Raw genomic sequence first — 56,239 nt, 5'->3', positions numbered from 1 at the left:
CGGGCGATAGTCCATGGCGGCAAGAAAATGTCCCTCCGGGCGCGGTGGCCGGAAGGTCGGGTGACTGGGAATGGCGAATGGCAGGCGGAGTCCCGCATGCGCCTGCGCCTCCAACCGGGCGCAAGAAGCGAGCCACCGGCACGCCTGTTGATTTACAAGAGCTTTTTATTACGAAAAGGCCCGCGTGGAATTCAAAACTGAAACTCCCTGGCATTTCGCCACCACATCCGGCTATCGCGCCGCACCCGTCTTGTCCACGTGCAGGGCGAATTCGATGCACTCGGCGGTCGGCCCGGCCCACTGCCCAAAACCGATCCAGCCGTGCCCCCTCAGCGTGACCTCGTCACGGCGCAAAATGAATGGCTCGCCGCCGTCCATGCTGACGTGGGTGCCGTTCGAGCTGCGGTCGATCAGCACGTATCGGCCGGCGCGAGGCTCGGCCGTGGCCTGGAAGCGGGACGCGAGGCGGTCCGACACCACGATGGTCATGCCGGCATCACGCCCGATGGTGACCGGCGCCGAGACCGCGTTCATCTCGACCACGGTGTCCCGATAGCGCAAGGTAAGAAACGCGGCATTCGACAGCGGCTCATTGAATCCCGCGATCAGGGTCAGGTCGGTGGCCTGCTGCCAGATCGCTTCGTACAGCTCCACCGGCTGCGCCCTGCCGCGCACGTGGATGGGGTACAGGTAGCGCGTCATCTGGCGCAGCGGCGCAGGAAGGTCCGCCACCGCGTCCTTGCTGGTGATGATCTGTCCGCGCGCCGCGAGCCCGGACAGCCGGGCGGCGAGGTTCACGGCATCGCCAAAGATATCGCCCGACGCGTCGAACAGGATCGGGCCATGGTGGAAGCCGATGTGGGAAGACATGGTGAAGCCCGCCACCGGCGGCAGTTCGGCAACCGCGCGCTGCATATCCAGTGCCGCCTGCAAGGCCTGCTCCGCGCAGGGAAACAGCACCATGACCTCGTCGCCGATGGTCTTGATGAGCCGGCCTTGCGACGCCTCGGAACACGCTTTCATCGCACCCAGGCAACGGCCGACCGCGGCAAGGGCGGCGGCGTTGCCCGCCCTTTCATAGAGCCGCGTACTGCCGCTGACATCCGCGAACAGTACCGAACCCTCCGACGCCTGGTGCAGCAGTTCCCGGTCCATGTGCATCCCGATCCGTCCCGCCAACCCCGGGCGGCGACCCCGGCCAGATGCCGGCGCCCCGCCCCGCATGCAGGGAATTCTGGCACCGGCAAGGCCGATGCTCAATATGAATCTGGAGCGCGCCGGGAAGAGGGATGCCGGCACAGGCGCAAGCGCGGGATGGAAGCGGAGCCAGCGGGCAGATGCATGCCGAAAGGCGTGCGACGTGCGCTGCCACGGGCCCAAAAAACAAAACCCCGGAAGACCGCGATCTTCCGGGGTTCCGCCGCCAAGGACGGTTGTCATTGGCGGAGACGGAGGGATTCGAACCCTCGATCCAGGTTTTGGCCCGGATGCTCCCTTAGCAGGGGAGTGCCTTCGACCTCTCGGCCACGTCTCCCAAACTTGCGTTGTGTGAGGGAGCCACACAACGAAGCGCGTATTCTAGCGACGCCGCCGGGGTTGGTCAATGAAAAATCGATGACTCAACACAAATTTTGCGGCCTCGCCAGAAAAGCTTACGAACGGATCACGCCTGTTCCAGTTCGAAGGCCTTGTGCAGCGCGCGCACGGCCAGTTCCATGTACTTCTCGTCGATCAGCACCGAGATCTTGATTTCCGAGGTGGAGATCATCTGGATGTTGATGCCCTCTTCCGACAGCGTGCGGAACATCTTGCTGGCGATGCCGACGTGCGAGCGCATGCCCACGCCCACCACCGACACCTTCGACACCTTAGGGTCGCCCGATACGCTGCCGGCGCCGATGTGCGCCTTCACGCCATCGTTCAGGATGGCCAGCGCGCGCTGGTACTCGCCGCGCGGCACGGTGAAGGTGAAGTCGGTCTTGCCGTCGACGGACTGGTTCTGGATGATCATGTCGACGTCGATATTGGCGTCGGCGACCGGGCCCAGGATCTGGTAGGCGATGCCGGGCTTGTCGGGCACGCCCAGGACGGTGATCTTGGCTTCGTCGCGGGCAAAGGCGATGCCGGAGATGACAGCGGCTTCCATGGTGGAGTCTTCTTCCTCAAAAGTGATCAGCGTGCCCGAGTGCATTTCCTGCTCGAGCGGCATAAGCGGGTCGGTCAGCGACGACAGCACGCGGGTCTTGACGCGGTACTTGCCGGCGAATTCCACCGAGCGGATCTGCAGCACCTTGGAGCCGAGGCTGGCCATTTCCAGCATTTCCTCGAAGGTGATCTGGTCCAGGCGGCGGGCGTCCTCGACCACGCGCGGGTCAGTGGTGTAGACGCCGTCGACGTCGGTATAGATCAGGCACTCGTCGGCCTCGATGGCGGCGGCAATGGCCACGGCCGAGGTGTCCGAGCCGCCGCGGCCCAGCGTGGTGATGTTGCCGTCGTCGTCGATGCCCTGGAAGCCGGTAATCACCACCACGCGGCCGGCGTCGAGGTCGGCCAGGATGCGCTCGTCGTCGATCGATTCGATGCGGGCCTTGGTGTAGGACGAATCGGTCTTCACCGGGACCTGCCAGCCGGTGTAGCTGACGGCGTCGATGTCCTCGCCGTGCAGCGCGATCGCCAGCAGCGCCACGCTGGCCTGTTCGCCGGTGGAGGCGAGCATGTCCAGTTCACGCGGATCGGGCTGGGGCGAAATTTCCTTGGCGAGTCCCAGCAGGCGATTGGTCTCGCCCGACATGGCCGAAGGCACCACGACTACGCGGTGACCGGCGCGGTGCCACTTGGCCACGCGCTTGGCGACATTCTTGATGCGTTCCGTGGAACCCATCGAAGTGCCGCCGTATTTGTGAACGATGAGAGCCATCTTCTTGTCGACGCCAGCGATTGTGCAAAGCCCTTGAAAATACACGAAGCGGCCCGGTCAGGCAAGGCGCACGAGGGTTAAGCACGGCAGACCGGATGTGATGCCGGCGGCGGGCGGGATCGCCATGGCGACCACTGTGGCCGCCTCCGGACACGGTCATCGCGGCGGCGTCGCCACGGCCGGCGCCTGCGGATGCCACGCCACGCGCCACCGCGGCGCCGGCGCGGCGTCGGGCCAGCGGCGATGCATGCCCAGCCCGGCGGCCAGCACCAGCGTGTCGCCGGCCCACAGCAGCGGCAGCCAGGCCCGGCGCCAGGCCGGGATGCCGGCCTCCTGGCAGGCCTGCTTCAGCGCCCGGGCGGGGCCGCCGGGGCGCAGCACGATGCGTTCGCCGCCGCTGCGCGCGGCCAGGCGCAACGGCTGCCGCAGCACCGCCTCCGGTACGCCGAAGCTGTCGTCGCGGAAGAAATGGAGTTCGCCGCGCCAGGCGGGCACGACGATGCGCGCCTCGCCGCGCCAGTCCAGCAGCACCGCCGCCGGCGCCGCCGCGGGCGGCGGCACGCAGGCCAGCACGCGATCACGGAAACGGCGCAGCACCAGGCCCTCATGCGCGATGGCGGGCTCGCCGCCGGCGTGCGCGACCAGTTGCTCGCGCATCGCCGCCAGCCGCGCGGTGGACGGGGCGCGCACGCCGAGGTCGCGCAGCCACAGGCGCAGTACCGCATCGGCCTGCGCGCCAGGCAAGGCGCGCAGGCCGGGGAGGTCGAGCTCAGACAGTGTGTCGGGGTCGCGACCGGCACGCACCAGCGTGGCCAGCGTAGTGGTGGCCAGCTGGTCGATCAGCGCGCCGGCCTGGGCAAAATGCGCGGCCGCCTGCACCACGTTGGCCGCCAGCGCCGGAAACGCCGCCTGCAGCGCCGGCAGTTGCTGGCGCAACGCGTTGCGCGCGTAGCGGCCGTCGGCATTGGACGGGTCGTCGACCCACCGCAGTGCATTGGCGGCGCAGTAATCCTCGATGCCGGCGCGGGGTTCGTCCAGCCATGGACGCAGCAGCATCACGCCGCTGCGCGGATCCAGCGGGCGCATCGCCGGCATGCCCGCCATGCCGGCCACGCCGGCGCCGCGGAACAGCCGCAGCAGCACGGTCTCGACCTGGTCGTCCTGGTGGTGGGCGAACAGCAGCAGGCGCGCGCCGCTGTCGGCGCACATCGCCGCCAGCGCGGCATAGCGCGCGCGGCGCGCGGCCGCCTCGACGCCCTCGCCCGCCGCCGGCCGCACCGACACGCGCCGCACGAAATAGCCCACCTGCCACTGCGCGCACAGCGCGGCGCAGAAGCGGTCCCACTCGTCGGCTTCGGCCTGCAGCCCGTGGTGGACGTGCAGCGCCACCACGCGTGCGCCATCGCCCGCCTGCGCCACGGCGGCGCGCGCGGCGTGCAGCAGCGCGACCGAGTCGCGCCCGCCCGACAGTGCCACCGCGACCGTCGGCGCCGCCGCGGCGGCGGCGCCAGAAACAACAAAGGCCGCACCGGCCTGCAGGGCCTGTGCGACCTTGTCGGTCAGCCGGGCGGACGGGTCAGTCCTGGGCGCCGGTTTCCTTGAACTTGCCATAGGCCAGCAGGCGCTCGTAGCGGCGCGCCTGCAACTCCTTCACGCTCATGCCCTGGAACTGGCGCAGCGACTCGGCCAGCGAGCGCTTGAGCAGCGCCGCCATGCCCTTGTAGTCGCGGTGCGCGCCGCCCAGCGGCTCGCTCACGATCTTGTCGATCAGGCCCAGCGCCTTCAGGCGATGCGCCGTCAGGCCCAGCGCCTCGGCGGCTTCGGGCGCCTTCTCGGCGGTCTTCCACAGGATCGAGGCACAGCCTTCGGGCGAGATCACCGCGTAGGTGGCGAACTGCAGCATCTGCACCACGTCGCCGACGGCAATCGCCAGCGCGCCGCCCGAACCGCCCTCGCCGATGATGGTGGCGATCAGCGGCACCCTCAGGCCGGCCATCACATACAGGTTGTGGCCGATGGCCTCGGACTGGCCGCGCTCTTCGGCGTCGATGCCCGGGAACGCGCCCGGGGTGTCGACGAAGGTGAAGATCGGCAGCCCGAACTTGTCGGCCAGCTCCATCAGGCGCTTGGCCTTGCGGTAGCCCTCGGGCTTGGGCATGCCGAAATTGCGCATGGCGCGCTCTTTCGTGTCGCGGCCCTTCTGGTGGCCGATCACCATGCACGACTGGCCATTGAAGCGCGCCAGGCCGCCGATGATCGACAGGTCGTCGGCAAAGGTGCGGTCGCCGTGCAGTTCGTGGAAATCGGTAAAGATCTCGCGCACGTAGTCCAGCGTGTAGGGGCGCTGGGGGTGGCGGGCGATTTGCGCAACCTGCCACGGGGTCAGGTTGGCATAGATGTCTTTGGTCAGCTGCTGGCTCTTGCCGGCCAGCCGCGAAATCTCTTCGGAAATGTCGACAGCCGAATCGTCCTGCACGAAGCGCAGTTCTTCGATCTTTGCCTCGAGTTCGGCAATGGGCTGCTCAAAATCCAGGAAGGTGGTTTTCATAAAATCACACGTACCTGTCTGTGAAGGGGCGCATTCTACCGGAAATTGGCCGCTATCTTAGCGCCTGCCAGATAGCCTGCAATGCACCCGAAGTTAATTTTTATTGCCGTGATGCCTAATACGTCACTGGCAACGGGTCGAGGCTGCGCCACATATACCAGGTGGCCACGGTACGCCACGGTTCCCAATTGGCCGCCACCTCGCGCGCCTCGCTGCGCGTGACCGGCTCGCCGCTGAAGTAATTGGCCGAGATCGCGTTGATCAGGCCCACGTCATCGAGCGGCAGCACATTGGGCCGCATCAGGTTGAACATCAGGAACATCTCGGCGGTCCAGCGGCCGATGCCGCGGATCTGGGTCAGCTCGGCGATGACGGCCTCGTCGTCCATCTGCGCCCACTGCGCGACATGGACCGTGCCGGCCTTGAAGTGCGCGGCCAGGTCGATCAGGTATTCCGCCTTACGCTTGGACACGCCGCAGCCCGCCAGCTTCTCGGGGCCGGCGCGCAGGAACTGCGCCGGCGCCAGCCGGGGGCAGACCGCGTGCAGGCGCTCCCATACCGACTGCGCCGCCTTGACCGAGATCTGCTGGCCCACCACCGCGCGCGCCAGCGTGACGAACGGGTCGCCGCGCGAGACCAGGTGCGCGGGGCCATAGGTCGGGATCATCTTGCGCAGGATGCGGTCGCGCTTCATCAGGTCGGCGCACGCCTCGTCCCAGTACGCCGGGCGCACGGCATCGGCGACGGTCTCGACCGGCAGCGGCACCGCCTCGGCTTCCGGCAGCACGGCCTTGGCGTTGCGCGCGGCCCTGGCAGCAGGCCGCGTCGTGTCCTTGCTGGTGTCCTTGCCGTCGGGCAGCGGCGCCTCCCTGGCGCCGGCCTTGCCCGGGCGCGGGCCGGCCGCCTTCGCCCGGCCCGCGGTGGCGGGCGGCGTGGCGGTAGCGGGCTTGCGCGCGGCAGCGTTCAAGCACGCCTCCACTCGGTGGCACCGCCCGGCTTGTCTTCCAGCACGATGCCCGCTTCCAGCAGCTGGGCGCGGATCCGGTCCGCCTCGGCGAAGTTGCGCTCGGCCTTGGCGGCCTTGCGCGCCGCGATCAGCTTCTCGATCTCGTCCGGCGACGGGCCGTCGGCGGACTTGCCGCCCTGCAGGAAGGTATGCGGGTCACGCTCGAGCAAGCCCAGCGTGCCGGCCAGCCCCTTGAGCTGGCGCGCGGCCGCGGTCGAGCCGGTGCGGTTGATCTCGCTGGCCAGGTCGAACAGCACCGACATCGCGATCGGCGTGTTGAAGTCGTCGCCCATGGCCTCGGCAAAGCGCTTCGCGTGCGGCTCGTCCCAGTCCACCGCGCAGCCGCCCGGCTGGCTGTCCTTCAGCGCCGTGTACAGGCGCGTCAGCGCGTGGCGCGCATCGTCCAGGTGGGCGTCGCTGTAGTTCAGCGGGCTGCGGTAGTGCGCGCGCAGGATGAAGAAGCGCACGACCTCGGCGTCGTACGCCTTCAGCACCTCGCGGATGGTGAAAAAATTGCCAAGCGACTTGGACATTTTCTCGTCGTTGATGCGCACGAAGCCGTTGTGCATCCACAGGTTGACGAAGGGCTTGCCGCTGGCGCCTTCGGACTGCGCGATCTCGTTCTCGTGGTGCGGGAACTGCAGGTCCGCCCCGCCGCCATGGATGTCGAAATGCTCGCCCAGCAGCGCGCAGCTCATCGCGGAGCATTCAATGTGCCAGCCGGGGCGGCCGGCGCCCCACTTCGAGTCCCACTTGCTCTCGGGCGGCTCGCTGGCCTTGGCGGATTTCCACAGCACGAAGTCGAGCGGGTCCTGCTTGGCATCGTTGGCGCTGACGCGCTCGCCGGCGCGCAGGTCTTCGAGCGACTTGCCGGACAGCTTGCCGTAGCCGTCGAACTTGCGCACCGAGTAGTTCACGTCGCCGTCGCTGGCCTGGTAGGCCAGGCCCTTGGCCTCGAGCTTGCCGATCATGTCGAGCATCTGCGGCACGTAGTCGGTGGCGCGCGGCTCGTGGTCGGGACGGATCACGCCCAGTGCCGCGGCATCCTCGTGCATGTACTGGATGAAGCGCGTGGTCAGCTCGCCGATGGTCTCACCGTTCTCTACCGCGCGGCGGATGATCTTGTCGTCGATGTCGGTGATGTTCTGCACATACGTCACCTCGTAGCCGGCGGCGCGCAACCACCGGTGCACCATGTCGAACACCACCATCACGCGCGCGTGGCCGACGTGGCAGTAGTCGTACACGGTCATGCCGCACACATACATGCGGACCTTGCCGGGTTCGATTGGCACGAATGGCTGTTTCTCACGCGCGAGCGTGTTGTAGATGTTCAGGGGCTGCATGAAACGAAGTGAGTGGTGAGAGGAGTCTGCCGGGTTCGCCCGGCAGGCAACGCGGGCCATGGCCGCCGGCGCGCACGCCGCCACTGGCGCAATGCCGTCGCGCCCCATATCTTACCGGAAGGCAGTGCGCGAGTCGGCGACGCGGCCCGGCGCGCCGGCGCGCATGGAAGCCGCGCATGGAGCCCGCGCATGGAGCCCGCGCATGGCCCCGCACACCTGGCCGCCGCGGCACCGCCTTCGTGCCGCACTTGCCGCTTTGCTAGAATGCCGCGGAGTATAACGGACCCGTCCTCAATGAGCCTGCCGCTGCCCTCCCCGTTTTTTGCTGTCCACGCCGCCACCGCTGCACGCATGCGCCGGCGCGGATCTCGCACCGTCGTGCCGCTGCTGGCGCTGGCCGCGGCGCTGGCAGGCCCCGCGTCCGCGCAGAACGGCCCGCTGTCGCTGGCGGTGCCGACCTCGCCGGTCGGCGGCATCCAGTCGACCGACCCGGGCATGGGCGAGGCCCAGCAAGCCGCCAATGCGCGCCGCTACGAGGACGCCATCAAGGGCTTCGACCGCGTGCTTGCCACCAATCCGCGCAATGCGCAGGCCCGCTTCCAGCGGGCCTGGGCGCTGGCCCAGGCGGGCCGCGAGGACGAAGCGATCCAGGCCTTCAGCGAGATGGCGCAGGACTTTCCCGAACTGCCCGAGCCGCACAACAACCTGGCACTGCTTTATGCCAAGCGCGGCGACCTGAAGCGCGCCGAAGCCGAACTGCTGCTGGCCACCGAGGTCAAGCCGGCCTTCGCGGTCGGCTACACCAACCTGGGCGACGTCTACCGCCGCCTGGCCGAGCAGGCCTACACCGAGGCCCTGCGCCGCAATCCGGGCGATGCCCGCGCCAGCGCCGGCCTGCGCCAACTGGCCCCGGCCTCCGCCGTGGCAGCGCCACCGAAGCCGGCCGCGCCAGCGGCCACCGGCCGCAAGGCGGCGCCGGGCGGACGCCAGTCTCCGGCCAGCGCCCCGGCGGCGAACTGACCCTCCATCCGCTGGCCCGGCGCGCCATGCCCGGGCCGTGTCCATCCCGACTTACCGGAGTTCCATTCATGATCCGTTCCCGTCGCATCCTGCTGGCCGGCCTGGCCGCCGGCACCCTGGCGCTGTCTTCGTTCAGCGCGCTGGCCCAGCAGAAGGCCGCCGAGCGCGTCCAGTTCGTCACCAGCGCCGGCAAGTTCACGGTCGAGCTCTATCCCGAGGCAGCGCCCAAGACCGTCGCGAACTTCCTGGAATATGTGAAGAGCGGCTTCTACAGTGGCACCATCTTCCACCGCGTGATCAACGGCTTCATGGTGCAGGGCGGCGGCTTTGACCGCGACATGAAGGAAAAGCCCACGCGCGCGCCGATCCCGCTGGAAGCCCGCAACGGCCTCAAGAACAAGGCCGGCACGGTTGCCATGGCGCGCACCAGCAACCCGGACTCGGCCACCGCGCAGTTCTTCGTCAATGTGGTGGATAATCCGAATCTCGACTACCCGCAGCCGGACGGCAATGGCTATGCCGTCTTCGGCAAGGTGGTGGAAGGCATGGACACGATCGACAAGATCAAGTCCGTGCCGACCACGGCCTACGGCCCGATGCGCAACGTGCCGGCCGCGCCGATCGTGATCGAGTCGGCCACCGTCGTCAAATAATTACCGAACAGAGGAAACCGCCATGTCCAAGGTACAGCTCCAGACCAACAAGGGTGTGATCACCCTGGAACTCGACGCCGAGAAGGCCCCGAAAACGGTTGAGAACTTCCTGTCGTATGTCCGCAAGGGCCACTACGACAACACCATCTTCCACCGCGTGATCAAGAACTTCATGATCCAGGGCGGCGGCTTCGAACCCGGCATGAAGCAGAAGGACACCGACGCCCCGATCGAGAACGAAGCCGGCAACGGCCTGAAGAACGACCGCTACACCGTGGCGATGGCGCGCACCAATGCGCCGCACTCGGCCACCGCGCAGTTCTTCATCAACGTGGTCGACAACGACTTCCTCAACTTTTCGTCGCCGACCCCGCAGGGCTTCGGCTATGCCGTGTTCGGCAAGGTCGTCGACGGCACCGACGTGGTCGAGCAGATCAAGGGCGTGCGTACCGGCAGCTCGGGCTTCCACCAGGACGTGCCGCTGGAAGACGTCGTGATCGAGAAGGCCGTCGTCGTCGAATAAGCCGATGCCTGCCGATTGCGGTACCGTGCGCGCGCGCGTGCCGGCCTTTTTTTCCCGACACCACGCATGACCGCAATCTCCCACACGCCGGTGGCCGGTCCCCTCGAGGTACAGGCGCCGGCGTGGTTCATTTCCGACCTGCATCTGACGCCCGGCATGCCGCGCACGCTAGCGGCCTTCGAGCGCACGCTCGAGCGCGCCGCAGCGCAGGCGCGCACGCTGTTCATCCTGGGCGACTTCTTTGAATTCTGGGTCGGCGACGAAGAAACCGACGCGCCGTTCGCGCAACGCGTGGCGCTGGCGCTGCGCACACTGTCCGCGCGCGGCGTGGCGGTGTACCTGATGCACGGCAACCGCGACTTCCTGCTGGGCCGCCGCTTTGCCGGCGCCGCGGGCGCCACGCTGCTGCCCGACCCCACCTTGATCGATTGCGCCGGCCAGCGCGTCGTGCTGAGCCACGGCGACATGCTGTGCATCGACGACGAACGCTACAACCGCTTTCGCCGCTGGACCCGCAAGCGCTGGGTGCAGCGCGTGTTCCTGGCGCTGCCGCTGCGCGCTCGCCTGGCGGTGGCCCGCAAGCTGCGCGCGGACAGCGAAGGCAACCGCGCCAGGCAACGCAGCGCCGGCGCGGCGGTGCCGGTGGTCTATGGGGATGTGGCCCCAGCGGCGGCGGCCGAGTTGCTCGGCGCCGCCGGCGCGTCGCTGCTGATCCATGGCCATACCCATCGCCCTGCCCGCCACGAAGACGGTGCAGGCGTGCGCTGGGTGCTGACCGACTGGGACCTGGATGGCGCGCATCCGCGCGCCGCGGTGCTGCAGCTGGACCGTGACGGTTTCCGGCTGCTGCCGCAGACCGACTGAGCGGCACCGCGGGCCAGCGGCGCAGCCCGTGCCGGCACGCCGTTATTTCATCAGCTTGCGCAGCTCGCTGGCATCGAACGGATCGTTCGGCGTGTTCTCCAGGTGTTCGCCAAGCCGGTCGAGCGCGGCCAGCACGGCCTCGATGCGGTCATGCTGGAGCGCGGCATTGTCGATCAGGCTCTTGAGCGCCAGCGACACCGGGTCGTCGGCGTTGGGCGTGATGCCGTAGGCCGAGAACTCCTGCTTGGCACCCTGCTGCACCGACGGCGCATCCGGCAGGATGATGCGGGCCGGGATGCCGACCGCGGTCGCGCCTGGCGGCACCGGCTTGAGCACCACCGCATTGGAGCCCACGCGCGCGCCGTCGCCCACCACGAACCCGCCCAGCACCTTGGCGCCGGCGCTGACCACCACGCCGGCCCCGAGGGTCGGATGCCGTTTCTGGCCCTTGTACAGCGACGTGCCGCCCAGCGTCACGCCCTGGTAGATGGTGCAGTCGTCGCCGATCTGCGCGGTTTCGCCGATGACCACGCCCATGCCGTGGTCGATGAACACGCGCCGGCCCAGCGTCGCCGCGGGATGGATCTCGATGCCGGTAAAAAAGCGCGACCAGTGCGAAATCCAGCGGCCCAGCCAGTGAAGCCCCGCGCGCCAGCATGCGTGCGCCAGCCGGTGCAGCAGCACCGCGTGCAGGCCCGGGTAGCAGGTCAGGACTTCGAGGCGGCTGCGCGCGGCGGGATCGCGCAGCATGATCGTGTCGATATCTTCCTTCAGGCGAGAGAACATCTTGGTCGTGTCGTGGTGCCGCGCCGTGCGCCGCGCCACGCGGGCCTGGGCCCGGGGCAGGGTCGCCGGCGCGGTCGGGGGCCGGTGAAGAGGATCAGGAGTGTAAGGGATTTGCCGGCCCGCCCTGCGGCACCGGCATTTGGCCCCTGATCCGCCAGGGACATTGCTGCGATGCTGCGATCAACATCGACCGGGCATGCGCGAGCCCGCGGCGGCGGGACATCCGGCCACGCCGCATCGGCATGCACCGTCCTGGTCCCACATCGCATCGCTACGGGTTGCTGCCACAGTCCTTTGCTCCTGTCACCGGTCGGCTTGCGGGCCAGACGGGTTCTGCGCGGCAATCAGCATGTGCTTGGCGATGCCGCGCAGGATGTTCACTTCCTCGCGCTCGAGGCCGCTGCGCGCCAGCAGGCGGCGCAGCCGGGTCATCAGCTTGCGGGGGTTGGACGGATCGAGAAATCCGATCGCCTCCAGCCCGGTCTGCAGGTGGCCGAACATGGCCTCGACCTGTTCCGCCGTGGCCGGCTCGCCAGCATAGCCGATATTGGCGCCCGCGTCCGGGGCGGCGTCCAGCAGCGTCAGCCGCATCTCGTAGGCGACCAGCTGCACCGCCTGCGCCAGGTTCAGCGAGGCATAGGCGGGATTGGCGGGGATATGGGTCACGGCGTTGCAGCGCTCCACCACCTCGTTGGGCAGGCCGTAGCGCTCGTTGCCGAACACGAACGCCACGTCGCCGCTGCCGCCCAGCGTCTGGCGCGCCCGCGCGGCGGCGGCACGCGGCAGCAGCCGCGGCGGCCCGAACTCGCGCTGGCGCGCGGTCATGGCGACGGTCAGCGCGGCCCCGGCCAGGGCCGCGTCCACCCCGTCGACGATCACCGCGGCGGCCAGCACGTCGTCGGCGCCGCTGGCCATGGCCACGGCATCGGGATGCCGCAGCACCTCCGGCTCGCGTGGCGACACCAGCACCAGGCTGCCGAAGCCCATGGTCTTGATGGCCCGCGCCACCGAGCCCACGTTGCCGGGATGGCTGGTTTCCACCAGCACGAAGCGCACGCGGCCGAAGGCGTCGCCGCCGTCGGGTGGCATGGCGGTCTGGCTCGTATCAATTGCCGGGTTCATATACAATTCGGGGTTCTTCTTTGGCGCGGCGCCAGGTTTATCCTTGCCCGCGAGGCGTTCTCGACACATCTACAGGGCGTCCCGCGGCAAGGCCATTCAGTCCAGGCGACGTCCCACGTTCTTCTACAATCCGTTGTGTTGTCAGCTGCCCATGAGCGGGCGTGCGGCGCTTTGGCGCCCCGCCGCATCGTGGCCGGCCTGGAGAGATTCATGCATCCGATGCTCAATATCGCCATCAAGGCGGCCCGCAAGGCGGGATCCATCATCAACCGCGCGTCGCTCGACGTCGATCTGGTGCGCGTCTCGCGCAAGCAACACAACGATTTCGTTACCGAGGTGGACCGCGCCGCTGAAGCCGCGATCATCGAGGTCCTGCGCACCGCCTACCCGGAACACGGCATTCTAGCGGAAGAGTCCGGCCAGTCCTGGGCCGAAGACGAAGCCGGCCATGAATACACCTGGGTGATCGACCCGCTCGACGGCACCACCAACTTCATCCACGGCTTCCCGCAATACGCGGTCTCGATCGCCCAGCTGCACCGCGGCACGCCGGTGCAGGCGGTGGTCTATGACCCGACCCGCGACGAACTGTTCACCGCCACCAAGGGCGCCGGCGCCTTCCTGAACAACCGCCGCATCCGCGTCACCCGCCGCGACAAGCTGGCCGACTGCCTGATCGGCACCGGCTTCCCGTTCCGCGACCTGGAAGGCGTGGACGAGTACCTCGAGATCTTCGCGCTGATGACGCGCAGCTGCGCCGGCCTGCGTCGCCCGGGCGCCGCGGCGCTGGACCTGGCCTACGTGGCCTGCGGCCGCCTCGACGGCTTCTTCGAGCGCGGCCTGCAGCCGTGGGACATGGCCGCCGGCATGCTGCTGATCACCGAATCGGGCGGGCTGGTGGGCAACTATGCCGGCGAGCCGCGCCAGATGGAACAAGGCGAAGTGCTGGCCGGCAACCCCAAGGCCTTTGCCCAGATGGTGCGCCTGCTGTCGCCGTACTCGCTGGACAACGCCAAGCCCGCCTCGGCCTGAATCCCGCTGATGGCCTGAGCGGCCATGCCAGCCCGCCCGCCGCATTCCGGCGGGCGTTTGTTTTTACGGGGCCGCATGCACGTGCGTTGCCCAACGCGGCCTCGTCTCATTCCCCGGCGAGCCATGATCCTGGTCAAGGCCGCGCCGCCCTGCGCTCACCAGAATGAATCCATGCGCCACGCCATGTGCGCGCGGATCCAGCCACAGGAGAGCCAGCATGTTTCCCGAGTACCGCGACCAGATCAGCACCCTGAAGACCCAAGACGCGCACTTTGCGCGGCTGTTCCACCGCCACAATTCGCTCGATCAGGAAATCCACAACATGGAGCGCGGCCTGGTGCCGGCTTCCACGTTCGAAATCGAGCGGCTGAAAAAAGAGAAGCTGCTGCTCAAGGACCAGCTCTATCAAATCCTGCGCCGCACCGCCGCCTGACGGAGGCGCGCAGATGACCGACCCCAACCTCCAGACCTCGCGCACTCCGGGCGCGACACGGCCCCGCGCCACGGCCCGCGGCGATGTGCTGCCCACCCGCTCCGCGCTGTCGGCCCAGCGCAATGAAGTCGACAGCGCCGTCGAAGCCGCCGTGCAACTGGCGGCAGGCGGCATGCAGGACATCCTGGCCAGCCAGGCCGGCGATGGCACCGGCATGCTTGGCGCCATCCGCACGCTGCTCGACGGCCTGGCGCCGGACGAGGCCGCGCAATTGCGCAGCCTGATCCTCGAAGGCGATCCCGCCGCCTGGCAGGCTGGCCGCCAGCGCCACCCGGACGACGAACTGTCCGCCGGCTGGCGCGAAGGCGCCTACCCGTACCAGAACCTGATGTCGCGGCGCAATTACGAGAAGCAGAAGTACCGCCTGCAGGTGGAACTGCTCAAGTTCCAGGCCTGGGTGCGCGAGACCGGCCAGCGCGTGGTGATCCTGTTCGAAGGCCGCGACGCCGCCGGCAAGGGCGGTACCATCAAACGCTTCATGGAACACATGAACCCGCGCGGCGCCCGCGTGGTGGCGCTGGAAAAGCCTACCGAGGCCGAACGCGGGCAATGGTACTTCCAGCGCTACGTGCAGCACCTGCCGTCCGCGGGAGAGATCGTGCTGTTCGACCGCTCCTGGTACAACCGCGCCGGCGTCGAGCATGTGATGGGCTTTTGCTCGGCGCGCGAATACCAGGACTTCCTGCAGCAGGCGCCGGATTTCGAGCGGCACCTGGTGCGCAGCGGCATCCACCTGTTCAAGTTCTGGTTCTCGGTAAGCCAGAAGGAGCAGCGCCGGCGCTTCCGCGAGCGCGAGATCCATCCGCTCAAGCAATGGAAGCTCAGCCCGGTCGACGTGGCCTCGCTCGACAAATGGGACGACTACACCCGCGCCAAGGAGGCCATGTTCGCGCATACCGATACCGCCGATGCGCCATGGACGGTGATCCGCTCCGATTGCAAGAAGCGCGCGCGGCTCAATGCACTGCGCTACATCCTGTCGCGCTTCCCGTATGCCAACCGCGACACCACCGCCATCGGCCAGCCGGATCCGCTGATCGTCGGGCGCGCGCTGGCCAACTGAACGCGGCGCGGCAGCATAGGATGCCGCCCGCGCTCGCCCGCTTCGCGCCATTCGCCACACACAACATAAAAAGGACGCCATGTTCAAGCACATCCTGCTCCCCGTCGACGGCTCGGAGCTGTCGCACCGGGCGGTCTCCGCCGCCATCCAGTTCGCCCGCACATCGGCGGCACGGCTCACGCCCTACATGTGCGTGGAGAGCTATCCGTATGTGCTGACCAGCGACAGCTCGCACGAAAAGCGCGACGCGTACCAGCAGCGCGTGCAAGCCGATGCGCGCCAGGAACTGGCCAAGGTCGAGTCCGCGGCCGCGCTGGCCGGCGTGCCATGCACCGGCCACGTCTCCAGCGCGTCGGCGCCGTACCAGGGCATCATCCATGCCGCCAGGGACCTGGGCTGCGATGTCATCTTCATGGCCTCGCATGGCCGCCGCGGCCTCAGCGGGCTGCTGCTGGGCAGCGAAACGCAGAAGGTGCTGACCCATAGCGATATTCCGGTGCTGGTGTTCCGCTGATCCCGGGCCGCCACAGGGGTCTGCGACCCTTCGGCGTCGCCACCGTGCTGTACCATATCGCCCATATTCGAAAACGCCCCTTAGTGCCGCGGCCGCAGGCCGCCGGACCAGCGCCCGGCCCGCCACCGCGGAGGCGCTTTTCCACGGCACGCAGGGTGCGCTCGCGCGGATCGGGCGGCACGATGCAGGCCCACCGCCAGACAGGCTAAATGGCAATGGGATTGCAGAAAAAGACCGACACCGAACAGGCGCAGGCCGATTCGTCCGCAGGCAAGCACACACCCATGATGGCGCAATATTTGCGCATCAAGGCGGACCATCCCGACACCCTGCTGTTCTACCGCATGGGTGACTTCTACGAACTTTTTCATGACGATGCCGAGAAGGCGGCGCGCCTGCTCGACATCACGCTGACCGCGCGCGGCGCTTCCAACGGCGTGCCGATCCGCATGGCCGGCATCCCCTTCCATTCGGTGGACCAGTACCTGGCGCGGCTGGTGAAGCTGGGCGAATCGGTTGCGATCTGCGAGCAGATCGGCGACCCGGCCACCAGCAAGGGGCCGGTGGAGCGCAAGGTGGTGCGCATCGTCACCCCGGGCACGCTGACCGATGCCGCGCTGCTGCCGGACAAGGCCGATACCTTCCTGATGGCCGTGCACCAGCAGACCACGCGCCGCGGCGTCAGCAAGACCGGCCTGGCGTGGCTGAACCTGGCCAGCGGCGAACTGCGCCTGATGGAATGCGAAGCGGCGCTGCTGGGCCGCGAACTGGAGCGCATCCGCCCGGCCGAGCTGCTTTATGCCGATGGCATCGAACTGCCCGCGCTGGCGTGCGCACGCACGCGCCTGCCGGAATGGCACTTCGACCAGGACGCCGGCACGCGCCGGCTGCGCGAGCAGCTCGGCGTGGCCAGCCTGGACCCGTTCGGCTGTGCCGGGCTGGGGGCCGCGCTGGGCGCGGCCGGCGCGCTGCTGAACTACGCCGCCACCACCCAGGGCCAGTCGCTACGCCATGTGCAGGGCGTGAAGGTCGAGCGCGAATCGGAGTACGTCGGGCTGGATTCCGCCACCCGGCGCAACCTGGAGCTGACCGAAACGCTGCGAGGCGGCGAGTCGCCGACGCTGTTCTCGCTGCTTGACACCTGCTGCACCGCCATGGGCAGCCGCGCGCTGCGCCACTGGCTGCACCACCCGCTGCGCGACCCCGCCGTCCCGCAGGCACGGCAGCAGGCCATCGGCGTGCTGATCGACCAGGGCAGCGACGCGCTGCGCGCGGCGCTGCGCCGGCTGGCCGACGTCGAGCGCATCACCTCGCGCCTGGCGCTGCTCAACGCGCGCCCGCGCGACCTGTCGTCGCTGCGCGACACGCTGCGCGCGCTGCCGGAGGTGCAGGCCTGCCTGCGCGACGACCAGGGCAGCCTGCTGCTGGCGCAAACCGTGCAGGACCTGGCCGTGCCGCAGGCTTGCCTGGAGCTGCTGGTCCGCGCCGTGGCCGAAGAACCCGCCACGGTGGTGCGCGACGGCGGCGTGATCGCGCGCGGCTTCGATGCCGAGCTCGACGAGCTGCGCGATATCTCCGAAAACTGCGGCCAGTTCCTGATCGACCTGGAAGCGCGCGAGCGCGCGCGCACCGGCATTGCGAACCTGCGCGTCGAGTTCAACCGCGTGCACGGCTTCTATATCGAGGTCACCAACGGCCAGGCCGACAAGGTGCCCGACGACTACCGCCGCCGCCAGACCCTGAAGAACGCCGAGCGCTACATCACGCCCGAGCTGAAGGCCTTCGAAGACAAGGCACTTTCGGCGCAGGACCGCGCACTGGCGCGCGAGAAGCAGCTGTACGAGGGCCTGCTGCAAGCCCTGCTGCCGCATATCGGCGAGCTGCAGCGCGTGGCCGCCGCGCTGGCGCGGCTGGACGTGCTGGCGGCACTGGCCGAGCGCGCGCAGACGCTGGACTGGTCGGCGCCGGAGCGCGTCGCCGAGAACGTGGTCGATATCGTGCAGGGCCGGCACCCGGTGGTCGAAGGCCAGCTCGCGGCGGAGTCGGTGGCGTTTATCGCCAACGACTGCCAGCTCAACGAGGCGCGCAAGCTGTTGCTGATCACCGGCCCGAACATGGGCGGCAAATCGACCTTCATGCGCCAGACCGCGCTGATCGTGCTGCTGGCCTGCGTCGGCGCCTATGTGCCGGCGCGGCGGGCGGTGATCGGGCCGATCGACCGCATCTTTACCCGCATCGGCGCCGCCGACGACCTGGCCGGCGGGCGCTCGACCTTCATGGTCGAAATGACCGAGGCCGCCGGCATCCTGCACCACGCCACGCCGGCATCGCTGGTGCTGATGGACGAGATCGGCCGCGGCACCTCGACCTTCGACGGCCTGGCGCTGGCGTGGGCGATCGCGCGCCACCTGCTGTCGCACAACCGCAGCCATACCCTGTTCGCCACGCACTACTTCGAGCTGACCCAGCTGCCGCAGGAGTTCCCGCAGGCGGCCAACGTGCACCTGTCGGCGGTCGAGCACGGCGACGGCATCGTGTTCCTGCATGCGGTGCAGGACGGCCCGGCCAGCCAGAGTTATGGCCTGCAGGTGGCGCAACTGGCCGGCGTGCCGCAGCCGGTGATCCGCGCCGCGCGCAAGCACCTGGCCTGGCTGGAGCAGCAATCCGCCGACGCCACGCCCACGCCGCAACTCGACCTGTTCGCCGCGCCGCCGACGCCGGACGACGACGAGGCCTGGGACGATGGCGATGCCGGCACGGCTTCCGCCAACGGTGCCGCCGTGCTGGCGCCGGAGCAGGCCGCCGTGATCGATGCGCTGGCCGACCTGGACCCGGACACCCTGACGCCGCGCGCGGCACTGGACGCGCTGTACCGGCTCAAGGCGCTCGCGGGCGAGGCGGTCGACACGGCATGAACGCGCTGCGACGCGCCCTGCCGACCCTGCTGCTGCCGTGGCTGTGCTTGATCGCCATGGCGACGGCCGCGCCGCACGCGCTGGCGGCGCGGCCGCCGGCCAAGCCCCAGGTGGTGCGCATCGCGCTGATCGCCGACCTGCCGCAATGGCCCGCCGCGGAGGCCAATATGGCGACGCTGCTCGAGCACTTCGCCGAGCGCAAGCTGAACCTGGTCATCCATGCCGGCGGCATCAAGGGCGATACGGAATCGTGCAGCGACGCCGTGCTCGGCAGCCGCCAGCAGTTGCTGAACCAGTCGCCGCTGCCGCTGATCTATGTGCCGGGCGAAACTGACTGGTCCGAATGCCGGCTGCCGGTCAACGGCAGCTTCGACCCGGTCGAGCGGCTGAACCGCCTGCGCGAACTGTTCTTTCCGGAAGACGCCACGCTCGGCCGGCAATCGCGGCCGCTGGTGCGGCAATCGGACCAGGCGCTGTTTCGCAGCTTCCGCGAGAACATGCGCATCAGCGTCGGCGATGTGCTCATCGTCGGCCTGAACGTGCCGGGCGACAATAACCACTACCGCGATGAAGGCGGCCGCAACAGCGAATTCGAGGACCGGCGCGAAGCCAACCGGCAGTGGCTGGCCCGGGCGTTCTCGGTGGCGCGCCAGCGCGACCTCAACGGCATCGTCGTGGTGGCGCACGCCGATCCGCATTTTGCCAACGGCTGGGAAAAGCGGGGACGGCCCACGCTGCTGGACGGCTTCATGCGCCATCGCACGCGCGATGGCTACCTGGAATTCAAGCGCCAGCTGCGCGACCTGAGCGCGCGCTTCAACGGCCAGGTGTTGCTGGTGCATGCGGCCGGCGGCGGCCCCGACAGCGGCTTCGGCATCGACAAGCCGCTGCGCGACGCGGCCGGCAAGGTGATGCAGAACTTCACGCGCGTATCGCTGCCGAGCAGCACGGTCTCGCAATGGGCCGAGCTGGTGATCACCCCCGCCGTGGCATCGCCGTTCGCGGTCGTACTGAAGGACGCCCCGGCACCGCAGTGACGCGCGCCAAAGCAAAGAAGCCGGCAACGGCCGGCTTCTTCAGGGGCGATACGCAGGCGGGCGCTCAGTGCAGCGTGCGGGGGGTATCGTCGTCCTCGTCTTCGTCCACCACCTCGACGCCCGAGGCGCCGTGGGCGTGGCCATGCTCGACTTCCTCGGCGGTGGCTTCGCGCACTTCCGAAACCTTCAGCCAGAAGCGCAGCGCCATGCCGGCCAGCGGATGATTGCCGTCGAGCACGACCTTGTCCTCGGCCACGTCGGTCACGGTGTAGATGACGGAGTCTTCTTCGTCGCCGTCCTCGGGCATGCCCTCGAACTGCATGCCGACTTCGAGCGGCTCGGGGAAGCGGTTGCGCGGCTCCACCTTCACCAGGTCGGCATCGTAGTCGCCGAACGCGTCTTCCGGCTCCAGCTGCAGCTGGGTCTCGAAGCCGGTGTCATGGCCGTCGAGCGCTTCCTCGATCTTGGGGAACGTGCCATCATACCCGCCGTGCAAATAGACCATGGCTTCATCTGACTCCTCGATCAGATTGCCTTGCGCGTCCGATAGCTTGTACATCACGGACACCACCGTGTTCTTAGCGATTTTCAATTCTTGACTCCATGAACGATTCCGCATTATACGCGCAGGCCCTGCCCCCTGGCCCCGTCGATCCAGACACTCCGCTCGACCTGCTTGGTGGCATGACGCCTGCTGCATTCATGCGGGATGTCTGGCATCGCAAGCCCTTGCTCATTCGACAGGCGGTGCCGGGAATTGTGCCGCCGGTGTCGCGCGATGCGCTTTTCGATCTCGCCGATCGCGACGACGTCGAATCGCGCCTGGTGACGCACTTCCGCAACCGCTGGAAGCTCGCGCACGGTCCATTTGCGCGCGAAAACCTGCCCGGCGTCAAGACCCGCCAGTGGACCCTGCTGGTACAGGGCGTCAACCTGCACGATGCCGCCGCGGCGGAACTGATGGGCCGCTTCCGCTTCGTGCCCGACGCCCGCCTCGACGACGTGATGATCAGCTACGCCACCGACGGCGGCGGCGTGGGGCCGCACTTCGACTCCTATGACGTGTTCCTGCTGCAAGTCTCGGGCCGGCGCCGCTGGCGCATTTCGTCACAGACCAGCCTTGAGCTGATTCCCGACATGCCGCTGAAGATTCTTGCCGACTTCAGCGCGGAACAGGAATGGGTGCTGGAGCCGGGCGACATGCTGTACCTGCCGCCGCAATATGCGCACGATGGTATTGCCGAAGGCGAATGCATGACCTGCTCGATCGGTTTCCGCGCGCCCGCTTATCGCGAATTGGCCGGGCACTTCCTGGCGTGGTTGTCGGAAACGGTGGAAGACAACGAAGACCTCGGCGGCCGTTATGCCGATGCCGGCGAGCGCGCCGCGACGCGTCCCGCGCAATTGCCGGCCGGCATGGCCAAGGCGGTGGCGGAACGGCTCAAGGCACTGCAATGGAACAGCCAGATGGTGTCGGAGTTTCTGGGCACGCATCTGTCCGAGCCCAAGCCTGGCGTTGAATTTGCAGAGATCGCTGACATGCCGTTGCGCCGTTATGCGACACTGGCGTCCCGGCATGGGGTGGTACTGGCCCCGGCTTCGATTGCGCTTTACGACCGGGCCAATTTCTTCCTGAATGGAGAAGCCTACGAGCCGCCGGCCGAATTGATGCCGTGGCTGAAGAAGTTGGCCGATAATCGGCAGCTCAGTGCCCAGGAAGTCGAGACCTGTGCCGATCTGCCCGATCTGATGGAAACATTCCATCACTGGACCCTGGAGGGATGGTTGCAATTGGGGCCGCGGCTGTAATAATGCGTAACATTGCGAATCAGCAAATTTCGGCGCTACACAAGCCGGGAAAACGCGGATATAATCGTCGGCTGGCTAGTACTGTGGACCACTGCATATGTCGGCACCCGGGAGGGCCTAATTTTGCAGTTCAAGAGCGATAATTACCGGTAATTATTCATCGCCTGTTTTTCGTTATTACAAGTTAAAGGACGAACAATGAAGAAGTCTCTCCTGATCGCATCGCTGCTGGCCGCTGTTGCTCTCGCTGCTTGCGGCAAGAAGGAAGAAGCCGCCGCTCCGGCCGCTGACACGGCTGCTCCGGCTGCCACCGCTCCGGCTGCTGAAGCTTCGGCTCCGGCTGCTGAAGCCCCGGCCGCTCCCGCTGCTGACGCTTCGGCCCCGGCTGCTGACGCCTCGGCTCCGGCTGCTGACGCTTCGGCTCCGGCCGCCAAGCAGTAATCGGTTTTTCACCGATAAAAAAACCGGCCTTCGGGCCGGTTTTTGTTTTTGGGACGCGCCCACGCACGATCCCTGCTGCCGGGCCTCAGGCCCGCACCGTCTGCCACGCCAGGCCTTCTTCCTGATCCGCCACCAGCACTTCGCTCGGGCTTGCGCCCAGCGCCGCCGCCAGCGCACCGGTGGCCAGCTCACGCGTGTTGTTCTGCTTGCTCAGATGGGCGGCCACCACGCGGTTCAGCCGGTCATGAGCCACCTGCGCCAGGATGCTGGCCGCGACTTCATTGGCCAGGTGGCCAAAGTCGCCGCCGATGCGCCGCTTGAGCGAGGCCGGATAGACTGAATTGCGCAGCATCTCGCGGTCATGGTTGCATTCGAGCACCAGCGCATCGACGCCCGCCAGGCGCGCGGTCACGTAAGGTGTCTCCATCCCCGCATCGGTCAGCACGCCCAGCCGGGCCTGCCCGTCCGACAGCACGAACTGCACCGGCTCGCGCGCGTCGTGTGGCACGGTGTAAGGCAGCACCTGCAGGCCGCCGATGGCGAAACCATGGTCGGCACAGCAGACCCGCACGTCGGCCACGTCGGCGCCGCGCAGGTGCGAGGTGGCCAGCCAGGTGCCGTGGCTGGTATAGACCGTCAGGCGATGGCGCGCGGCAAAGGCATAGGCCGATCCGACATGATCGCCATGCTCGTGCGTGACCAGCACCGCGTCGAGCTGGTCCGGCGTGACGCCCAGGCGCTCCAGGCGCCGGGCGGTCTCGCGGATGCCGAAGCCGCAGTCCAGCAGCACGCGGGTGGTGGTGGTGTCTTCGCGGGATTCGATCAGCAGCGAGTTGCCCTCGCTGCCGCTGCCGAGGAAGGCGAAGCGCATCATGGCCACGCCTTCCCCGCCAGGTACCGGCCAGAACGGCCGGCTGGCAAGCCAGCACGCATGCGCCGGCTCAGTGCAGTTGCTCGTCGAGCAGCGACAGGATGCGCTTGCCGACTTCGCCGTTCTCCGGCTGGCCGGCGTCGTTGAGCACCGTCACCAGCGTGCCGCTGCCCGTGCCCTTGAGCGAGACGCGGTATTTCTTCGCGGTCTTGGGGTCGTCAGGCTTGGTGAACAGCTTGGAGAAGAAGCCGCGGTTGTCGACCGTGTTGCGCGGGTCGACATAGCGCACGTAGTACAGCCCTTGCGCGCGATCGCGGTCTTCGACGGTAAAGTTGACGCGGTCCAGCGACAGGCCCACCGATCGCCAGGCGCGGTCGAACGGCTCGGGCAGCTGCAGCGCCGGGGCGCCGTTGACCTGGGCCAGGTACGACTTGTTCGGCGCGGCACCGTCAGCGCCGGCAGTGGCGCCCGCGGCAGCCGTGGTGCCGGCGGCAGCGCCCGCCGCCGCAGCGGTATCGCCCGCCGGCGTCGGGTTCTTGGCCATGCGGTCGGCCTGCTCCTTCTGCACGCCGAGGCGCTGCGCCAGGCGCGACAGGAATTCGGCTTCCAGTTCAGGATCGGCCGGGCGCGGGGTCCACACCGTGCTCGACTTGTCGATGCCGGTCAGCTGTTCCTGCGCGCCGCGGTGGCTGATGAAGACTTCCAGCGTACCGTTCTGCGCGCGCTCGACGCGGGTGCGGAACTTGTCGCGCTCGGAGGTCGAGTACAGGCCGTCGAACACCTTGCCGATGGTATTGCGGATGATGTCCTGCGGGATCTTGGCGCGGTTCTCGGCCCAGTCGGTTTCCATGATGCCGGTCTCGGGCGAGTCCTGCACCAGCAGGAAACCGCTTTCCTGCCAGAAGCCGCGCAGTTGCTGCCACAGCTGGTCGCCGCGCATGCCGTTGCTGATCACCAGCCAGCGCTGGTTGCCGTCGCGCTCCATGCGGATGCCCTGCGCCGACGGCAGCACGTTCTCGGTCGGCGATTGCTCGCGCACCTTGGTGGCCTGGCTGTAGGTCGACAGCGTCGAGGTGCCGTTGGCATCGGGCACCGAGTAGCGACGGTCGCCTTCCAGCTTGGTCAGGTCCGGCGGCACGTCGAGCGTGGGCGTGCGCTTCGAGGCTGACGACTTGTAGTCGATCTTGTCGGGCTGCATGGCCTCGTTCAGGCTGCTGCAGCCGGTCAGCACACCGGCGGCAAGCACGGGCACAACCAGGGCGGCGCGGCGGACTTGCGTCGCGCCGCGGCGGTTAAGCTTCAGTTTCATTGACACGCAATCCTAGTAGATAAGGCGGACAGCAGGACGCCGCGAAGAATCAGGCCAGCAGGCCGGCGGCGGCCAGTGCCTTGCGTACGTAGTCGTGGTTGCCCTCGGACAGCGGGGTCAGCGGCAGGCGGATACCGCCTTCCATCTTGCCCATCTGCTGGAGCGCCCACTTGACCGGGATCGGATTGGCTTCGATGAACATGGCCTGGTTCAGCCCGATCAGTTCCATATGCAGGCGGCGCGCGGTCACGACGTCGCCCTTCAGTGCCGCCGCGCACATCTCATGCATCTTGCGCGGCGCCACGTTCGCGGTCACCGAGATATTGCCGTGGCCGCCGAGCAGGATGAGCGCCACCGCCGTGGGATCGTCGCCGCTGTAGATGGCGAAGCCTTCCGGCGCGCCCTTGATCAGCTGCGCGGCACGGTCGATGTTGCCGGTCGCTTCCTTGACACCGACGATGCCCGGCACCTGCGCCAGGCGCAGGATGGTCTCGTTGTTCATGTCCGCGACCGTGCGGCCGGGGACGTTGTACAGCAGCACCGGCAGGTCCACCGCCTCGGCGATGGTGCGGAAATGCCGGTACATGCCTTCCTGGGTTGGCTTGTTGTAGTACGGCACGACTTGCAGCGAGGCATCGGCTCCCACCTTCTTGGCGAAGGCGGTCAGCTCGATGGCTTCCTTGGTGGAATTGCCGCCGGTCCCCGCGATGATCGGGATGCGCTTGCCGGCCTGTTCCACCGCAACGCGGATCAGCTCGCAGTGCTCCTCGACGGTCACCGTCGGGGACTCGCCGGTGGTACCCACGATCACGATGGCGTCTGTGCCTTCGGCAACGTGCCAGTCGACCAGTGCGCGCAGGGCCGGAAAGTCCAGGCTGCCGTCCTCATGCATCGGGGTGACGATGGCAACGATGCTGCCGGTAATCTGTGTCATAACGTTAGGGAATTCGGGATGCGAATAACGGGATTGTACCGGAACCGCAGGCCGCTTCGACCGCCGCCCGGACAGGGGTTGATACCAACTGTTTCAACGCGTGCGGCGCGATTTGCGCCGACAGCGCGGCGCGCCGCTCAGGGATCGAGCCGGTAGCGTGGCGGCGCGGCCGCACCGGCAGCTCCGGTCGCCTCGCGCACCGCACATAGGCGCTGCACGAAGGCTGTTTTCGGCACTTCCACCACGCCGTCCTCGAAGGCCACCACGCGCAGCCCATGGGCGCGCGCGACGTCGAGCAGCTCGCCCGGGCGCAGCAGGAAATCCGGCCGCGACGGCTTGCCCACGGTCTCGTTGCCGGCGGCGAAGGTTTCGTAGATCCAGTACCCGCCCGGCGCCAGCGCGGCCGCCAGGTGGGGCCACAGCGGCCGGTGCAGGTAGTTGGTAACGACGATGGCGTCGAACGGCGCCTCTTCGGACAGCGGCCAGCCGCCCTGCTCCAGGTCGGCCACGCGCCCGGTCACGCCGGTCAGGCCGGCGGGCAGGCCGGCGATGGCGTCGGCATCGCGGTCGACCGCCAGCACCTGGTGGCCGCGCGCCGCCAGCCACGCGGCATGGCGGCCGCCGCCGCAGGCCAGGTCCAGCACCCGTGCACCCGGGCGCAGCAGATGGGCCCAGCGCGTGACCCAGGCAGAGGGAGCGGCAATGCCGGCATGCGACAGCGTCATGGCAGCCCCCTCAATTGAGCAACAGCACGATCGGGCGCAGCAGCAGCTCGATCAGCGACATCAGCACATTGACCACCGGCGTCATCCAGATCGTGGTGATCACGCCCGCGGCCACCAGCGCCAGCACCACGAAAATGCCGTACGGCTCGATGCGCGACACCGCACGCGCGATGCCCTGCGGCAGCAGCGCGGTCAGCACGCGGCCGCCGTCCAGCGGCGGCACCGGGAACAGGTTGAAGGCCGCCACCACCAGGTTGACGCGCACGCCGGCCAGCGCCATCTCGCCGAAGAACGGCTCGCGCACGCCGCCCCAGGTCAGGCCGATCGCCAGCAGCACCCACACGAAGGCCTGCACCACGTTGCTGGCAGGACCGGCCAGCGCCACCCACATGCCATGCCAGCGCGGGTTGCGCAGGCGCTCGAACACCACCGGCACCGGCTTGGCGTAGCCGAACACGAACTGGCCGCTGGTCATGATGTACAGCAGCAGCGGCACGGCAATGGTGCCGATCGGGTCGATATGGCGGATCGGGTTCAGGCTGACGCGCCCGAGCGCATAGGCCGTGCTGTCTCCGAACAGCTTGGCCACGTAGCCGTGCGAGGCCTCGTGCAGCGTGATGGCGAAGAGCACCGGCAGGGCATAGACCGCGAAGGTCTGGATAAGGGAGGAATCCATGAGCGCTATTGTAGCGGCCCGCCGGCGTCCGGGCGCACGCTGATGCACCCGGCCGAAGGCGCGGCGGCGCCGCGTGTCAGAGGCCGAAGCGGGCGATGTCGCCGCGGCCGGCGCGGACCAGTTCGGGCTCGCCGCCGGTCAGGTCGATCACCGTGGTCGGCTGCGCCGGCGCCGGCCCGCCGTCGACGACGAGATCGAGCTGCTTTTCCAGCCGCGCCCGGATCTGCGCCGGATCGTTGAGCGGCGCCTCGTCGCCCGGCAACTGCAGCGTCGCCGAGATCAGCGGCTCGCCGGTCTCGCCCAAAAGCGCCAGCGGGATGGCATGCTCGGGCACGCGCACGCCGATGGTCTTGCGCGCCGGGTGCGACAGCCGCCGCGGCACTTCCTTGGTCGCTTCCAGGATGAACACGTACGGGCCCGGCGTGGCGCCCTTGAGCCAGCGGTACTGCCGGTTGTCGACGCGGGCAAAGTTGCCGAGTTCGGACAGGTCGCGGCACATCAGCGTCAGGTGATGGCGGTCGTCGATGCCGCGCAGCCGGCGCAGGCGCTCGACCGCGGCCTTGTCGTCGAGCCGGCAGGCCAGGGCATAGCTGGAGTCAGTCGGCAGCGCGACCAGCCCGCCCTTCTGCAGGATCTGGGCCGCCTGCTTGAGCAGGCGCGACTGCGGGTTGAGCGGATGGATCTCGAAGTACTGTGACATGGGCCAGGGAGCGGATTCGGATGGAACGGAAAGGCATCCGGGGCTGGCCCCGGCCAGGCAGGACGTGCCTACCAGTCATGCCAGACCGGCGTGACCGTGGGCGGCAGCGGCGGCAGCGTGCCCAGTTCCACCCGGCCCTCGCCGGGCCCGTGGAAGTCCGAGCCGCGCGAAGCCAGCAGGCCGTAGTGCCGCGCGACCTCGGCGTAGCGGCGGTACTGGTCGGGCGTATGGCTGCCGGTCACCACCTCGACCGCGCCGCCGCCCAGCGCCGTGAATTCGTCGAACAGCGCGTCGTGCTGGGTGTCGGTGTAGTGGTAGCGGCCCGGGTGCGCCATCACCGCGATGCCGCCGGCGGCGCGGATCCAGCCCACCGCTTCGGCCAGGCTGGCCCAGCGATGGCCGACATAGCCGGGACGGCCCTCGGACAGGTATTCGCTGAAGACATCGCCGATGCTGGCGCAGCGGCCCTGGTCGACCAGCCAGCGCGCAAAGTGCGTGCGCGAGATCAGGTCGGGGTTGCCCACGTACTGCAGGGCCCCTTCATAGGCACCGTCGATGCCCACCCTGGCCAGCGCGTCGGCGATATCGCGCGCGCGCCGCGCGCGGCCCGAGCGGGTTTCAGTCAGGCCATCGATCAGTTCCGGACAGAAGGGGTCGATCTGCAGGCCGACGATATGCACGGTCTGCCCGGCCCAGGTCACCGAGATCTCGACGCCCGGCACATAGCGCATGCCGAATTCCTCGGCGGCGGCGCGCGCCTCGGCCTGCCCGCCCAGCTCGTCGTGGTCGGTCAGCGCCCAGAACGCGACCCCTGCGTCGCGGGCGATCCGCGCCACGGCGCGCGGCGCGAGCGTGCCGTCGGAAACGGTGGAATGGCAATGCAGGTCGGCATTGATGGCGTGGGCATTTTGCATGGTGGCATTCTACTCCCGTCGCCCCTGGCATGCGTGGCGCCGCCACCGCTGGCCGGCCGCGCAAAGCCATGCCGGCAACGCTGGCGTCGGCGGCAAGCCGCTGGCTGCGGGGTATAGTCGGACTTTGCACCGTCGATTCGCGGGCACCTGGCGTGCCTGCCCTGCCCCATGCCTACCGCTACCCCTGCCACCGCCCCCGTCACCACCACCGATGTCCTGATCGTGGGCGCCGGCCCGGTCGGCCTGTTCGCCGCATTCCAGGCCGGCGTGCTCGGCCTGAAATGTGAACTGATCGATGTGCTCGACCGCGCCGGCGGCCAGTGCACCGAGCTGTATCCGGAAAAGCCGATCTACGACATTCCCGCCGTGCCGGGATGCCTCGCGCAGGACCTGGTGGACCGGCTGCTGGAGCAATGCGCCCCGTTCGACTTCCCGATGCACTTCGGCCAGCGCGCCGAAAGCGTCGCGGAGATCCCGGCGCCGGCGGCATCGGCAGGCCATGCCGGGCACGAACGCCTGCTGGTGACGACCGACGGCGGCAAGCGCTTCGATGTCGCCGCGGTGCTGATCTGCGCCGGCGCGGGCGCGTTCGCGCCGCAGCGCGTGTCGCTGCCCGAGGCGGCGGCGCTGGAAGGCCGCCACGTGCACTACGCGGTGCGCGATGTCTCGCACTTCGCCGGCAAGCGCGTGATCGTCGCGGGCGGCGGTGACTCGGCGCTGGACTGGGCACTGGCGCTGCGCAAGGTCGCCGCGCGCGTGACGCTGCTGCACCGGCGCGAGGGCTTTCGCGCTGCCGACGGCACCGTCGCCGAGATGCGCCGCGCGGTGGCCGAGGGCGAGATGGACTTCGTGGTCGGCATGCTGGGCGCACTGCGCACCGAAGGTGCGGACGGCGGGCTCAGCGAAGTCGAAGTGCGCACGCGCGACGGCAGCACCGTGTTGCCCGCCGAGGAACTGGTGGCGCTGTACGGCCTGGTGTCCGAGCCGGGCCCGATCGCGCAGTGGGACCTGGATATGCGCGCCGGCCGCATCCTGGTCGACACCACCACCTATGAAAGCTCGCGCCGCGGCATCTTCGCCGCCGGCGATATCGCCTTCTACCCCAACAAGCAGAAGCTGATCCTGTCAGGGTTCCACGAGGCGGCACTCGCACTGCGCAAGGCCTACCACTACGCGTTCCCGGAAAAGGCGCTGGTGCACGTGCACACCAGCAACAATGCCGCGCTGAAGGAAAAGCTTACCCACGCCTGAGGCCAGGACCGACGCCGGTATCACGTGCCGGCGCAGAACGATTCCACCAGCTCCGCCACGGCGGCGGGCTGGTCGTGGTGCAGCATGTGGCCCGCCTCCTCCACCACCGCCTCGCGGAAGTCGCGGAAGGCCTGGAAGCGCTGCTTGAACTCGTCGATGGACTGCTTGTGGGCAATATGGCGCAGCGTCTCGGAATCGCGCGCCTCCACGTGCAGCACTGGCGCGGTGACCTGCTGCCAGACCGCCATCACTTCATCGAGCCGGTACAGCATCGGGTTGACCAGCTTGTGCGCGGGATCGCCCAGGATCTCCCAGCGGCCCTCGGCGTTGCGGCGCGACCAGTGCGCGGCCAGGAACGCAGCGCGGTCGTCCGGCAGGCGCGGGTTGGTCTTCTGCAGGCGCGCGGCCACGCCGTCGAGGCTGTCATAGGTCTTCAGCTCCGCCCCGGCGCGCACTTCGTCGAGCCAGCGCGCGTAGCGCCGCGGCGCATGCTCCGGCCGCGTCGCGGTCATGCCGAAGCCCTCCAGGTCCACCACGCGGCGCACGCGCTGCGGGCGGATGCCGGCATACAGGCAGATCACGTTGGCGCCCATGCTGTGGCCGACCAGGTCGACCTGGCCGTCGGGCTGGTAGTGGTCGAGCAAGGCCTCCAGGTCGGCGATGTAGTCGGCGAACCAGTAGGACTGCGTGCCCGGGTAGCGCGTCGGCCAGTCGGTCTCGCCAAACCCGCGCCAGTCGGGCACGATCACATGCCAGTCGCCGCGCAGGTGGTCGACCAGGAACTGGAACGACGCGGCCACGTCCATCCACCCGTGCAGCATGAACAGCTTGCGCGCGCCGGGCGTGCCCCAGTGGCGCACGTGGTAGCGCAGCCCGCGCACCGTGATAAATTCAGACCGCGAGGTTTCCTTGATTGTCATTGTCTCCACCCTTGCGTCGGGAGCTTGCCCGCCGCGGGGGTCGGCGGGGAAGCCTCGACAAAATAGAACGATCGTTCGCTTGCGCGCATTATAGCGGTAGCGGCCACCCGTGCCGCGGCCCATGGCAGGACGCGCGGGCGCACCCAACGGAGACCCTGATGGCCGCAGCTGCCTTGCCGGCAAGCCGGCGCGACGACTACCGCGCCCTGTACGAATCTTTCCGCTGGGAGATTCCGCCGCACTTCAACATCGCCGAAGCCTGCTGCGGCCGCTGGGCCCGCGACCCGGCCACCATGGACCGCATCGCGGTCTATACCGAGCACGAAGACGGCCGCCGCAACGCGCATACCTTCGCCTACCTGCAGGCCGAGGCCAACCGCCTCTCGGCGGCGCTGCGCGCGCTCGGCGTGACGCGCGGGGACCGCGTGGCGATCGTGATGCCGCAGCGCATCGAGACCGTGATCGCGCATATGGCGATCTACCAGCTCGGGGCCATCGCCATGCCGCTGTCGATGCTGTTCGGGCCGGAGGCGCTGGCCTACCGCATCGCGCACAGCGAAGCCGGCGTGGCGATCGCCGACGAGACCTCGATCGATAACCTGCTGGGGGCGCGCCCCGAATGCCCGACGCTGGCCACGGTGATCGCCGCCGGCGAGGCCCGCGGCCGCGGCGACCAGGACTGGGACCTGCTGCTCGCGGGGCAGCTGCCGACCTTCGTCGCCGAGCAAACCAAGGCCGACGAGGCCGCGGTGCTGATCTACACCAGCGGCACCACCGGCCCGCCCAAGGGCGCGCTGATCCCGCATCGCGCGCTGATCGGCAACCTGACCGGCTTTGTCTGCTCGCAGAACTGGTATCCGCAAGACGACGACGTGTTCTGGAGCCCGGCCGACTGGGCCTGGACCGGCGGCCTGTGGGATGCGCTGATGCCGGCGCTGTACTTCGGAAAGCCGATCGTCGGCTACCAGGGCCGCTTCTCCGCCGAGCGCGCCTTCGAGCTGCTGGAGCGCTATGCCGTCACCAACACCTTCCTGTTCCCGACCGCGCTCAAGCAGATGATGAAGGCCTGCCCCGAGCCGCGCCGGCACTACGACATCCGGCTGCGCGCGCTGATGAGCGCGGGCGAGGCCGTGGGCGAGACCGTGTTCGACTGGTGCCGCGACGCGCTCGGCGTGCTGGTCAACGAGATGTTCGGCCAGACCGAGATCAACTACATCGTCGGCAACTGCACCGCGCAGAACGACGACGCACGGCTGGGCTGGCCGGCCCGGCCGGGTTCGATGGGACGCCCCTACCCCGGCCACCGCGTGCAGGTAATCGACGACGAAGGCCGCCCCTGCGCGCCGGACGAGGACGGCGAGGTGGCGGTGTGCGCGACCGACAGTGCCGGACATCCGGACCCCGTGTTCTTCCTGGGCTACTGGAAAAACGACGCCGCCACCGCGGCCAAGTACACCGAGCGCGACGGCCTGCGCTGGTGCCGCACCGGCGACCTCGCACGCGTCGATGCCGACGGCTACCTGTGGTACCAGGGGCGCGCCGACGATGTATTCAAGTCATCCGGCTACCGCATCGGGCCGAGCGAGATCGAGAACTGCCTGCTCAGGCATCCGGCGGTGTCCAACTGCGCCGTGGTGCCGTCGCCAGATCCGGAGCGCGGCGCGGTGGTCAAGGCCTTCGTGGTGCTGACGCCGTCCGTGGCGCGTTCGTTCGACGGCGATGCGGCGCTGGTTGCGGAACTGCAGGCGCATGTGCGAGGCCAGCTGGCACCGTACGAATACCCCAAGGCGATCGAATTCATCGACCAGTTGCCGATGACCACCACGGGCAAGATCCAGCGGCGGGTGTTGCGGCTGCTGGAGGAGGAGCGCGCCGCCGGGCGCCGCCGGTCAGCCTAGCCGGCCGATGCCTCCAGCCATGCCAGTTCATCGTCGTCGAAGCCCGCGGCACGGCGCGCCTCGAGGTTGAACGGGCCGCGCAGCTTCGGCGCGCGGTACTGTTCGGCCAGCTGCGCGTAGGTGGCGACGGGTTCCAGCCCGCGCTGCGCGCACAGCCAGCGATACCAGTGATTGCCGATGGCGACGTGGCCGACCTCGTCGCGCAGGATGATGTCGATGATGGCCGCGGCGGCATGGTCGCCGGCGCCGGCCAGCCGCGCACGCACCGGCGGCGAGGCATCGAGACCGCGCGCTTCCAGTGTGCGCGGCACCAGCGCCATGCGCGCCAGCACGTCGCCGGCGGTCTTGCCGGTCATCTCCCACAGGCTGTCGTGGGCCGGGAAATCGCCGTAGGCGGCGCCGAGCGTGGCCAGGTGGTCGGCCAGCAGCGTGAAGTGGTACGCCTCTTCATCGGCTACGCGCAGCCAGTCGCGGTAATACGCGGGCGGCATGCCGGCAAAGCGCCAGGCCGCATCGAGGGCCAGATTGATGGCATTGAATTCGATGTGGCACAGCGCATGGATCATCGCCGCGCGCCCGGCCGCGGTCTGCAGCGAGCGGCGCCGCTCGACGTGCTGCGGCGCGACCAGCAGCGGCCGCGCCGGCCGGCCGGGGATGGCATGGGCCGGCGTGGCGAGAATGGCCTCGCCGGCGCCGAGGGCATCGTCAGGCAACGTCGCCACGTGCCGATAAAGTGCGCGCGCCGCCACCGCCTTGTCGCGCGGGTCCGTCAGGCACAGCACCGCCAACGCCTGCTGGCGTGGCGAAGGTGACGGGTCAGGCTGCGCGGCGTCGGGTGTTTTTTCTGGCATGGGCGTAAAATCCGGGTCTGCCGCCATTGTAGGGCCTGGCCGGCACCCCGCCCGCCGCGCCAGCCGCGCAGCCGGGGCGCCGCCCCGTTCCCCCGCGCTGGCCCTTTAAAGTCCGGCGGCAACCCCCACTTCAACAAAAGCCATTCGTGCAGGAGACCTCATGGCGCTTTACCAGCTCGGCGACGTCAAGCCCAGTATCGACAGCGATGCCTACGTGGCCCCCGAAGCCACCATCATCGGCAACGTGACCCTCAAGTCCCGCGCCAGCGCCTGGCCCGGTGTCGTGATCCGCGGCGACAACGAGCCGATCGTGGTCGGCGCGGACACCAACATCCAGGAGGGTTCGGTGCTGCATACCGACCCGGGCTGCCCGCTGACCCTGGGCGACAAGGTCTCGATCGGCCACCAGGCCATGCTGCACGGCTGCACCGTGGGCGAAGGCTCGCTGATCGGGATCCAGGCCGTGGTGCTGAACCGCGCCGTGATCGGCAAGGAATGCCTGGTGGGCGCCGGCGCCGTGGTGACCGAGGGCAAGGTTTTCCCCGACCGCTCGCTGATCCTGGGCGCGCCGGCCAAGGTGGTGCGCCAGTTGACCGATGCCGACGTCGCCAACCTGTACCGCAACGCCGAGACCTACGCCACGCGACAGGCCATGTACAAGCAACAGCTCAAGCGGATCGGCTGACGACCGCCGGGCCTCTACAGAAACTCGACCGATTATTGTGACCGATACCACCACCCCCGACACCCTGCAGAAGTTCCTGTTCGACGCGGCCCCCGTGCGCGGCGAGCTGGTGCGCATGGAAGCCACCTGGCAAGAAGTGCTCGGCCGCCACAGCTACCCTGGCCCGGTGCGCCGGCTGCTGGGCGAGATGATGGCTGCCGCGGCGCTGCTGTCGGCCAACCTGAAGTTCAACGGGGCGCTGGTGATGCAGCTGCACGGCGACGGCCCGGTGCGCATGCTGGTGGTGGAATGCCTGTCCGACCTGTCGATGCGCGCCACCGCCAAGCTGGCCGAAGGCGCACAGCTTGCCGACGATGCCACGCTGGCGCAAATGGTCAACGCCCACGGCCACGGCCGCTTTGCCATCACGCTGGATCCGAAGGACAAGCTGCCGGGCCAGCAACCCTACCAGGGCATCGTGCCGCTGGCCGACGCGCACGGCCCGCTGGGTTCGATCAGCGCCGTGCTGGAGCACTACATGCAGGCCTCCGAGCAGCTCGACACGCGCCTGTGGCTGGCCGCCGACGACCATGTCGCCGCCGGCATGCTGCTGCAGAAGCTGCCGGCCTACGGCGGCACCGCCGAAGTCGGCGAGACCGGCGCGGCGCTGGCCAGCCATGCCAGGGCGCAGGACCTCGATACCTGGGACCGCGCGGTGCAGCTCGGCACCACGCTGAAGGCCGAGGAACTGCTGGCAGAGACCCCCGATACCCTGCTGCGCCGCCTGTTCTGGGAAGACCTGCAGGACACCGGCCTGCGGGTGTTTGAGCCGCTGACGCCGCATTTTTACTGCAGTTGCTCGCGCCCGAAGGTGGCCGGCATGCTGCAGTCGCTGGGCCAGGCCGAGATCGAAAGCATCATCGCCGAGCGCGGCCATGTCGAGATCCATTGCGACTTCTGCGGCCAGCGCTATGAGTTCGATCCGGTCGACTGCGCCCAGCTGTTCTCGCCCACGCCGGTCGCCACCGGCGCTGGCGCCGGCGCCAGCCAGCACCACTGATCCGGCCTCGGGCAGCGCCTGCGTGCGCTGCCGCACCGAGCGGGCGATGCGCGCCAGCCGGCGGGCGGCGCCGCGGAAACATCGGCCTTGCCGCCGGGTCCAACGGCTGTACGATGGCAGCATGCAGCTGCCGGTCAGCGAGCCTGAGAACCGCCATGTCCGCCCGAGCCAACCTTCCCCTGCCTGACTTCGCATTCCGTGCCTGTCATCCGCGGCGCGGCGTCGCGGCCTGCGCCGCGCTCGGCGCGCTGCTGCTGGCTGCCGGTTGCGTGCAGATCCCGCGCGATGCCAATGGCTCGCCGCCTACCGCGCGGCTGGCACCCAACGCGATACCGCCGGCGCCGCTGAGCGCCGAAGACAGGCAGAAACTCGACGAGCTGAACCAGCAGGTGCTGCGCGACCAGGCCGCCGCGATCGCGCTGGACCAGCAGGCCGCGGCCGCGCGCGCGGCCTATGCCTATCCCAACACCAGCTGGAACCTGTTTTACGGCGGATGGGGTGGCGGCCACTGGGGCGGCGGCGTCAGCGTCGGCATGCCCGGCTGGGGCTGGGGCGGCTATCCGTACGGCTGGTGGTGAGGCGGTGAGGGACTGCGGCGGGCTTGAAGCCAGCCGCCGGCAGTCACGGTGAACGGCTCAGTGGCCGCCCCGGCCGGCGACTGAATTCGGCGGCGGCGGCAACGGCGGCGTGGCGCTGACCTTGGGCGCCGGCGCGACGAACTGCACGAAGACCTCGCCTTCGCGCACCATGCCCAGCTCATAGCGGGCGCGCTCCTCGATGGCGCCGGTGCCGTCCTGCAGGTCGGCCACTTCCCCTTCCAGCTTGGCGTTGCGCAGCTTGAGCGTCTGGTTGCGGGCGCCCTGCTCGGTCAGCTGGCGGTTCAGATCCCATACGCGCAGCCAGCCGCCCTTGCCTAGCCAGAGTGGATACTGGATGGCAAGCAGCAGCACGAACAACAGCAGGGAAATCAGGCGCATGAAAAGTGGCGGACAGGAATTTCCGCACAATGATCTGCGAACTCCGCCCGGAAGGCAATTGCCAGGCAGATTTCGATACAAAAACGGCGGCGGCCGGGAAGTCCCGGCCGCCGCCATCCCATTCACCCGCAGCCGCTCCCGCTGGCGCGGGAACGACGCGGCAAACCGTCAGCGCAGGTTGTAGAACGCGCCCTTGCCCGGGTAGCTGGCGATATCGCCCAGGTCTTCCTCGATACGCAGCAGCTGGTTGTACTTGGCCATGCGGTCCGAGCGCGACAGCGAGCCGGTCTTGATCTGGCCGGCGTTGGTGCCCACGGCAATGTCGGCGATGGTGCTGTCCTCGGTCTCGCCCGAGCGGTGCGAGATCACGGCGGTGTAACCGGCGCGCTTGGCCATCTCGATGGCGGCAAAGGTCTCGGTCAGGGTGCCGATCTGGTTGATCTTGATCAGGATCGAGTTGCCGATGCCCTTCTCGATGCCTTCCTTCAGGATCTTGGTGTTGGTGACGAACAGGTCGTCGCCCACCAGCTGCACGCGCTTGCCCAGCTTGTCGGTCAGCGTCTTCCAGCCATCCCAGTCGCCTTCGGCCATGCCGTCCTCGATCGACACGATCGGGAACTTGTCGCACAGGTTGGCCAGGTAGTCGGCGAACTGTGTCGAGCTCAGCTTCAGGCCTTCGCCTTCCAGCTGGTACACGCCTTCGGCCTCGTGGTAGAACTCGCTGGCGGCGCAGTCCAGCGCCAGCAGCACGTCCTCGCCAGCGCGGTAGCCGGCCTTCTCGATGGCCTGCACGATGGTGTTCAGGCACTCTTCATTCGAAGAGAAGTTCGGGGCAAAGCCGCCTTCGTCGCCCACCGCGGTGGACATGCCCTTGTCGGCCAGGATCTTCTTCAGCGCGTGGAAGATCTCGGCGCCGCAGCGCAGGGCTTCGCGGAAGCTGGTCTGCGACACCGGCATGACCATGAATTCCTGGATGTCCAGGCTGTTGTTGGCGTGCGCGCCGCCGTTGACGATGTTCATCATCGGCACCGGCAGTTGCATTGCGCCCGAGCCGCCGAAGTAGCGGTACAGCGGCAAGCCGGCTTCCTCGGCCGCGGCCTTGGCCACCGCCATCGACACCGCCAGCATGGCGTTGGCGCCCAGGCGGCCCTTGTTCTCGGTACCGTCGAGGTCGATCAGGGTGCGGTCCAGGAAGGCCTGCTCGGAGGCGTCCAGGCCCATGATGGCTTCGGAGATCTCGGTGTTGATATGCTCGACCGCCTTCAGCACGCCCTTGCCCAGGTAGCGGCCCTTGTCGCCGTCGCGCAGCTCGATGGCTTCGCGCGAACCGGTCGACGCGCCCGACGGCACCGCGGCGCGGCCCATCACGCCGGATTCCAGCAGCACGTCGCACTCGACGGTGGGATTGCCGCGCGAGTCGAGAACCTCGCGACCGATGATATCTACGATTGCACTCATGAATTCCTCTCTGACTGTTGATTCTTGCTGCTGATCACTTCAACCTGCGCGCGTGTCAGGCGCATGTCATGCGCGCAGGCGATGCGCGCATGACGGCTGCCTGGCGCCAGCCGGCTCAGGCGGCGCCTTCGACCACGATCATGTTCATCTTCGCCGCGTGCTCGCGCGACTTGCGCGCGGCGCGGTAGGCCTCGCCATCGTGGAAGGCCTTGGCGTCGTCATAGCTGGGGAATTTCAGCACCACCACGCGCGTCGGTGCCCATTCGCCCTCCAGCGGCTCGGTCCGGCCGCCGCGCACCAGCACCTCGGCGCCATGGATCTGCATGGCCCGGCTCGAAAGCACCTTGTATTCCTCGTACTGCTGGGGGTCGGTCACGTCGACGTAGGCGATGATAAAGCCCGCGGCCATGGAGAATCTCCCGATTTTTTGTATTGTCTTTCGATATGGTTTGTCACTGCCGGCATCCGTGGCCGGCGCGGCGGCGACAAACGGGCGGGCTCAGGCGCAGGCCGGCCAGCCGAAGTTGTCTTCCAGGAAGCCGGCGCGCTTGACCAGCGTGTCGAGCTCCTTGAGCACGGTCAGCAGTTCCTTCATGCGCGACAGCGGCACCGCGTTGGGGCCGTCGGACATGGCCTTGCTCGGGTCCGGATGCGTTTCCATGAACAGGCCCGCCACGCCGGTGGCGACCGCGGCGCGCGACAGCACCGGCACGAACTCGCGCTGGCCGCCCGAGCTGGTGCCCTGGCCGCCCGGCAGCTGCACCGAGTGGGTGGCGTCGAACACCACCGGGGCGCCGGTCTCGCGCATGATCGCCAGCGAGCGCATGTCGGACACCAGGTTGTTGTAGCCGAACGAGACGCCACGCTCGCAGGCCATGAAGACATCGTCGGGCAGACCGGCTTCACGCGCGGCATCGCGCGCCTTGTCGATCACGTTCTTCATGTCGTGCGGCGCCAGGAACTGGCCTTTCTTGATGTTCACCGGCTTGCCGCTCTGCGCGCAGGCACGGATGAAATCGGTCTGGCGGCACAGGAACGCCGGCGTCTGCAGCACGTCGACCACGGCGGCGACGGGCTTGATCTCGTCGATCTCGTGGATGTCGGTCAGCACCGGCACGCCGATCTCGCGCTTGACGTGGGCCAGGATCTCCAGGCCCTTTTCCATGCCCAGGCCGCGGAACGACTTGCCGGAAGAGCGGTTGGCCTTGTCGAACGACGACTTGTAGATGAACGGGATGCCCAGTTCCGTGGTGATGGCCTTGAGCTCGCCCGCGGTATCCAGCGCCATCTGCTCGGACTCGATCACGCACGGGCCGGCGATCAGGAAGAACGGCTTGTCGAGGCCAACCTCGAATCCACAGAGTTTCATGACTGTCTCTCCTGCTTGCGTCGGGCCTTAAGCGCCCTTGCGCTGCTGGCTGGCCAGCGCGGCTTCGACGTAGGCCTTGAACAGCGGGTGGCCGTCGCGCGGCGTCGAGGTGAATTCCGGGTGGAACTGCACGCCGACGAACCACGGGTGCATCGACTCCGGCAGTTCCATCATTTCGGGCAGGTTCTCGGTCGGCGTACGCGCGGAGATCACCATGCCGGCCTTTTCCAGCGTCGGCACGTAGTGGTTGTTGACTTCGTAGCGGTGGCGGTGGCGCTCGTTGACCTCGGCGCCATAGATGGCGCGGGCCTTGGTGCCTTCCTTCACCGGCACGCGCTGCGCGCCCAGGCGCATGGTGCCGCCCAGGTCGGAATCGGCCGAGCGCTGCTCGACCTTGCCTTCGCGGTCGACCCACTCGGTGATAAGCGCGACCACCGGATGCTCGGTTTCCAGGTTGAACTCGGTCGAGTTGGCGTCGGCCATGCCGGCCAGGTGGCGCGCAAACTCGATCACGGCCAGCTGCATGCCCAGGCAGATGCCCAGGTAAGGGATCTTGTTCTCGCGGGCGTACTGGATCGCGCGGATCTTGCCCTCGGTGCCGCGCTTGCCGAAGCCGCCCGGTACCAGGATCGCGTCCAACGGGGCCAGCACTTCGAGATGGCCCGATTCCAGTTCCTCGGAATCGATGTACTCGATGTTGACGCGCGTGGCGGTGTGCATGCCGGCGTGGCGCAGCGCCTCGATCAGCGACTTGTACGACTCGGTCAGGTCGACATACTTGCCGACCATGCCGATGGTGATTTCGTGCTCGGGGTTTTCCTGGGCGTTGACCAGCTTCTGCCACATCGACAGGTCGGCCGGCTTGGGATCCAGGCGCAGTTCCTCGCAGATCAGGCGGTCCAGGCCCTGCTCGTTGAGCATCTGCGGGATCTTGTAGATGCTGTCCGCGTCCCACACCGAGATCACGGCGTCCTGCGGGATATTGGCGAACAGCGAGATCTTGGCGCGCTCGTCGTCCGGGATCGGGCGGTCGGCGCGGCACAGCAGCGCGGTGGGCGAGATGCCGATTTCGCGCAGCTTCTGCACCGAGTGCTGGGTCGGCTTGGTCTTCAGTTCGCCGGCGCTGGCAATGAACGGCACCAGCGTCAGGTGCACGAAGGCGCAGTGGTTGCGGCCCATGCGCAGGCTCATCTGGCGCGCGGCTTCCAGGAACGGCAGCGACTCGATGTCACCCACGGTGCCGCCGATTTCCACCAGCGCCACGTCGGCCTTGCCATCGTGCGAGGCAGCGGCGCCCTTCTCGATGAAGGCCTGGATCTCATTGGTGATATGCGGGATCACCTGCACGGTCTTGCCCAGGTATTCGCCGCGGCGCTCCTTGCGGATCACCGATTCGTAGATCTGGCCGGTGGTGAAGTTGTTCGACTTGCGCATCTTGGCCGAGACGAAACGCTCGTAGTGGCCGAGATCGAGGTCGGTTTCCGCACCGTCTTCCGTGACAAACACCTCGCCATGCTGGAAGGGGCTCATCGTGCCGGGATCGACGTTGATGTAGGGATCGAGCTTGAGGAGGGTGACTTTGAGGCCGCGCGACTCAAGAATGGCCGCGAGCGAGGCAGCAGCGATGCCCTTGCCGAGAGAAGAGACGACGCCACCGGTGACGAAGACGAATTTGGTCATAAACCGAGCTTGCCGGGGAAATCGGGATTATACATGAGAGCCCGTTCCCCGCCGACCCGGAAATTGTGACAGCGGCCCCGCGCCAACGCCCGTCAGCGGGCGCTGCCGCCGCGCTGCGGCGCATGCGCCGCACGCCGGCTCAGCGCCCCTGCTCGCGCATCGCGCCGATCAGTTCGCGCACCAGTTGCGCGGTCTGCTGCGGTCGCTCCATCGGGTACAGATGGCCGCCTTCGATAAAGCGCAGGTTGGGCCCGACCAGCCGGCGCGTGGCCCCCAGGCCGCACTGCCGCACCTCGCGCGAGCGCGTGCCGGCGACGAAGCCGACCGGCACCGGCGCGCCGCGCGCGACCTTGCGACCGAGGCTGGTCGGCAGCGTGCGGTAGATCCAGTATTCGACCTCGCGGTCGAAGCGCAGCCGGCGCTCGTTGTCCTTGCCAGTGGCCTCGGTGCCGTGGATGGCGTAGTCGCGCAGCACCTCGTGGTCCCACACCGCGAAGTTGGGCTTGGCGCGGAAGTGTTGCCAGACGGCCTCGGCATCCGGCCAGTGCGTGCGCCGGTTCTTGGTCACCGCCGCCGGGCCCGGCTTTTCATCGATGCCCAGCATCTGGGCAGTCTTCAGCAACGACGCGCGCCAGCCCGCGATGATCGGCGAATCCAGCATCACCACGCCCCGCACCCGCTCGGGCCGGCGCAGCGCCGCCATCAGCGACAGGAAACCGCCCAGCGAATGACCCACCAGCCACACCGGCTCGCGGTACTGGCGGTCGATGTCGCCCAGCAGTTCTTCCACCAGATGCGGCCAGCCGCGTGTCACCGGGAACTCCGGCTTGTGGCCGTAGCGGTCCACGGCGCGGAACTCGAACTCGCCGTCCAGTTCGCCGAACAGCTTGCGGTAGGTCGTCACCGGGAAACCGTTGGCGTGGGAAAAATGGATGATCTCGCGCATGCCTGCCGCCCCTCAGTCCGGCTTGCGCGGATGCACACGCCTGGCCCGGACCGGCTGGGCCCAGCGGTCGGCCTCGCCCGAGCGCGCCAGCGAGAATTCCGCGGGCGCGGCCGGGTCCCACTCGGGGTTGTGGATCTCGCCGAAGACCTGGCGCAGGCGATGGCCCCAGGTATCGCGGATCATGCGGAAATAGGCATTGCGCTCGTCGATATTGACGAAGCGGGTCACCTGCAGCGAATCCGCCTCATAGACCAGCAGGTCCAGCGGCAGGCCCACCGAGATATTCGACTTCAGCGTCGAGTCCATCGAGATCAGCGCGCACTTGGCCCCTTCCGCCAGCGGCAGCGACGGGTGCACGATGCGGTCGACGATGGGCTTGCCGTACTTGGCCTCTCCGATCTGGAAGTAGCAGTTCTCGGGCGTGGCCTCGACGAAATTGCCGGCCGCGTAGATATTGAACAGCCGCACCCGCTCGCCGCGCACCTGGCCGCCGAAGATCAGGCTGACGTTGAATTCGATGCCGGCGTCGCGCAGCGCGTGCGCGTCGCGCCGGTGCACCTGGCGCACGGCCTCGCCGACGATCGAAGCAGCCTCGAACATGTCGCGCGCGGTCCACAGCGAACGCTTCTCGTCGTGGTCCTCGATCAGGATCTGCCGCACCGACTGGCTGATGGCCAGGTTGCCCGCGGTCATCAGCACCATCACCCGGTCGCCGGGCTCCTCGAACACCGTCATCTTGCGCGCGGTGGAGATGGCGTCTACCCCGGCGTTGGTGCGGGAATCGGACAGGAATACCAGGCCGGCATCCAGCCGCATGGCTACGCAATACGTCATGGTTTGTCTTGGTGTTCTTGGTGGCGGCCGGCCCGGGCCGGCAGTGGCCTGCATTCACTCCGGATTCTAGCGCCGGTGCACCTGCACCGCGCCGCGTCTGGAAGCAAGCACCTAATCAGGTCGAAAGTGGCGTGATGGTTACATTGACTTCCAGCGTCTCGCCGGCGCCGCCTTCCAGGATGCCCCGCACTGGTGCCGCGGAGGCGTAATCGCGCCCCACCGCCAGCCGGATATGGCGTTCGTCGGTCAGGCAGCCGTGCGTAATGTCGATGCTGCACCAGATCTCCGCGGCCGGGTCCAGGCACACGTCGGCCCAGGCGTGGCTGGCCAGTTCGGTGGCCGCCGGGTCATAGAAATATCCGCTGACATAGCGGGCTGGGATGCCCAGCGCACGGCAAGCCGCCACCATCACCTGCGCCTGGTCCTGGCACACCCCGGTGCCCAGAGCAAAGGCCTCGGCCGCCGAGGTGCCGACATCGGTGGTGTTGGGCTTGTAGCGCACGCGCTCGCCGATGCCCTGGGCCAGCGCCAGCAGCGCGCCGATATCATGCCCGGCCGCCAGGAACGGCGCGGCAAACGCCTGCATCGCCGCCGGCGCGGTGGTCAGCGGCGTGCTGGCAAGGAAGTACAGCGGCGACACCCGCGCTTCGCCGTCAGGCGGCGCATCGCAAAACGCATGGTGCCCGTCGCGGTCCAGATCGCCATGCGGCGGCAGCACTTCCACCTCGCCGCTGGCTTCGATGGCGATGGTGCTGGCGGGCCCGGACACCGTGAAGTTGTGCACGATGTTGCCGAAGCCGTCGCGCGCCGCCGAGGGCTTGCCGGGCGCCGACAGCTGCCAGTGGCCCACGGTCTGCAGCGGGCCCGAGCGCGGCTCCAGCCGCACTTCGTGCACGCTGCGCCGCACCGGTTCGGCGTAGCGGTAGACAGTATGGTGGTGGATCTTGTATTTCACGGTTTCAGGGCGCGGCTGCACGAGGCTGCCGGCGGCCCGGCTCAGGCCGCCTGCAGCGGCACGAGGAAGTCCCGGCTGATGCCATTGCCGAGGTCGCCGATGCGCTCGAGGAAGCTGGTCAGGTACGCATGCAGGCCGACGGCAAAGATATCGTCGATGCGCGCGTATTTCAGGTCGGCGTGGAGTTTACCAGCCTGGCGCTCGGTTTCCGCCGAATGCTGGTTGCGCACCGTATGCAGGATCGCCACCACCTCGTCCATGCTCGACACCAGCGAACGCGGCATGTCCGGGCGCAGGATCAGCAGTTCGGCCACGCGCTGCGGCGTGATGACCGCGCGATAGACCTTGCGGTAGACCTCGAAGCCCGACACCGAGCGCAGGATCGCTGCCCAGTGGTAGAAGTCGTTCTGCGCGCTGCCCTGGTCGACGCCCTGCCCGCCGCGCCGATCGGCACTGGTCTCGGGCTCGTTGCCCTCGCCGCCCGATGACGCCTGGAACTTGACGTCGAGTATCCGCGCGGTATTGTCGGCGCGCTCCAGGAAGGTGCCGAGCCGCATGAAGTGGAAGGCATCGTCCTTGAGCATGGTGCCGAACTGCACGCCGCGCGCAAGGTGCGAGCGGAACTTGACCCATTCGAAGAAGCGCGCCGGGTCTTCCTTCAGCACGCCGTCGGCAATCAGGCGCTGCACCTCCAGCCACGTGGTGTTGACGGTTTCCCAGACCTCGGTGGTCAGCGAACCGCGCACCGCGCGCGCATTCTCGCGCGCCGCGCGCAGGCAGCTCATGATCGACGAGGCATTGGTCATGTCGCGCACCATGAAGTCGATCACGTCGTCGCGCGACAGCAGGCCATACTTGTGGTCGAAGACCTCGGTCAGCTCCGAGATATCGAGCATGGCCCACCAGCCCTGCTCGGCCACTTCGGCCGATTGCGGCAACAGCGAGGTCTGGTAGTTGACGTCGAGCATGCGCGCGGTGTTCTCGGCGCGCTCGGTGTAACGGGCCATCCAGAACAGGTGGTCGGCGGTGCGGCTCAGCATGTGGGCTCTCCCGGGTTGGCGGCGGTCGTCATCGCGGTGGTCTTGGCAGTCTTCATCGCAGGCACCGGGTTCATCGTTCCAGCACCCAGGTGTCCTTGGTGCCGCCCCCCTGCGAGGAATTCACCACCAGCGACCCCTCCCGCAGCGCCACGCGGGTCAGCCCGCCCGGCACCATGCGCACCTCCTTGCCCGACAGCACGAACGGGCGCAGGTCGATATGGCGCGGGGCGATGCCGGACTCGACATAGGTCGGGCAGGTCGACAGCGCCAGCGTGGGCTGCGCGATGTACTGCTCGGGCCTGGCCCTGACCACCTCGCGGAAGGCTTCGATTTCGGCGCGTGTCGCGGCCGGCCCGACCAGCATGCCGTAGCCGCCGGCGCCATGGGTCTCCTTGACCACCAGTTCACCCATATGGTCCAGCACGTACTGCAGGTCCTCGGCGCGCCGGCACATGTAGGTCGGCACGTTGCTGAGGATGGCCTCCTCGCCCAGGTAGAAGCGGATCATGTCCGGCACATACGGGTAGATCGACTTGTCGTCGGCCACGCCGGTGCCGATCGCATTGCAGATGGTCACGTTGCCGGCGCGGTAGACCGACAGCAGCCCCGCGGCGCCTAGCGTGGAATCGGGGCGGAAGGCGAGCGGATCGAGGAAATCGTCGTCGACGCGCCGGTAGATCACGTCGATGCGTTGCGGGCCCTGCGTGGTGCGCATGAACAGGTGGTTGTCCTCGACGAAGAGGTCGCTGCCCTCGACCAGCTCCACCCCCATCTGCTGCGCCAGGAACGCATGCTCGAAGTACGCCGAGTTGTACATGCCCGGCGTCAGCACCACCACGGTCGGATCGGCGATGGCCTGCGGCGAGACCCCGCGCAGCATGTCGAGCAGCAGGTCGGGATAGTGCGCCACCGGCGCCACGCGGTTGCGCGCGAACAGGTCCGGGAACAGGCGCATCATCATCTTGCGGTTTTCCAGCATGTACGACACGCCCGACGGCACGCGCAGGTTGTCTTCCAGCACGTAGAACTCGCCCTCGCCGGCGCGCACCACGTCGATGCCGGCGACATGCGCATAGACGTCGTGCGGCACGCTGACGCCGAGCATCTCGGGCCGGTACTGGGCGTTGTTGTAGATCTGGTCGGGCGGGATCACCCCGGCGCGGATGATGTCCTGGCCGTGGTAGATGTCGTGGATGAAGCGGTTCAGCGCGGCCACGCGCTGGCGCAAGCCTTTTTCCAGCAGCGCCCATTCGCTCGCCGGGAAAATGCGCGGGATCACGTCGAACGGAATGGTGCGCTCGGTGCCGCTGTTGGCCTCGTCCTTGTCGCCGTAGACGGCGAAGGTGATGCCCACGCGCCGGAACACCAGGTCGGCCTCGGCGCGCTTGTTGGCCATCGTGCTTTCGGTCTGGCGCGCCAGCCATTCGGCGAAATGCCGGTAATGCGGGCGTACCGCCCCGTCAGGCAAGGCCTGCCCCGCGTGGATCAGCGCCGGCGCCTTGTCCTCGCGCCAGTCCAGCATCTCGTCGAAGTACCGCGCCGCCATGATGGCCGCTCCTCCATGTCGCGGGCCGCCGGCACGGCGGCGCTTGTCCGCGCCGCTGCCGGCCGCCCTGGTTGCCCTGGCTGTCGTGCCCTGCCCCGCGCCGCGCCGGTCGGCGCAAGCCACGGTGATGCCGTCGAGTCACTGGCTCTTCCAGCATATCCGTGCCGGCGAAAGCCGCAAGGTGGCCCGGCGCGACGCCGGGTCGGCCGCGCCAGCACCGAAGGCAAGCTAGCAAGATGCCTGCCAGCGCACGCAAATAGGCCGCCGGCAGGACCGGCGGCCTCTTTGCGTTGCATGGAGAGCGCAGTCGTGCCCTGGTGCCATGCCCCGCCGGGCATGGGGCGGCAGATCAGCGCGCCGCGCCGGCGCCTTGCCGCACGGTGGCCCGCAGGATGGTGTCGACCAGCACCTCGGGCGGCTGGCGGATATCGAGCGCCAGCGCGTCGCCGGGTTCTTCCAGCGTATCGAACTGGCTTTGCAAGAGCTCCGGGTTGAAGAAGTGCTCGGTGCGCGCGGACAGGCGCTCGCCGATCAGCGCGGCATCCCCCTTCATGAACACGAAGGTCACGCCGCCATCCGGCGGGGTCAGCCGGTCCCGGTACGCCTGGCGCAGCGCCGAGCAGGTGAACACATGGGTGCGGCCTTCGGCCCGGGCCGTGTCGATCGCCGCGCGCATCGCGGCCAGCCACGGCCAGCGGTCTGCGTCGGTCAGCGGGATGCCGGCGTGCATCTTGGCCTTGTTGGCGTCGCTGTGGAAGTCGTCGGCGTCATGGAAGCCGCAGCCCAGCCGCTGCGCCAGCAACTGGCCGACCGTGGTCTTGCCGCTGCCGGAAACGCCCATCAGGATATAGATCATGTCTGCTCCGTCGGTCTTGGTATCGGATGGTGGTGCCATCCTTGTCGGTTGCCTGCCCGTCCGCGGCGGCCCGGCCGAACGCAGTGGCGGCGGGTCGCAGGGACGTCGCGGGGGCGCGGCGGCCCCCGCGGGAAAATTCACGATGAAAAGTCGGCTCTGGCCCGGTTATTGTGCGACGGATCGCAGCGCGGCGGGTTGGCCGTCGCTACCGGCGGCTTCGGCATCCGCCTCGGACAGGTCGAGTGCGCTGCCGCCCTCTTCCGCGATGCGTGCGTGGCGCCGGAACAGGCCGAACAGGCCGCGGCCCAGGCTGAATTGCGCGAACGGGTCGGCAGGGGCGCGGGCTGGCGCACGCGCCGCGAATTCGGCTTCGTCGCCCAGCCATTGCAGCGTGCCGGCGACGGCGTCGACACGGATGCGGTCGCCGTCGCGCACGCGCGCCAGCGCGCCGCCCGCCAGCGCCTCGGGGCCGACGTGGATCACCGCCGGCACTTTGCCCGAAGCGCCGGACATGCGCCCGTCGGTCACCAGCGCCACCCTGTGGCCGGCGTCCTGCAGCGCGCCCAGCACGGGGGTCAACCGGTGCAGTTCGGGCATGCCATTGGCATTCGGCCCCTGGAAGCGCACCACGGCCACCACGTCGCCGCGCAGTTCGCCGGCATCGAACGCCGCTTGCAGCGCCTCTTGCGAATCGAACACGCGCACCGGGGCCTCGACCACGCGATGCTCGGGTGCCACCGCCGAGACCTTGATCACGCCGCGGCCCAGGTTGCCCTGCATCAGGCGCAGGCCGCCCTCGGCGGAGAACGGGGCCGCGGCGGTCGCCAGCACCTGCGGGTCACCGCTTTGCGCAGCGCCGTCGCGCCATTGCAGCACACCCTCTGTCATCACCGGTTCCTGCGTGTAACGGGCCAGGCCCGGCCCGGCCACGGTCTGCACATCCTCGTGCAGCAGCCCCGCCTGCAGCAGCTCGCGGATGACGAAGCCGGCGCCGCCGGCGGCATGGAAATGGTTCACATCGGCCGAGCCATTGGGATAGACGCGAGCCAGCAGCGGCGTGATGCGCGACAGCAGGTCGAAATCGTTCCAGTCGATGACGATGCCGGCGGCACGCGCCATCGCCACCAGGTGGATGGTGTGGTTGGTGGAACCGCCGGTGGCAAGCAGGCCGACCATGGCGTTGGCGATGGCGCGCTCGTCGACGATGCGCGCCAGCGGCAGGTAGTCGTTGCCGCGCGCGCGCAGTGCAATGGCGCGCTGTGCCGCGGCGGCCGTCAGCGCATCGCGCAGGCCGCTGTCGGGATGGACGAAGGCAGCGCCGGGCAAGTGCAGGCCCATCACTTCCATCAGGAACTGGTTGCTGTTGGCCGTACCGTAGAAGGTGCAGGTGCCGGGGCCGTGATAGGCCTGGCATTCGGCCTCCAGCAAGGCCTCGCGCCCGACCTGGCCGGTGGCATAGAGCTGGCGCACGCGCGCCTTCTCCTTGTTGGGCAGCCCGCTGGCCATCGGGCCCGCGGGCACGAACACCATCGGCAGGTGGCCGAACTGGAGCGCCCCCATCAACAGCCCAGGCACGATCTTGTCGCACACCCCCAGCATCAGCGCCGCATCGAAGGTGTTGTGCGACAGCGCCACCGCGGTGCCCATGGCAATCGCATCGCGCGAGAACAGCGACAGCTCCATGCCCGCGTTGCCCTGCGTGATGCCGTCGCACATGGCCGGCACGCCGCCCGCCACCTGCGCCACCGCGCCGACCGCGCGCGCGGCCTCGCGGATCACGGCGGGATAGCGCTCGTAGGGCTGGTGCGCCGACAGCATGTCGTTGTACGCGGTGACGATGCCCAGGTTGGGCGCATGGTCGACACGCAGCTTCAGCTTGTCGCTGGCCGGCAATGCGGCAAAGCCGTGCGCCAGGTTGGCGCAGGACAGGCCGCGCAGCGGCCCCAGTTCCGCCTGGGCGCGCTCGCAGCGGGCAAGATAGGCGGCACGGCTGGCGCGGCTGCGCGCAATGATGCGGTCGGTAACGGCCTGGAGTTCGGCCCGGACGGCGGAAGGCATGGCGGTGACGGTCCTTGTGGGTATGGCGAGGCGGCGCCGATGCGGCGCCATCGCCTGTAGATTTTCTACAGATCGGGCGCCATTATACCCAGCACCCGGCCATCGTCGACCCGATCGGGCCTCACAATCGCGCATAAAATCCCGAAATCAGGGCAAACCCGGAGGGCAGGCCGTACCGCATTTCAGGCAAGATGCCGCGCCAATCGATGTAGAATCTCTACATTCCCTCACACACCGATACCTCCGCCTGCCGCCATGCGCGACCGCATCCTTGCCGTCTACGACACCCTTCGTCCTTCCGAACGCCGCCTGGCCGACTATGTCGCCCGCCACGGCGCCGCCGTGATCCGGCTGTCGATGCCGGAACTGGCCGAGCGCGCCGGCGTGTCGCAACCCACCATCGCGCGTTTCTGCGCCGCGCTGGGCTATGACGGCTTCCGCGAATTCAAGCTGCAGTTCGCGCAGAACGTCGGTGGCGGCACGCCCTTCGTGCACCAGGATGTGGCAGCCGACGACCGCCCCGCGGATATCGCCGGCAAGGTGTTCGACCGCACCATTGCCACGCTGATGAGTGTGCGCAATGCCCTCTCGGCCGACCAGATCGAGCATGGCATCCGGCTGCTCGCCGGGGCGCGGCGCATCGAGTTCTACGGCTGCGGCAACTCCGGCATCGTCGCGCTGGACATCCAGCACAAGTTCTTCCGCCTGGGCATGCCGACCGTCGCCTATGCCGACCCGCACGTGTTCAGCATGTCGGCGGCGCTGCTGGCGCCGGGCGACGTGGCCGTGCTGGTCTCCAACAGCGGCCGGACCTGGGACATGCTGACCGCCGCCACGCTGGCGCGCGGCAGCGGTGCCAGCGTGCTGGCGCTGACCCACAGCGGCTCGCCGCTGGCGCGGCTGGCCGATGTCTGCGTGTTCTCGGACGTCGAGGAAGACAGCGAGGTCTACACGCCGATGACCTCGCGCATCAGCCACCTGGTGCTTGGCGATGTGCTCGCCGCCGGCGTCGCGCTGGCGCGCGCGGACACCGTCGCCCCGCGCCTGCAGCGCGCCAAGGCGCATCTGCGCGAGCGGCGCATCGCCGGCGCGGAGCCGGCACCGGCACGAAGCCGCGCGCGCGCCGCGGCGGCGCAGACAGCCACGCCCGCGCCGACCGCTGCGCGCCCCAGCCGCCGCAAGGCCGGCTGACTGGCCCCCGGCACCGCGCCCGCTAGCGCGGCGCCGGTGGCCGGACCCGCCAGTAGCGCGGTTCGGCCTGCCGGAACATCGACAGCGCGTCACCCGCACGCGCCGTATCCATGATGACCGCGCCGGTGTCGTCGGTGCGATAGCGCAAGACACCCGCGCGGCCAAAGCGCTCCCAGACGTCGGCGTTCGGATGGCGATAGCGGTTGGCGTAGCCCAGCTGGAACACCGCCGCCGCCGGCGCCACCGCCGCGATCCAGTCCGCGCCGGACGACGTGCCGCTGCCGTGATGCGCCACCACCAGCACGTCGGCACGCAAGGCGCCGACCGGCAAGCGGTCAAGCAGCGCACGCTCCTGCGCCAGGCCGATATCGCCGGTCAGCAGCAGGCTGTGCGCGGCCGTATCCACGCGCAGCACGCAACTGCGCGCGTTGCTGGGGATGGCGGCCAGCTGGGCCTGCTCCGGCGGCGGGTGCAGCACGGTAAACCGCACGCCGTCCCACTGCCACTGCTGTCCCGCCGCGCACGGCGGCCATTGGCCCGGCCTGGCCCCGGGCTGCCCGGCGCCAAGCAGCGGGTGCCCGGCAGGCGCACCGGTGCTGCGCGCGACCACGGACACTGCCCCGACCACGTCAGCCACGCCGCCGGCATGATCGATGTCTTCATGGCTGACCATCAGGTGATCGAGCTGTGTCACGCCCTCGGCGCGCAATACCGGCACCACCACTTGCGCGCCGGCGCTGGACCCGGTGGCGTAGCCGGGCCCGGTGTCGTACAGCAGCGCGTGTGCGCGCGTGCGCACCAGCACCGCCGTGCCCTGCCCCACGTCGAACATCACCGCGCGGAACTGGCCGTCGGCAACCGGCGGGCCGCGCGCCACCAGCATCGGCAGCATCAGCAGCGCGCCATGCCAGCGCAGCCGCGCCGAAGCCACGGGCGCCACCAGCAGTGCAACGCCCGAGCCGGCAAGCAGCAGCGCCGCCGGCCCCGCGCTGGCCGCCTCCCACATCGCCCACGGCTGCCGGGAGAACCATGCCAGCACGGCAGCCAGCGCCACCATCGCGAAATGGGCCACCGCCATGACCGGTGCGGCAAGCCACAGCGGCAGCGCGGCGCCCAGCAGGGCCAGCGGCGTCACCAGCAGGCTCACCACCGGAATCGCCACCGCATTGGCAAGCGGCGACACCACCGAGACCTGGCCGAACAGCAGCAGCGTCAGCGGCACCAGACCGATGGTGACGGCCCACTGGGTGCGCGCCCCCGCGGCCAGGGCGGCCCGCAGCCGCTGCCAGCGGCCCGCCCTCGCGGCGTCCCGTCCCGGCCGGGCAGCGAAGAAGATCACCGCGACGGCACCGAATGACAGCCAGAAGCCGGGCAGCATCACCGCCCACGGGTCCAGCAGCAGCGCCACCAGGGCCGCCCACGCCAGCACCACCGATGCCGGCGGCGCGCGTGCCCCCCACACCGCGACCGCGGCGACGCAAAGCATGGCGACGGTGCGCAGCGCCGGGATCTGCATGCCGGCCAGCATGCCGTAGCCTATCGCGGTGGCCACGGCCACCGCCAGCGCGGCTTGCCGGGCCGGCAGCCACAGTGGCAGCGGCCGGCGGAGGCAGTGACCGCAGCCGAACGAATGGCGCCATAGCAGTCCGGCCAGCGACGCCGCCATGCCGGCCACCATGGTGATGTGCAGCCCGGAAATGGCCACCAGGTGGCTCACGCCCGTGCGGCGGAACAGCTGCCAGTCTTCCGCCTCGATGCCGCGCTGGTCGCCGATCACCAGCGCGACCAGCACGGCGCCGAAGCGCGCGCCGGCCGGCAGCGCCGCGCGCAGGCGGTCGCGCACGGCGGCACGCCAGGCTTCGATGCGCCAGGCCAGCCGCTCGTGGGCCGCGTTCTGCGGCGGCCCCTGCGCGCGGCGCACATAGCCGGTCGCGCCATAGCCCTGCGCCAGCAGCCAGTAGGCGTAATCGAAGCCGGACGGATTGGCGAGCCCGCGCGGGCGCCGCAGGCGCAAGGTCAGCGTGAAGCGCTGCCCCGGCCTCAGGTCGGGCGGCGCGTCGCGCCAGTTGAGGATGACACTGCCTGGCAGCGCCGGCGCCTGCGCCGGCCCGGCTGAATGCTCGATGGTGAACGCGAAACGTGTGCCTGCGGCGGTCTGCGCGGGCAAACCGGACACTACCCCGCGCACGTCGAGGTCGCGCGCCTCCAGCGCCGCGGGCAGCCATTGGTCCAGGCGCAGCTCGGCGCGCCAGGCAGCCCAGCAGAAGGCGGTGGCGAAGGCCAGCGCCGCCATCGCCACGCTTTGCAGCATGGCCGGCAGGCGCCTGCGCCACAGGGCCATGGCCATGGCGCACAACGCCAGCAGCGCCGCGCCCAGGTGCAAGGCGGGCTGGGACGGCAGCGCCGATTGCTGCTGCAGGGTCCAGCACCCGGCCACGAAGGCCACCACGAAGCGACGCACGGCACCTCCTCCGATGATCTTGCATCACCGGAGTTGTACCCGCGCGCAGGCGCGGCAAGCTTGTCAGCCTGTCAGGGAGATGTGGAAGTTGTGTGACCGCCGGAAAGCGCGGGCGCCATGGTGTCGGCAAAGGCCGCCAGGCGCGGCAGCGCCGCCACGGCATTGCGCCAGGTCGCCTGCGCCAGCGTCTGCGCGTCGATGCCGCGCAGCTCCGCCATCACGCGCGCCACGCCCGCCACCTCCGCCGGCGTATTGCGCGCCTTGTGCTGTTCCCCGAACTGGTCGTCCGACAGCCACGCCGGCGCGATGTCCGGCGCATCGGTTTCCAGCACCAGCGCTTCCAGCGGCAGCTCCGTCGCCAGCCGGCGGATCTGGCGCGCGCGGCTGAAGGTGACATTGCCGCCGAAGCCCAGCTTCATCCCCTGGTCGACGAAGCGCCGCGCCTGTTCGTGGCTGCCGTTGAAGGCGTGGGCAATGCCGCGCTTGATACCGAGCTTGCGCAGCTGCGCGCCGACCTGGTCCTGCGACTTGCGCACATGCAGCAGCACCGGCAGGTCGAACTCGCGCGCGAGCTTCAGCTGTTCGGCGTAGAGCCAAGTCTGGTGCTCCGCGTCGAGCCCGGCCACGAAGAAGTCGAGCCCGATCTCGCCGATGCCGACGAAGCGCGGGTCGTCCATGCTGGCGGCCACCTGGCGCCGCAGCGTATCCAGCTCGGCCTGCCCCGCGCCGGGCGAGCACAGCGGGTGGATGCCCAGCGCGTAGACGCAGCGCGCATCGCGATGCGCCAGCGCGCGCACGGTGTCGAAGTTCCATGCGGCCACCGCCGGCACCACGATGCCGCGCACGCCGGCGGCCTCGGCCGCGTCGGCGACCTGCTCGCGGTCCGGGTCGAACTCGCCGGCATCGAGGTGGCAATGGGTGTCGATCCACATGGCCGCGGCCGCTTCAGCGTTCCTGGTGCAGGTGGCCGTCGCGCAGCCGCAGCACGCGGTCGCAGCGGCCGGCGAGGTCGAGGTCATGCGTGACGATGACGAAGCTGGTACCGAGCGTGCGCGACAGTTCCAGCATCAGGTCGTAGACGCCGCCGGCGGTGTGGTCGTCGAGATTGCCGGTGGGCTCGTCGGCCAGCACGCAGGCGGGCTGGCCCACCAGCGCGCGCGCAATGGCAACGCGCTGGCGCTCGCCGCCGGACAGCTCGCCCGGCCGGTGCCGCGAGCGCCCGCCCAGCCCCACGCGCTCCAGCATCGCCTGCGCAACTTCGCGCGCGGCCGACTGGGTCAGGCCGCGGATGCGCAGCGGCATCGCCACGTTGTCGAGTGCGGTGAATTCCGGCAGCAGGTGATGGAACTGGTAGACAAAGCCCAGCGAGCGGTTGCGCACCACGTTGCGCTCGCGCTCGCGCAACGCCGTGAACGGCTTGCCGAGCAGCGCGACGCGGCCGGAATCGGGCTCGTCGAGCCCGCCCAGCACATGCAGCAGCGTGCTCTTGCCCGAGCCCGAGGCGCCCACGATGGCCACTTTCTCGCCGGCGTTGACGCGTACGTCGACACCGCGCAGCACGTCGACGTCGAGCTCGCCCTGGCGGAAGCGCTTGGTCAGGCCCTCGGCCACCAGCACCGGCGCACCGGTGCGCGGCAGGCCCGGGGCGGGTGTGGAAGTATCGGCTTGCAGCACGGCTTCACTCATAGCGCAGCGCCTCCGCCGGGTTGACGCGGGCGGCGCGCCAGCTGGGATAGAGCGTGGCCAGCGTGGCCAGCACGAAAGAGATGATGCCGATGGTGGCGATGTCGTTCACGCGGGGATCGGAAGGCAGTTGGCTGATGAAATAGATGTCGCGCGGCAGGAACTGCACGTGCAGCACCCGCTCGATGAAGGGCACGATCACGTCGATATTGGTGGCGATCAGCGTGCCGCCGGCCACGCCCAGCAGCGTGCCGATAAAGCCGATGGCCACGCCCTGGACGATAAAGATCTTCATGATCGAGCCCGGCTGCGCGCCCATGGTGCGCAGGATGGCGATATCGGCCTGCTTGTCGGTGACGGTCATCACCAGCGTCGACACCAGGTTGAACGCGGCCACCGCGATGATCAGCGTCAGGATGATGAACATCATCCGCTTCTCGGTCTGCACCGCGGCAAACCAGTTGCGGTTCTGCTTCGACCAGTCGCGCAGGTAGAGCTCGCCCGACATGGTGCCGGCCAGTTCCTGCGCCACCAGCGGCGCGCGCTGCATGTCCTGCAGCTTCAGGCGCACGCCGGTGGGGCCGCTCAGGCGGAACAGGGTCTCGGCGTCCTGCAGGTTGACCAGCGCCAGCGCGCTGTCGAACTCGAAGTGTCCGGACGAAAACACGCCCACCACGGTGAACTGCTTGAGCCGCGGCAGCACGCCCGCCGGCGTGATGGTGCCCTGCGGCGCCAGCAGCGTGATCTTGTCGCCGACCTGGACGCCCATGGCGTTGGCCAGCTCGTTGCCCAGCGCGATGCCGAAGCTGCCCGGCACCAGCGCCGCCATGCTGCCGGCGCGGAACTGGCTGCCGATCTCGGACACCTTGGGTTCCTGCGTCGGCTCCACGCCGCGCAGCAGCACGCCACGCACGGCATCGTCGCGGGTCAGCATGGCCTGCGCCGCCACATAGGGCGCGGCCCCGACCACCTCCTTGTTCTGCAGCGCCTCGGCCGCGGTCTTCTGCCAGTCCGGCAGCGCCGACGGGCCGATCACCTCGATATGCGCCAGCACCGACAGCATGCGGTCGCGCACTTCCTTCTGGAACCCGTTCATCACCGACAGCACCACGATCAGCGCGGCCACGCCGAGCGCGATCCCCAGCATCGAGATCATCGAGATAAACGAAATGAAGGTGTTGCGGCTGGCGCGCTTGCTTGCGCGGGTATATCGCCAGCCGATCTGCCACTCGTAGGGAAATTTCAAGAGGATTCCTGTTGTTTCGGGAAAGCGCCAGGGCCCGTCGGGGCGTCGCCGGCGACACGCAGGCAGCGGCGGCCGGCGGCGTCACGGTCACGCCGCGCTCACGTCGCGGCCACGTCGCCGTCACGTCGGGCTCAGGGCCCGGGACTGGCGCGAGCCAGCCGGGAGTTTACAATCTCGCCACCATGATGACGCACCTGACCCTGATTGTGCCCTTTTCCGTCCCGCCCGGCGCTGGCGACGACGGCCGCGACGACGTCGTTCCCGGCGCGCTGCTGCGGCAATTGGAGCTGCCGGCGCTCGGAAAGTTGCTGACCCGGGCCGCACCCGGTCCGCGCGAGCGGCACGACGACCCGTTCCTGCGCAGCCTGCCGCAAGAGCGCTGGCTGGCCGGCAAGGCGGGACTGGACACGGTGCGGGTGCCGCTGGCGCCCTATATGCGGCTGGCCGACAACGGCGGCGCCACTACCAGCGCCACTACCAGCGCCACCACCGGCGCCACCACCGGCGCCCCGGCGGCCACCCCGGCCGCCGCGGACGGCCAGTCCTGGGCCTGCCTGCAGCCGGTGCACATCCACGCCGCGCGCGACCACCTGGTGCTGATGCCGCCGGGCCAGCTCGGCCTGCGGCCGCAGGAAGCCACCGCGCTGCGCGAGGCCATCGACGCGCTGCTGCAGGAATCCGGCATCACGCTGGAGACGCCCTGCCCGCAGCGCTGGTACCTGCCCGAGGCCGTGTTCGGCCCGCTCGAGGCCACCACGCCGCTGCGCGCGGCGGGCCGCAATATCGACATCTGGATGCAGGCCGGCGAGCGCGCGCGCGACTGGCGCCGGCTGCAGAACGAAATCCAGATGACGTGGTTCGACCACCGCGTCAACCAGGCCCGCGAAGCCGCCGGCGAGGTGCCGGTCAACTCGGTCTGGCTGTACGGCGGCGGCGCGCTGCGGCCGGTGCCGCGGCTGGCCGATACGGTGCTGAGCTGCGACCCGTTCCTGAGCGGCCTGGCGCTGGCCGGCGGCAGCCGCGTGCTGCCGGTGCCGGCCGGCCTGGCCGGCGCGGCCGCGCTCGAAGGCTCGGTAC

At 68.8% G+C, this 56,239-nt stretch carries 54 protein-coding genes and 1 tRNA gene (2 of these 55 running past the window's edge); 19 read left to right on the top strand and 36 right to left on the bottom strand.

Features of this window, described 5'->3' with window-relative positions:
• The 8 genes from RALTA_RS05765 to cysS all read right to left on the bottom strand — a co-directional run.
• A protein-coding gene (locus RALTA_RS05765; RefSeq protein ID WP_041232106.1) for a pyruvate carboxylase crosses the window boundary here: on the bottom strand, positions 1-15 show its beginning. It extends 3,489 nt beyond the left edge of the window; the window shows 15 of its 3,504 coding nt (coding positions 1-15); the start codon lies at positions 13-15; its stop codon lies beyond the left edge, outside the window.
• A gap of 216 nt (positions 16-231) precedes the next feature.
• Positions 232-1,161, bottom strand: a complete 930-nt coding sequence (locus RALTA_RS05760; protein WP_012352496.1) for an adenylate/guanylate cyclase domain-containing protein — start codon at positions 1,159-1,161, stop codon at positions 232-234.
• Positions 1,162-1,440: 279 nt separating this feature from the next.
• Positions 1,441-1,534 (bottom strand) — tRNA-Ser (locus RALTA_RS05755).
• 129 nt (positions 1,535-1,663) lie between these two features.
• Entirely contained in the window at positions 1,664-2,917 is a 1,254-nt protein-coding gene (locus RALTA_RS05750; RefSeq protein ID WP_012352495.1) for an aspartate kinase, read from the bottom strand.
• 156 nt (positions 2,918-3,073) lie between these two features.
• Complete coding sequence (gene tilS, locus RALTA_RS05745) at positions 3,074-4,528, bottom strand: tRNA lysidine(34) synthetase TilS (protein ID WP_354005878.1); 1,455 nt, start codon at positions 4,526-4,528, stop codon at positions 3,074-3,076.
• Positions 4,494-5,465, bottom strand: coding sequence for an acetyl-CoA carboxylase carboxyltransferase subunit alpha (locus RALTA_RS05740; protein ID WP_012352493.1), 972 nt, complete (start codon positions 5,463-5,465; stop codon positions 4,494-4,496). The genes tilS and RALTA_RS05740 overlap by 35 nt, the downstream gene beginning before the upstream one ends.
• 115 nt (positions 5,466-5,580) lie before the next feature.
• Positions 5,581-6,432: a DNA-3-methyladenine glycosylase family protein gene (locus tag RALTA_RS05735; RefSeq protein WP_025582222.1), complete on the bottom strand. Its 852-nt coding sequence runs from the start codon at positions 6,430-6,432 to the stop codon at positions 5,581-5,583.
• Positions 6,429-7,817 (bottom strand): cysteine--tRNA ligase, encoded by a 1,389-nt coding sequence (gene cysS, locus RALTA_RS05730; protein WP_012352491.1) that lies wholly within the window; start codon positions 7,815-7,817, stop codon positions 6,429-6,431. The genes RALTA_RS05735 and cysS overlap by 4 nt, the downstream gene beginning before the upstream one ends.
• A gap of 294 nt (positions 7,818-8,111) precedes the next feature.
• On the opposite strand from cysS, the gene RALTA_RS05725 reads away from it, so the two are divergent.
• The 4 genes from RALTA_RS05725 (at position 8,112) to RALTA_RS05710 (ending at position 10,877) form a co-directional block, all read left to right on the top strand.
• The gene (locus RALTA_RS05725; protein WP_025582224.1) at positions 8,112-8,837 is read left to right on the top strand and encodes a tetratricopeptide repeat protein; all 726 of its coding nucleotides are present in this window, start codon (positions 8,112-8,114) and stop codon (positions 8,835-8,837) included.
• 68 nt (positions 8,838-8,905) lie between these two features.
• The gene (locus RALTA_RS05720) at positions 8,906-9,490 is read left to right on the top strand and encodes a peptidylprolyl isomerase (protein ID WP_012352489.1); all 585 of its coding nucleotides are present in this window, start codon (positions 8,906-8,908) and stop codon (positions 9,488-9,490) included.
• A gap of 22 nt (positions 9,491-9,512) precedes the next feature.
• The gene (locus tag RALTA_RS05715) at positions 9,513-10,013 is read left to right on the top strand and encodes a peptidylprolyl isomerase (protein WP_012352488.1); all 501 of its coding nucleotides are present in this window, start codon (positions 9,513-9,515) and stop codon (positions 10,011-10,013) included.
• Positions 10,014-10,079: 66 nt separating this feature from the next.
• On the top strand, positions 10,080-10,877 hold the full coding sequence (locus tag RALTA_RS05710; RefSeq protein WP_012352487.1) for a UDP-2,3-diacylglucosamine diphosphatase: 798 nt from the start codon (positions 10,080-10,082) through the stop codon (positions 10,875-10,877).
• 42 nt (positions 10,878-10,919) lie between these two features.
• Here RALTA_RS05710 and cysE read toward each other — a convergent pair whose 3' ends face one another.
• Both cysE and RALTA_RS05700 read right to left on the bottom strand, forming a co-directional pair.
• On the bottom strand, positions 10,920-11,663 hold the full coding sequence (gene cysE, locus RALTA_RS05705; protein WP_041232314.1) for a serine O-acetyltransferase: 744 nt from the start codon (positions 11,661-11,663) through the stop codon (positions 10,920-10,922).
• A 303-nt stretch (positions 11,664-11,966) separates the two neighbouring features.
• Positions 11,967-12,785 carry an RNA methyltransferase gene (locus RALTA_RS05700; protein ID WP_012352485.1) on the bottom strand — a complete coding sequence of 273 codons (819 nt, stop codon included), beginning with the start codon at positions 12,783-12,785 and terminating at the stop codon, positions 11,967-11,969.
• Between the two features lie 210 nt (positions 12,786-12,995).
• Here RALTA_RS05700 and RALTA_RS05695 point away from each other — a divergent pair, with 210 nt between their 5' ends.
• From RALTA_RS05695 to RALTA_RS05670, 6 genes are all read left to right on the top strand, one after another.
• Positions 12,996-13,817 (top strand): inositol monophosphatase family protein, encoded by an 822-nt coding sequence (locus RALTA_RS05695; protein ID WP_012352484.1) that lies wholly within the window; start codon positions 12,996-12,998, stop codon positions 13,815-13,817.
• Positions 13,818-14,034: 217 nt separating this feature from the next.
• The gene (locus RALTA_RS05690; RefSeq protein ID WP_012352483.1) at positions 14,035-14,250 is read left to right on the top strand and encodes a YdcH family protein; all 216 of its coding nucleotides are present in this window, start codon (positions 14,035-14,037) and stop codon (positions 14,248-14,250) included.
• Positions 14,251-14,263: 13 nt separating this feature from the next.
• Positions 14,264-15,373: a polyphosphate kinase 2 gene (gene ppk2 / locus RALTA_RS05685; protein ID WP_012352482.1), complete on the top strand. Its 1,110-nt coding sequence runs from the start codon at positions 14,264-14,266 to the stop codon at positions 15,371-15,373.
• 79 nt (positions 15,374-15,452) lie between these two features.
• A complete protein-coding gene (locus tag RALTA_RS05680; protein WP_012352481.1) occupies positions 15,453-15,887 on the top strand; it encodes a universal stress protein in 435 nt (144 codons plus the stop codon).
• A 215-nt stretch (positions 15,888-16,102) separates the two neighbouring features.
• Entirely contained in the window at positions 16,103-18,802 is a 2,700-nt protein-coding gene (mutS, locus tag RALTA_RS05675) for a DNA mismatch repair protein MutS (protein ID WP_240991081.1), read from the top strand.
• Entirely contained in the window at positions 18,799-19,839 is a 1,041-nt protein-coding gene (locus RALTA_RS05670) for a hypothetical protein (protein WP_012352479.1), read from the top strand. The genes mutS and RALTA_RS05670 overlap by 4 nt, the downstream gene beginning before the upstream one ends.
• A 64-nt stretch (positions 19,840-19,903) precedes the next feature.
• On the opposite strand, the gene RALTA_RS05665 is transcribed toward RALTA_RS05670, so the two are convergent.
• The gene (locus RALTA_RS05665) at positions 19,904-20,431 is read right to left on the bottom strand and encodes an FKBP-type peptidyl-prolyl cis-trans isomerase (protein ID WP_025582242.1); all 528 of its coding nucleotides are present in this window, start codon (positions 20,429-20,431) and stop codon (positions 19,904-19,906) included.
• A gap of 11 nt (positions 20,432-20,442) precedes the next feature.
• Here RALTA_RS05665 and RALTA_RS05660 point away from each other — a divergent pair, with 11 nt between their 5' ends.
• Positions 20,443-21,648, top strand: coding sequence for a cupin domain-containing protein (locus RALTA_RS05660; protein ID WP_012352477.1), 1,206 nt, complete (start codon positions 20,443-20,445; stop codon positions 21,646-21,648).
• Positions 21,649-21,846: 198 nt separating this feature from the next.
• Entirely contained in the window at positions 21,847-22,089 is a 243-nt protein-coding gene (locus RALTA_RS30765; protein WP_012352476.1) for a hypothetical protein, read from the top strand.
• Positions 22,090-22,174: 85 nt separating this feature from the next.
• On the opposite strand, the gene RALTA_RS05655 is transcribed toward RALTA_RS30765, so the two are convergent.
• The 7 genes from RALTA_RS05655 to RALTA_RS05625 all read right to left on the bottom strand — a co-directional run bounded on the left by RALTA_RS05655 (position 22,175) and on the right by RALTA_RS05625 (position 28,218).
• Entirely contained in the window at positions 22,175-22,963 is a 789-nt protein-coding gene (locus tag RALTA_RS05655) for an MBL fold metallo-hydrolase (RefSeq protein ID WP_012352475.1), read from the bottom strand.
• A gap of 67 nt (positions 22,964-23,030) precedes the next feature.
• Positions 23,031-24,269: an outer membrane protein assembly factor BamC gene (gene bamC / locus RALTA_RS05650; RefSeq protein WP_012352474.1), complete on the bottom strand. Its 1,239-nt coding sequence runs from the start codon at positions 24,267-24,269 to the stop codon at positions 23,031-23,033.
• Positions 24,270-24,318: 49 nt separating this feature from the next.
• Positions 24,319-25,203, bottom strand: coding sequence for a 4-hydroxy-tetrahydrodipicolinate synthase (gene dapA, locus RALTA_RS05645; RefSeq protein WP_025582250.1), 885 nt, complete (start codon positions 25,201-25,203; stop codon positions 24,319-24,321).
• Between the two features lie 137 nt (positions 25,204-25,340).
• On the bottom strand, positions 25,341-25,928 hold the full coding sequence (locus RALTA_RS05640) for a class I SAM-dependent methyltransferase (RefSeq protein ID WP_012352472.1): 588 nt from the start codon (positions 25,926-25,928) through the stop codon (positions 25,341-25,343).
• Positions 25,929-25,938: 10 nt separating this feature from the next.
• Positions 25,939-26,604 carry a site-2 protease family protein gene (locus RALTA_RS05635; RefSeq protein WP_012352471.1) on the bottom strand — a complete coding sequence of 222 codons (666 nt, stop codon included), beginning with the start codon at positions 26,602-26,604 and terminating at the stop codon, positions 25,939-25,941.
• 76 nt (positions 26,605-26,680) lie between these two features.
• Positions 26,681-27,304, bottom strand: coding sequence for an L-threonylcarbamoyladenylate synthase (locus tag RALTA_RS05630; protein ID WP_012352470.1), 624 nt, complete (start codon positions 27,302-27,304; stop codon positions 26,681-26,683).
• A gap of 68 nt (positions 27,305-27,372) precedes the next feature.
• On the bottom strand, positions 27,373-28,218 hold the full coding sequence (locus RALTA_RS05625; RefSeq protein ID WP_012352469.1) for a 3',5'-nucleoside bisphosphate phosphatase: 846 nt from the start codon (positions 28,216-28,218) through the stop codon (positions 27,373-27,375).
• A gap of 168 nt (positions 28,219-28,386) precedes the next feature.
• Here RALTA_RS05625 and RALTA_RS05620 point away from each other — a divergent pair, with 168 nt between their 5' ends.
• The gene (locus RALTA_RS05620; RefSeq protein WP_012352468.1) at positions 28,387-29,469 is read left to right on the top strand and encodes an NAD(P)/FAD-dependent oxidoreductase; all 1,083 of its coding nucleotides are present in this window, start codon (positions 28,387-28,389) and stop codon (positions 29,467-29,469) included.
• Between the two features lie 20 nt (positions 29,470-29,489).
• Here RALTA_RS05620 and RALTA_RS05615 read toward each other — a convergent pair whose 3' ends face one another.
• Positions 29,490-30,389: an alpha/beta fold hydrolase gene (locus tag RALTA_RS05615; protein WP_012352467.1), complete on the bottom strand. Its 900-nt coding sequence runs from the start codon at positions 30,387-30,389 to the stop codon at positions 29,490-29,492.
• A 158-nt stretch (positions 30,390-30,547) separates the two neighbouring features.
• Here RALTA_RS05615 and RALTA_RS05610 point away from each other — a divergent pair, with 158 nt between their 5' ends.
• A complete protein-coding gene (locus tag RALTA_RS05610) occupies positions 30,548-32,287 on the top strand; it encodes an acyl-CoA synthetase (RefSeq protein ID WP_012352466.1) in 1,740 nt (579 codons plus the stop codon).
• Here the strand turns inward: RALTA_RS05610 and RALTA_RS05605 are convergent.
• Positions 32,284-33,165, bottom strand: coding sequence for a ferritin-like domain-containing protein (locus tag RALTA_RS05605; protein WP_012352465.1), 882 nt, complete (start codon positions 33,163-33,165; stop codon positions 32,284-32,286). The two genes, RALTA_RS05610 and RALTA_RS05605, sit on opposite strands and share 4 nt — an antisense overlap.
• Before the next feature lie 133 nt (positions 33,166-33,298).
• On the opposite strand from RALTA_RS05605, the gene RALTA_RS05600 reads away from it, so the two are divergent.
• From RALTA_RS05600 to RALTA_RS05590, 3 genes are all read left to right on the top strand, one after another.
• Positions 33,299-33,823, top strand: coding sequence for a gamma carbonic anhydrase family protein (locus tag RALTA_RS05600; protein WP_012352464.1), 525 nt, complete (start codon positions 33,299-33,301; stop codon positions 33,821-33,823).
• A 37-nt stretch (positions 33,824-33,860) separates the two neighbouring features.
• On the top strand, positions 33,861-34,862 hold the full coding sequence (gene hslO, locus RALTA_RS05595; RefSeq protein ID WP_012352463.1) for an Hsp33 family molecular chaperone HslO: 1,002 nt from the start codon (positions 33,861-33,863) through the stop codon (positions 34,860-34,862).
• A 155-nt stretch (positions 34,863-35,017) separates the two neighbouring features.
• The gene (locus RALTA_RS05590) at positions 35,018-35,440 is read left to right on the top strand and encodes a hypothetical protein (protein ID WP_012352462.1); all 423 of its coding nucleotides are present in this window, start codon (positions 35,018-35,020) and stop codon (positions 35,438-35,440) included.
• Between the two features lie 57 nt (positions 35,441-35,497).
• Here the strand turns inward: RALTA_RS05590 and ftsB are convergent, their stop codons facing one another.
• From ftsB to edd, 12 genes are all read right to left on the bottom strand, one after another.
• A complete protein-coding gene (ftsB, locus tag RALTA_RS05585) occupies positions 35,498-35,839 on the bottom strand; it encodes a cell division protein FtsB (RefSeq protein WP_025582264.1) in 342 nt (113 codons plus the stop codon).
• Positions 35,840-36,007: 168 nt separating this feature from the next.
• On the bottom strand, positions 36,008-37,297 hold the full coding sequence (eno, locus tag RALTA_RS05580) for a phosphopyruvate hydratase (protein WP_012352460.1): 1,290 nt from the start codon (positions 37,295-37,297) through the stop codon (positions 36,008-36,010).
• Positions 37,298-37,412: 115 nt separating this feature from the next.
• The gene (locus RALTA_RS05575) at positions 37,413-37,706 is read right to left on the bottom strand and encodes a DUF1330 domain-containing protein (protein WP_012352459.1); all 294 of its coding nucleotides are present in this window, start codon (positions 37,704-37,706) and stop codon (positions 37,413-37,415) included.
• Between the two features lie 90 nt (positions 37,707-37,796).
• On the bottom strand, positions 37,797-38,666 hold the full coding sequence (kdsA, locus tag RALTA_RS05570; RefSeq protein WP_012352458.1) for a 3-deoxy-8-phosphooctulonate synthase: 870 nt from the start codon (positions 38,664-38,666) through the stop codon (positions 37,797-37,799).
• Positions 38,667-38,693: 27 nt separating this feature from the next.
• Entirely contained in the window at positions 38,694-40,346 is a 1,653-nt protein-coding gene (locus RALTA_RS05565) for a CTP synthase (RefSeq protein ID WP_012352457.1), read from the bottom strand.
• Positions 40,347-40,485: 139 nt separating this feature from the next.
• Positions 40,486-41,292, bottom strand: coding sequence for an alpha/beta fold hydrolase (locus tag RALTA_RS05560; RefSeq protein ID WP_012352456.1), 807 nt, complete (start codon positions 41,290-41,292; stop codon positions 40,486-40,488).
• Between the two features lie 12 nt (positions 41,293-41,304).
• On the bottom strand, positions 41,305-42,126 hold the full coding sequence (locus RALTA_RS05555; protein ID WP_012352455.1) for a hypothetical protein: 822 nt from the start codon (positions 42,124-42,126) through the stop codon (positions 41,305-41,307).
• Between the two features lie 115 nt (positions 42,127-42,241).
• Positions 42,242-43,081: a transglutaminase family protein gene (locus RALTA_RS05550; protein WP_041232313.1), complete on the bottom strand. Its 840-nt coding sequence runs from the start codon at positions 43,079-43,081 to the stop codon at positions 42,242-42,244.
• Between the two features lie 41 nt (positions 43,082-43,122).
• Positions 43,123-44,088, bottom strand: coding sequence for an alpha-E domain-containing protein (locus tag RALTA_RS05545; RefSeq protein ID WP_370819846.1), 966 nt, complete (start codon positions 44,086-44,088; stop codon positions 43,123-43,125).
• A 103-nt stretch (positions 44,089-44,191) separates the two neighbouring features.
• Entirely contained in the window at positions 44,192-45,667 is a 1,476-nt protein-coding gene (locus RALTA_RS05540) for a circularly permuted type 2 ATP-grasp protein (RefSeq protein ID WP_012352452.1), read from the bottom strand.
• Between the two features lie 349 nt (positions 45,668-46,016).
• Positions 46,017-46,523 (bottom strand): gluconokinase, encoded by a 507-nt coding sequence (locus tag RALTA_RS05535; protein ID WP_012352451.1) that lies wholly within the window; start codon positions 46,521-46,523, stop codon positions 46,017-46,019.
• Between the two features lie 165 nt (positions 46,524-46,688).
• Positions 46,689-48,581 (bottom strand): phosphogluconate dehydratase, encoded by a 1,893-nt coding sequence (edd, locus tag RALTA_RS05530; protein ID WP_012352450.1) that lies wholly within the window; start codon positions 48,579-48,581, stop codon positions 46,689-46,691.
• A gap of 255 nt (positions 48,582-48,836) precedes the next feature.
• Here edd and RALTA_RS05525 point away from each other — a divergent pair, with 255 nt between their 5' ends.
• Positions 48,837-49,772: a MurR/RpiR family transcriptional regulator gene (locus RALTA_RS05525; protein WP_012352449.1), complete on the top strand. Its 936-nt coding sequence runs from the start codon at positions 48,837-48,839 to the stop codon at positions 49,770-49,772.
• Positions 49,773-49,794: 22 nt separating this feature from the next.
• Here the strand turns inward: RALTA_RS05525 and RALTA_RS05520 are convergent, their stop codons facing one another.
• From RALTA_RS05520 to RALTA_RS05505, 4 genes are all read right to left on the bottom strand, one after another.
• On the bottom strand, positions 49,795-52,233 hold the full coding sequence (locus RALTA_RS05520; RefSeq protein WP_012352448.1) for a DNA internalization-related competence protein ComEC/Rec2: 2,439 nt from the start codon (positions 52,231-52,233) through the stop codon (positions 49,795-49,797).
• Between the two features lie 71 nt (positions 52,234-52,304).
• Entirely contained in the window at positions 52,305-53,165 is an 861-nt protein-coding gene (locus RALTA_RS05515) for a TatD family hydrolase (protein ID WP_012352447.1), read from the bottom strand.
• Between the two features lie 13 nt (positions 53,166-53,178).
• Complete coding sequence (gene lolD / locus RALTA_RS05510) at positions 53,179-53,919, bottom strand: lipoprotein-releasing ABC transporter ATP-binding protein LolD (protein ID WP_012352446.1); 741 nt, start codon at positions 53,917-53,919, stop codon at positions 53,179-53,181.
• Positions 53,912-55,162, bottom strand: coding sequence for a lipoprotein-releasing ABC transporter permease subunit (locus tag RALTA_RS05505; RefSeq protein ID WP_012352445.1), 1,251 nt, complete (start codon positions 55,160-55,162; stop codon positions 53,912-53,914). Before RALTA_RS05505 ends, lolD begins: the two co-directional genes overlap by 8 nt.
• Positions 55,163-55,344: 182 nt before the next feature.
• Between RALTA_RS05505 and RALTA_RS05500 the strand changes: the two genes are divergently transcribed.
• A protein-coding gene (locus tag RALTA_RS05500; protein WP_041232102.1) for a hypothetical protein crosses the window boundary here: on the top strand, positions 55,345-56,239 show its 5' portion. The gene runs 272 nt beyond the window's last position; the window shows 895 of its 1,167 coding nt (coding positions 1-895); it begins with the start codon at positions 55,345-55,347; the stop codon falls past the right edge of the window.

The organism is Cupriavidus taiwanensis LMG 19424, from assembly GCF_000069785.1.
Classification (GTDB): domain Bacteria; phylum Pseudomonadota; class Gammaproteobacteria; order Burkholderiales; family Burkholderiaceae; genus Cupriavidus; species Cupriavidus taiwanensis.
The sequence above is the reverse complement of the archived record's forward strand: the minus strand, read 5'-3'. Positions and strand labels throughout refer to the sequence as shown.

Excerpts from the sequence above, each read along its gene's own strand:
- RALTA_RS05760 (WP_012352496.1), bottom strand. The coding sequence starts at position 1,161 with ATGCACATGGACCGGGAACTGCTGCACCAGGCGTCGGAGGGTTCGGTA.
- RALTA_RS05750 (WP_012352495.1), bottom strand. The coding sequence starts at position 2,917 with ATGGCTCTCATCGTTCACAAATACGGCGGCACTTCGATGGGTTCCACG.
- tilS (WP_354005878.1), bottom strand. The coding sequence starts at position 4,528 with ATGGCAAGTTCAAGGAAACCGGCGCCCAGGACTGACCCGTCCGCCCGG.
- RALTA_RS05740 (WP_012352493.1), bottom strand. The coding sequence starts at position 5,465 with ATGAAAACCACCTTCCTGGATTTTGAGCAGCCCATTGCCGAACTCGAG.
- cysS (WP_012352491.1), bottom strand. The coding sequence starts at position 7,817 with ATGCAGCCCCTGAACATCTACAACACGCTCGCGCGTGAGAAACAGCCA.
- RALTA_RS05725 (WP_025582224.1), top strand. The coding sequence starts at position 8,112 with ATGAGCCTGCCGCTGCCCTCCCCGTTTTTTGCTGTCCACGCCGCCACC.
- RALTA_RS05720 (WP_012352489.1), top strand. The coding sequence starts at position 8,906 with ATGATCCGTTCCCGTCGCATCCTGCTGGCCGGCCTGGCCGCCGGCACC.
- RALTA_RS05715 (WP_012352488.1), top strand. The coding sequence starts at position 9,513 with ATGTCCAAGGTACAGCTCCAGACCAACAAGGGTGTGATCACCCTGGAA.
- RALTA_RS05710 (WP_012352487.1), top strand. The coding sequence starts at position 10,080 with ATGACCGCAATCTCCCACACGCCGGTGGCCGGTCCCCTCGAGGTACAG.
- cysE (WP_041232314.1), bottom strand. The coding sequence starts at position 11,663 with ATGTTCTCTCGCCTGAAGGAAGATATCGACACGATCATGCTGCGCGAT.
- RALTA_RS05700 (WP_012352485.1), bottom strand. The coding sequence starts at position 12,785 with ATGAACCCGGCAATTGATACGAGCCAGACCGCCATGCCACCCGACGGC.
- RALTA_RS05695 (WP_012352484.1), top strand. The coding sequence starts at position 12,996 with ATGCATCCGATGCTCAATATCGCCATCAAGGCGGCCCGCAAGGCGGGA.
- RALTA_RS05690 (WP_012352483.1), top strand. The coding sequence starts at position 14,035 with ATGTTTCCCGAGTACCGCGACCAGATCAGCACCCTGAAGACCCAAGAC.
- ppk2 (WP_012352482.1), top strand. The coding sequence starts at position 14,264 with ATGACCGACCCCAACCTCCAGACCTCGCGCACTCCGGGCGCGACACGG.
- RALTA_RS05680 (WP_012352481.1), top strand. The coding sequence starts at position 15,453 with ATGTTCAAGCACATCCTGCTCCCCGTCGACGGCTCGGAGCTGTCGCAC.
- mutS (WP_240991081.1), top strand. The coding sequence starts at position 16,103 with ATGGGATTGCAGAAAAAGACCGACACCGAACAGGCGCAGGCCGATTCG.
- RALTA_RS05670 (WP_012352479.1), top strand. The coding sequence starts at position 18,799 with ATGAACGCGCTGCGACGCGCCCTGCCGACCCTGCTGCTGCCGTGGCTG.
- RALTA_RS05660 (WP_012352477.1), top strand. The coding sequence starts at position 20,443 with ATGAACGATTCCGCATTATACGCGCAGGCCCTGCCCCCTGGCCCCGTC.
- RALTA_RS30765 (WP_012352476.1), top strand. The coding sequence starts at position 21,847 with ATGAAGAAGTCTCTCCTGATCGCATCGCTGCTGGCCGCTGTTGCTCTC.
- RALTA_RS05655 (WP_012352475.1), bottom strand. The coding sequence starts at position 22,963 with ATGATGCGCTTCGCCTTCCTCGGCAGCGGCAGCGAGGGCAACTCGCTG.
- bamC (WP_012352474.1), bottom strand. The coding sequence starts at position 24,269 with ATGAAACTGAAGCTTAACCGCCGCGGCGCGACGCAAGTCCGCCGCGCC.
- dapA (WP_025582250.1), bottom strand. The coding sequence starts at position 25,203 with ATGACACAGATTACCGGCAGCATCGTTGCCATCGTCACCCCGATGCAT.
- RALTA_RS05640 (WP_012352472.1), bottom strand. The coding sequence starts at position 25,928 with ATGACGCTGTCGCATGCCGGCATTGCCGCTCCCTCTGCCTGGGTCACG.
- RALTA_RS05635 (WP_012352471.1), bottom strand. The coding sequence starts at position 26,604 with ATGGATTCCTCCCTTATCCAGACCTTCGCGGTCTATGCCCTGCCGGTG.
- RALTA_RS05630 (WP_012352470.1), bottom strand. The coding sequence starts at position 27,304 with ATGTCACAGTACTTCGAGATCCATCCGCTCAACCCGCAGTCGCGCCTG.
- RALTA_RS05625 (WP_012352469.1), bottom strand. The coding sequence starts at position 28,218 with ATGCAAAATGCCCACGCCATCAATGCCGACCTGCATTGCCATTCCACC.
- RALTA_RS05620 (WP_012352468.1), top strand. The coding sequence starts at position 28,387 with ATGCCTACCGCTACCCCTGCCACCGCCCCCGTCACCACCACCGATGTC.
- RALTA_RS05615 (WP_012352467.1), bottom strand. The coding sequence starts at position 30,389 with ATGACAATCAAGGAAACCTCGCGGTCTGAATTTATCACGGTGCGCGGG.
- RALTA_RS05610 (WP_012352466.1), top strand. The coding sequence starts at position 30,548 with ATGGCCGCAGCTGCCTTGCCGGCAAGCCGGCGCGACGACTACCGCGCC.
- RALTA_RS05605 (WP_012352465.1), bottom strand. The coding sequence starts at position 33,165 with ATGGCGGCAGACCCGGATTTTACGCCCATGCCAGAAAAAACACCCGAC.
- RALTA_RS05600 (WP_012352464.1), top strand. The coding sequence starts at position 33,299 with ATGGCGCTTTACCAGCTCGGCGACGTCAAGCCCAGTATCGACAGCGAT.
- RALTA_RS05590 (WP_012352462.1), top strand. The coding sequence starts at position 35,018 with ATGTCCGCCCGAGCCAACCTTCCCCTGCCTGACTTCGCATTCCGTGCC.
- ftsB (WP_025582264.1), bottom strand. The coding sequence starts at position 35,839 with ATGCGCCTGATTTCCCTGCTGTTGTTCGTGCTGCTGCTTGCCATCCAG.
- eno (WP_012352460.1), bottom strand. The coding sequence starts at position 37,297 with ATGAGTGCAATCGTAGATATCATCGGTCGCGAGGTTCTCGACTCGCGC.
- RALTA_RS05575 (WP_012352459.1), bottom strand. The coding sequence starts at position 37,706 with ATGGCCGCGGGCTTTATCATCGCCTACGTCGACGTGACCGACCCCCAG.
- kdsA (WP_012352458.1), bottom strand. The coding sequence starts at position 38,666 with ATGAAACTCTGTGGATTCGAGGTTGGCCTCGACAAGCCGTTCTTCCTG.
- RALTA_RS05565 (WP_012352457.1), bottom strand. The coding sequence starts at position 40,346 with ATGACCAAATTCGTCTTCGTCACCGGTGGCGTCGTCTCTTCTCTCGGC.
- RALTA_RS05560 (WP_012352456.1), bottom strand. The coding sequence starts at position 41,292 with ATGCGCGAGATCATCCATTTTTCCCACGCCAACGGTTTCCCGGTGACG.
- RALTA_RS05555 (WP_012352455.1), bottom strand. The coding sequence starts at position 42,126 with ATGACGTATTGCGTAGCCATGCGGCTGGATGCCGGCCTGGTATTCCTG.
- RALTA_RS05545 (WP_370819846.1), bottom strand. The coding sequence starts at position 44,088 with ATGGCCCGTTACACCGAGCGCGCCGAGAACACCGCGCGCATGCTCGAC.
- RALTA_RS05540 (WP_012352452.1), bottom strand. The coding sequence starts at position 45,667 with ATGGCGGCGCGGTACTTCGACGAGATGCTGGACTGGCGCGAGGACAAG.
- RALTA_RS05535 (WP_012352451.1), bottom strand. The coding sequence starts at position 46,523 with ATGATCTATATCCTGATGGGCGTTTCCGGCAGCGGCAAGACCACGGTC.
- edd (WP_012352450.1), bottom strand. The coding sequence starts at position 48,581 with ATGCCTTCCGCCGTCCGGGCCGAACTCCAGGCCGTTACCGACCGCATC.
- RALTA_RS05525 (WP_012352449.1), top strand. The coding sequence starts at position 48,837 with ATGCGCGACCGCATCCTTGCCGTCTACGACACCCTTCGTCCTTCCGAA.
- RALTA_RS05515 (WP_012352447.1), bottom strand. The coding sequence starts at position 53,165 with ATGTGGATCGACACCCATTGCCACCTCGATGCCGGCGAGTTCGACCCG.
- lolD (WP_012352446.1), bottom strand. The coding sequence starts at position 53,919 with ATGAGTGAAGCCGTGCTGCAAGCCGATACTTCCACACCCGCCCCGGGC.